The 55,512-nt window shown below is 69.5% G+C and carries 53 protein-coding genes, 1 tRNA gene and 3 pseudogenes (1 of these 57 only partly in view); 29 read left to right on the top strand and 28 right to left on the bottom strand.

Annotated elements, in window-relative coordinates; all coding sequences use genetic code 11:
* A protein-coding gene (locus O1R50_RS22175; RefSeq protein ID WP_270112414.1) for an NUDIX domain-containing protein crosses the window boundary here: on the top strand, nt 1-113 show its end. The gene continues 415 nt to the left of window position 1, outside the view; 113 of the gene's 528 nt are visible here — the last part of the coding sequence; the start codon falls outside the window, past its left edge; the stop codon is at nt 111-113.
* Nucleotides 113-637, top strand: a complete 525-nt coding sequence (locus tag O1R50_RS22170; protein WP_270112413.1) for an NUDIX domain-containing protein — start codon at nt 113-115, stop codon at nt 635-637. The genes O1R50_RS22175 and O1R50_RS22170 overlap by 1 nt, the downstream gene beginning before the upstream one ends.
* Before the next feature lie 65 nt (nt 638-702).
* Here O1R50_RS22170 and gndA read toward each other — a convergent pair whose 3' ends face one another.
* The gene (gndA, locus tag O1R50_RS22165; RefSeq protein ID WP_270112411.1) at nt 703-2,133 is read right to left on the bottom strand and encodes an NADP-dependent phosphogluconate dehydrogenase; all 1,431 of its coding nucleotides are present in this window, start codon (nt 2,131-2,133) and stop codon (nt 703-705) included.
* A 215-nt stretch (nt 2,134-2,348) separates the two neighbouring features.
* Here gndA and O1R50_RS22160 point away from each other — a divergent pair, with 215 nt between their 5' ends.
* From O1R50_RS22160 to O1R50_RS22150, 3 genes are all read left to right on the top strand, one after another.
* Complete coding sequence (locus O1R50_RS22160) at nt 2,349-3,713, top strand: cystathionine beta-synthase (RefSeq protein ID WP_270112410.1); 1,365 nt, start codon at nt 2,349-2,351, stop codon at nt 3,711-3,713.
* A 95-nt stretch (nt 3,714-3,808) separates the two neighbouring features.
* Nucleotides 3,809-4,165 (top strand): SRPBCC family protein, encoded by a 357-nt coding sequence (locus O1R50_RS22155; RefSeq protein ID WP_270112408.1) that lies wholly within the window; start codon nt 3,809-3,811, stop codon nt 4,163-4,165.
* Nucleotides 4,162-4,572, top strand: coding sequence for an ArsR/SmtB family transcription factor (locus O1R50_RS22150; protein ID WP_270112407.1), 411 nt, complete (start codon nt 4,162-4,164; stop codon nt 4,570-4,572). Before O1R50_RS22155 ends, O1R50_RS22150 begins: the two co-directional genes overlap by 4 nt.
* 226 nt (nt 4,573-4,798) lie before the next feature.
* On the opposite strand, the gene O1R50_RS22145 is transcribed toward O1R50_RS22150, so the two are convergent.
* Nucleotides 4,799-6,469, bottom strand: coding sequence for a fumarate hydratase (locus tag O1R50_RS22145; protein ID WP_408612787.1), 1,671 nt, complete (start codon nt 6,467-6,469; stop codon nt 4,799-4,801).
* 274 nt (nt 6,470-6,743) lie between these two features.
* Here O1R50_RS22145 and rpsF point away from each other — a divergent pair, with 274 nt between their 5' ends.
* The 4 genes from rpsF (at nt 6,744) to rplI (ending at nt 8,372) form a co-directional block, all read left to right on the top strand.
* Complete coding sequence (gene rpsF / locus O1R50_RS22140; protein WP_270112405.1) at nt 6,744-7,034, top strand: 30S ribosomal protein S6; 291 nt, start codon at nt 6,744-6,746, stop codon at nt 7,032-7,034.
* A gap of 40 nt (nt 7,035-7,074) precedes the next feature.
* Entirely contained in the window at nt 7,075-7,584 is a 510-nt protein-coding gene (locus tag O1R50_RS22135; RefSeq protein ID WP_270112404.1) for a single-stranded DNA-binding protein, read from the top strand.
* 66 nt (nt 7,585-7,650) lie between these two features.
* The gene (gene rpsR / locus O1R50_RS22130; RefSeq protein ID WP_030160643.1) at nt 7,651-7,896 is read left to right on the top strand and encodes a 30S ribosomal protein S18; all 246 of its coding nucleotides are present in this window, start codon (nt 7,651-7,653) and stop codon (nt 7,894-7,896) included.
* A gap of 14 nt (nt 7,897-7,910) precedes the next feature.
* On the top strand, nt 7,911-8,372 hold the full coding sequence (rplI, locus tag O1R50_RS22125; protein WP_270112402.1) for a 50S ribosomal protein L9: 462 nt from the start codon (nt 7,911-7,913) through the stop codon (nt 8,370-8,372).
* A gap of 161 nt (nt 8,373-8,533) precedes the next feature.
* Here rplI and O1R50_RS22120 read toward each other — a convergent pair whose 3' ends face one another.
* Nucleotides 8,534-8,923 (bottom strand): hypothetical protein, encoded by a 390-nt coding sequence (locus O1R50_RS22120; protein WP_270112401.1) that lies wholly within the window; start codon nt 8,921-8,923, stop codon nt 8,534-8,536.
* Between the two features lie 301 nt (nt 8,924-9,224).
* Here O1R50_RS22120 and dnaB point away from each other — a divergent pair, with 301 nt between their 5' ends.
* Nucleotides 9,225-10,694: a replicative DNA helicase gene (gene dnaB, locus O1R50_RS22115; protein ID WP_270112400.1), complete on the top strand. Its 1,470-nt coding sequence runs from the start codon at nt 9,225-9,227 to the stop codon at nt 10,692-10,694.
* Between the two features lie 149 nt (nt 10,695-10,843).
* Here the strand turns inward: dnaB and O1R50_RS26525 are convergent.
* The 4 genes and pseudogenes from O1R50_RS26525 to O1R50_RS22095 all read right to left on the bottom strand — a co-directional run.
* Nucleotides 10,844-10,970, bottom strand: a pseudogene (locus O1R50_RS26525) (TFIIB-type zinc ribbon-containing protein); the annotation flags it as partial.
* Between the two features lie 52 nt (nt 10,971-11,022).
* On the bottom strand, nt 11,023-12,372 hold the full coding sequence (locus tag O1R50_RS22105) for a glycosyltransferase 87 family protein (protein WP_270112398.1): 1,350 nt from the start codon (nt 12,370-12,372) through the stop codon (nt 11,023-11,025).
* Between the two features lie 172 nt (nt 12,373-12,544).
* Nucleotides 12,545-12,946 carry an ATP-binding protein gene (locus tag O1R50_RS22100; protein ID WP_270112397.1) on the bottom strand — a complete coding sequence of 134 codons (402 nt, stop codon included), beginning with the start codon at nt 12,944-12,946 and terminating at the stop codon, nt 12,545-12,547.
* Nucleotides 12,947-13,071: 125 nt separating this feature from the next.
* Nucleotides 13,072-13,803 carry a glycerophosphodiester phosphodiesterase gene (locus tag O1R50_RS22095; protein ID WP_270112396.1) on the bottom strand — a complete coding sequence of 244 codons (732 nt, stop codon included), beginning with the start codon at nt 13,801-13,803 and terminating at the stop codon, nt 13,072-13,074.
* 200 nt (nt 13,804-14,003) lie between these two features.
* On the opposite strand from O1R50_RS22095, the gene larB reads away from it, so the two are divergent.
* From larB to O1R50_RS22080, 3 genes are read left to right on the top strand one after another with little or no spacing between them, the layout of a single operon-like run.
* Nucleotides 14,004-14,780 (top strand): nickel pincer cofactor biosynthesis protein LarB, encoded by a 777-nt coding sequence (gene larB, locus O1R50_RS22090; RefSeq protein WP_270112395.1) that lies wholly within the window; start codon nt 14,004-14,006, stop codon nt 14,778-14,780.
* Entirely contained in the window at nt 14,777-16,171 is a 1,395-nt protein-coding gene (gene larC, locus O1R50_RS22085; RefSeq protein ID WP_270112394.1) for a nickel pincer cofactor biosynthesis protein LarC, read from the top strand. Before larB ends, larC begins: the two co-directional genes overlap by 4 nt.
* A gap of 40 nt (nt 16,172-16,211) precedes the next feature.
* Nucleotides 16,212-16,586 (top strand): PH domain-containing protein, encoded by a 375-nt coding sequence (locus O1R50_RS22080; protein WP_270112393.1) that lies wholly within the window; start codon nt 16,212-16,214, stop codon nt 16,584-16,586.
* A 95-nt stretch (nt 16,587-16,681) separates the two neighbouring features.
* Here the strand turns inward: O1R50_RS22080 and O1R50_RS22075 are convergent, their stop codons facing one another.
* From O1R50_RS22075 to msrA, 5 genes are all read right to left on the bottom strand, one after another.
* A complete protein-coding gene (locus O1R50_RS22075; RefSeq protein WP_270112392.1) occupies nt 16,682-18,220 on the bottom strand; it encodes a multicopper oxidase family protein in 1,539 nt (512 codons plus the stop codon).
* A 426-nt stretch (nt 18,221-18,646) separates the two neighbouring features.
* The gene (locus O1R50_RS22070) at nt 18,647-21,790 is read right to left on the bottom strand and encodes a helix-turn-helix transcriptional regulator (protein ID WP_270112391.1); all 3,144 of its coding nucleotides are present in this window, start codon (nt 21,788-21,790) and stop codon (nt 18,647-18,649) included.
* A gap of 40 nt (nt 21,791-21,830) precedes the next feature.
* Complete coding sequence (locus O1R50_RS22065) at nt 21,831-22,070, bottom strand: hypothetical protein (protein ID WP_270112390.1); 240 nt, start codon at nt 22,068-22,070, stop codon at nt 21,831-21,833.
* 133 nt (nt 22,071-22,203) lie between these two features.
* Nucleotides 22,204-24,300 (bottom strand): MMPL family transporter, encoded by a 2,097-nt coding sequence (locus tag O1R50_RS22060; protein ID WP_270112389.1) that lies wholly within the window; start codon nt 24,298-24,300, stop codon nt 22,204-22,206.
* Nucleotides 24,301-24,466: 166 nt separating this feature from the next.
* Nucleotides 24,467-25,069 carry a peptide-methionine (S)-S-oxide reductase MsrA gene (gene msrA, locus O1R50_RS22055; protein WP_270112388.1) on the bottom strand — a complete coding sequence of 201 codons (603 nt, stop codon included), beginning with the start codon at nt 25,067-25,069 and terminating at the stop codon, nt 24,467-24,469.
* Between the two features lie 65 nt (nt 25,070-25,134).
* On the opposite strand from msrA, the gene O1R50_RS22050 reads away from it, so the two are divergent.
* Nucleotides 25,135-25,524 (top strand): VOC family protein, encoded by a 390-nt coding sequence (locus tag O1R50_RS22050; protein WP_270112387.1) that lies wholly within the window; start codon nt 25,135-25,137, stop codon nt 25,522-25,524.
* Nucleotides 25,525-25,620: 96 nt separating this feature from the next.
* Here O1R50_RS22050 and O1R50_RS22045 read toward each other — a convergent pair whose 3' ends face one another.
* Nucleotides 25,621-25,884, bottom strand: coding sequence for a hypothetical protein (locus O1R50_RS22045; protein WP_270112386.1), 264 nt, complete (start codon nt 25,882-25,884; stop codon nt 25,621-25,623).
* A gap of 92 nt (nt 25,885-25,976) precedes the next feature.
* Between O1R50_RS22045 and O1R50_RS22040 the strand changes: the two genes are divergently transcribed.
* From O1R50_RS22040 to O1R50_RS22030, 3 genes are all read left to right on the top strand, one after another.
* Entirely contained in the window at nt 25,977-27,122 is a 1,146-nt protein-coding gene (locus O1R50_RS22040; RefSeq protein WP_270112385.1) for a cystathionine gamma-synthase, read from the top strand.
* Between the two features lie 63 nt (nt 27,123-27,185).
* Nucleotides 27,186-28,553, top strand: coding sequence for an amidase (locus tag O1R50_RS22035; RefSeq protein WP_270112384.1), 1,368 nt, complete (start codon nt 27,186-27,188; stop codon nt 28,551-28,553).
* Between the two features lie 203 nt (nt 28,554-28,756).
* Nucleotides 28,757-28,829, top strand: a tRNA-Ala gene (locus O1R50_RS22030).
* A 369-nt stretch (nt 28,830-29,198) separates the two neighbouring features.
* On the opposite strand, the gene O1R50_RS22025 is transcribed toward O1R50_RS22030, so the two are convergent.
* A complete protein-coding gene (locus O1R50_RS22025; RefSeq protein ID WP_270112382.1) occupies nt 29,199-30,272 on the bottom strand; it encodes a phosphotransferase enzyme family protein in 1,074 nt (357 codons plus the stop codon).
* 1,063 nt (nt 30,273-31,335) lie between these two features.
* A complete protein-coding gene (locus O1R50_RS22020; protein WP_270112381.1) occupies nt 31,336-33,909 on the bottom strand; it encodes an ATP-binding cassette domain-containing protein in 2,574 nt (857 codons plus the stop codon).
* 153 nt (nt 33,910-34,062) lie between these two features.
* On the opposite strand from O1R50_RS22020, the gene O1R50_RS22015 reads away from it, so the two are divergent.
* Nucleotides 34,063-34,443 carry a VOC family protein gene (locus tag O1R50_RS22015; RefSeq protein ID WP_270112380.1) on the top strand — a complete coding sequence of 127 codons (381 nt, stop codon included), beginning with the start codon at nt 34,063-34,065 and terminating at the stop codon, nt 34,441-34,443.
* A gap of 57 nt (nt 34,444-34,500) precedes the next feature.
* On the opposite strand, the gene O1R50_RS22010 is transcribed toward O1R50_RS22015, so the two are convergent.
* Together O1R50_RS22010 and O1R50_RS22005 are read right to left on the bottom strand one after the other, a co-directional pair.
* Complete coding sequence (locus tag O1R50_RS22010; protein WP_270112379.1) at nt 34,501-34,962, bottom strand: MarR family winged helix-turn-helix transcriptional regulator; 462 nt, start codon at nt 34,960-34,962, stop codon at nt 34,501-34,503.
* Between the two features lie 153 nt (nt 34,963-35,115).
* Nucleotides 35,116-35,691 carry a Rossmann-fold NAD(P)-binding domain-containing protein gene (locus O1R50_RS22005; RefSeq protein ID WP_270112378.1) on the bottom strand — a complete coding sequence of 192 codons (576 nt, stop codon included), beginning with the start codon at nt 35,689-35,691 and terminating at the stop codon, nt 35,116-35,118.
* A 20-nt stretch (nt 35,692-35,711) separates the two neighbouring features.
* On the opposite strand from O1R50_RS22005, the gene O1R50_RS26520 reads away from it, so the two are divergent.
* A complete protein-coding gene (locus O1R50_RS26520) occupies nt 35,712-36,095 on the top strand; it encodes a winged helix-turn-helix transcriptional regulator (protein WP_408612786.1) in 384 nt (127 codons plus the stop codon).
* A 406-nt stretch (nt 36,096-36,501) separates the two neighbouring features.
* On the opposite strand, the pseudogene O1R50_RS21995 reads toward O1R50_RS26520, so the two are convergent.
* Both O1R50_RS21995 and O1R50_RS21990 read right to left on the bottom strand, forming a co-directional pair.
* Nucleotides 36,502-36,606, bottom strand: a pseudogene (locus O1R50_RS21995) (carbohydrate-binding protein); the annotation flags it as partial.
* Nucleotides 36,607-36,660: 54 nt separating this feature from the next.
* The gene (locus O1R50_RS21990; protein ID WP_270112374.1) at nt 36,661-37,761 is read right to left on the bottom strand and encodes a ricin-type beta-trefoil lectin domain protein; all 1,101 of its coding nucleotides are present in this window, start codon (nt 37,759-37,761) and stop codon (nt 36,661-36,663) included.
* Between the two features lie 337 nt (nt 37,762-38,098).
* Between O1R50_RS21990 and O1R50_RS21985 the strand changes: the two genes are divergently transcribed.
* The 4 genes from O1R50_RS21985 (at nt 38,099) to O1R50_RS21970 (ending at nt 40,221) form a co-directional block, all read left to right on the top strand.
* Nucleotides 38,099-38,398 (top strand): hypothetical protein, encoded by a 300-nt coding sequence (locus O1R50_RS21985; RefSeq protein ID WP_270112373.1) that lies wholly within the window; start codon nt 38,099-38,101, stop codon nt 38,396-38,398.
* Nucleotides 38,399-38,429: 31 nt separating this feature from the next.
* Nucleotides 38,430-38,945: a DUF2975 domain-containing protein gene (locus O1R50_RS21980; protein ID WP_270112372.1), complete on the top strand. Its 516-nt coding sequence runs from the start codon at nt 38,430-38,432 to the stop codon at nt 38,943-38,945.
* On the top strand, nt 38,945-39,157 hold the full coding sequence (locus O1R50_RS21975) for a helix-turn-helix domain-containing protein (protein ID WP_270112371.1): 213 nt from the start codon (nt 38,945-38,947) through the stop codon (nt 39,155-39,157). The genes O1R50_RS21980 and O1R50_RS21975 overlap by 1 nt, the downstream gene beginning before the upstream one ends.
* A 104-nt stretch (nt 39,158-39,261) precedes the next feature.
* Nucleotides 39,262-40,221, top strand: coding sequence for a helix-turn-helix transcriptional regulator (locus O1R50_RS21970; protein ID WP_270112370.1), 960 nt, complete (start codon nt 39,262-39,264; stop codon nt 40,219-40,221).
* Nucleotides 40,222-40,258: 37 nt separating this feature from the next.
* On the opposite strand, the gene O1R50_RS21965 is transcribed toward O1R50_RS21970, so the two are convergent.
* The 3 genes from O1R50_RS21965 to O1R50_RS21955 form a co-directional block, all read right to left on the bottom strand.
* Nucleotides 40,259-40,819 (bottom strand): VOC family protein, encoded by a 561-nt coding sequence (locus O1R50_RS21965; protein ID WP_270112368.1) that lies wholly within the window; start codon nt 40,817-40,819, stop codon nt 40,259-40,261.
* Nucleotides 40,820-40,939: 120 nt separating this feature from the next.
* Nucleotides 40,940-42,079 (bottom strand): sensor histidine kinase, encoded by a 1,140-nt coding sequence (locus tag O1R50_RS21960; RefSeq protein WP_270112367.1) that lies wholly within the window; start codon nt 42,077-42,079, stop codon nt 40,940-40,942.
* Nucleotides 42,076-42,735: a response regulator gene (locus O1R50_RS21955; RefSeq protein ID WP_270112366.1), complete on the bottom strand. Its 660-nt coding sequence runs from the start codon at nt 42,733-42,735 to the stop codon at nt 42,076-42,078. The genes O1R50_RS21960 and O1R50_RS21955 overlap by 4 nt, the downstream gene beginning before the upstream one ends.
* A gap of 226 nt (nt 42,736-42,961) precedes the next feature.
* On the opposite strand from O1R50_RS21955, the gene O1R50_RS21950 reads away from it, so the two are divergent.
* The 3 genes from O1R50_RS21950 to O1R50_RS21940 all read left to right on the top strand — a co-directional run bounded on the left by O1R50_RS21950 (nt 42,962) and on the right by O1R50_RS21940 (nt 46,329).
* Nucleotides 42,962-44,248: a heparan-alpha-glucosaminide N-acetyltransferase domain-containing protein gene (locus O1R50_RS21950; RefSeq protein WP_270112365.1), complete on the top strand. Its 1,287-nt coding sequence runs from the start codon at nt 42,962-42,964 to the stop codon at nt 44,246-44,248.
* Nucleotides 44,249-44,342: 94 nt separating this feature from the next.
* Nucleotides 44,343-44,894, top strand: coding sequence for a GNAT family N-acetyltransferase (locus O1R50_RS21945; RefSeq protein WP_270112364.1), 552 nt, complete (start codon nt 44,343-44,345; stop codon nt 44,892-44,894).
* Between the two features lie 136 nt (nt 44,895-45,030).
* Nucleotides 45,031-46,329, top strand: coding sequence for a DUF418 domain-containing protein (locus tag O1R50_RS21940; RefSeq protein WP_408612785.1), 1,299 nt, complete (start codon nt 45,031-45,033; stop codon nt 46,327-46,329).
* Nucleotides 46,330-46,492: 163 nt separating this feature from the next.
* Here the strand turns inward: O1R50_RS21940 and O1R50_RS21935 are convergent, their stop codons facing one another.
* On the bottom strand, nt 46,493-47,815 hold the full coding sequence (locus O1R50_RS21935; protein WP_270112362.1) for an extracellular catalytic domain type 1 short-chain-length polyhydroxyalkanoate depolymerase: 1,323 nt from the start codon (nt 47,813-47,815) through the stop codon (nt 46,493-46,495).
* A 75-nt stretch (nt 47,816-47,890) separates the two neighbouring features.
* Nucleotides 47,891-50,239 (bottom strand): WD40/YVTN/BNR-like repeat-containing protein, encoded by a 2,349-nt coding sequence (locus O1R50_RS21930; RefSeq protein WP_270112361.1) that lies wholly within the window; start codon nt 50,237-50,239, stop codon nt 47,891-47,893.
* 806 nt (nt 50,240-51,045) lie between these two features.
* Between O1R50_RS21930 and O1R50_RS21925 the strand changes: the two genes are divergently transcribed.
* Nucleotides 51,046-52,065 (top strand): fatty acid desaturase family protein, encoded by a 1,020-nt coding sequence (locus O1R50_RS21925; RefSeq protein WP_270112360.1) that lies wholly within the window; start codon nt 51,046-51,048, stop codon nt 52,063-52,065.
* A gap of 171 nt (nt 52,066-52,236) precedes the next feature.
* Here O1R50_RS21925 and O1R50_RS26515 read toward each other — a convergent pair.
* Nucleotides 52,237-52,517 (bottom strand): annotated as a pseudogene (locus O1R50_RS26515) (NmrA family NAD(P)-binding protein); the annotation flags it as partial.
* Nucleotides 52,518-52,742: 225 nt separating this feature from the next.
* Between O1R50_RS26515 and O1R50_RS21920 the strand changes: the two are divergent.
* Nucleotides 52,743-53,891: a trypsin-like serine peptidase gene (locus O1R50_RS21920; RefSeq protein ID WP_270112359.1), complete on the top strand. Its 1,149-nt coding sequence runs from the start codon at nt 52,743-52,745 to the stop codon at nt 53,889-53,891.
* Nucleotides 53,892-54,001: 110 nt separating this feature from the next.
* Here the strand turns inward: O1R50_RS21920 and O1R50_RS21915 are convergent, their stop codons facing one another.
* Nucleotides 54,002-54,520, bottom strand: a complete 519-nt coding sequence (locus O1R50_RS21915; protein WP_270112358.1) for an SRPBCC domain-containing protein — start codon at nt 54,518-54,520, stop codon at nt 54,002-54,004.
* The gene (locus O1R50_RS21910) at nt 54,517-54,852 is read right to left on the bottom strand and encodes an ArsR/SmtB family transcription factor (RefSeq protein ID WP_270112357.1); all 336 of its coding nucleotides are present in this window, start codon (nt 54,850-54,852) and stop codon (nt 54,517-54,519) included. The genes O1R50_RS21915 and O1R50_RS21910 overlap by 4 nt, the downstream gene beginning before the upstream one ends.
* 110 nt (nt 54,853-54,962) lie before the next feature.
* On the opposite strand from O1R50_RS21910, the gene O1R50_RS21905 reads away from it, so the two are divergent.
* Nucleotides 54,963-55,322 carry a helix-turn-helix domain-containing protein gene (locus O1R50_RS21905; protein WP_270112356.1) on the top strand — a complete coding sequence of 120 codons (360 nt, stop codon included), beginning with the start codon at nt 54,963-54,965 and terminating at the stop codon, nt 55,320-55,322.
* Here the strand turns inward: O1R50_RS21905 and O1R50_RS21900 are convergent.
* The coding region (locus tag O1R50_RS21900; RefSeq protein ID WP_270110841.1) for an integrase core domain-containing protein at nt 55,319-55,512 on the bottom strand (194 nt) is incomplete at its 5' end. The genes O1R50_RS21905 and O1R50_RS21900 overlap by 4 nt on opposite strands.

Here is a 55,512-nt window from a genome sequence, read left to right as displayed (position 1 = left end):
CCCCCGGCGACCCGCTGCTCGGCCTGCTGAAGCGGCTCATCGACGGCGACATCCCCGCCGAGGCGCTGCGCCTCGAACCGGCCGGGGACCCCCGAGACGGCACCTCCGTGTGATGAGCATCGAAGCCCTGACCGGCGCCGAATCCCGCACTTCCGCGCGGGTCGTGCTCCTCGCACCCGACGACACGGTGCTCCACATGGGCGGCGACCGCTGCCGCGACGGCGTGACCCGCTGGTTCACCCCGGGCGGCGGCGTCGAGGACGGCGAGGACCTCGCCGACGCGGCGGTCCGCGAAGTCCACGAGGAGACCGGCCTGCGCATCGACCGCGAGGCCCTCCACGGCCCCGTCGCCCACGGCGTCTACGTCTGCTTCCCGCACGGGCGGCTGCTCGTCCAGAAGAACTGGTACTTCTTCCACCGCGTCGAGCGCTTCGCGCCGCGCATGACCGCCGGCGCCGGATACGAACTCGGCCTCGGCTTCGACTGGCTGCCGATCGGCGCGCTGGGCTCCTCCGACGGCATGATCGAGCCCGACCGCCTGGTGTCCCTGGTCAAACGCCTGCGCGACGGCGACGTGCCCGCCGCGCCGGTCGACCTCGGCGGCTCCCACGGCCCCGTCTTCCCCGACGTGGACTGAACGCCCGCAAGCGAAACGGCGCCGCCCCCGCTCGACTGAGCGGAGGCGGCGCCGTCAAAGCGTGTCTAGAGCTCGATCTCCGACCGGTCCCCCGACCAGTCGGTGTGGAACGTGCCCTCGCGGTCCACCCGCTTGTACGTGTGCGCGCCGAAGAAGTCCCGCTGCCCCTGGATCAGAGCCGCCGGCAGGCGGCGCGAACGCAGCCCGTCGTAGTACGCCAGCGCCGACGAGAAGCCCGGCGTCGGAATGCCCGCCAGCGCGGCCGTCGAGACGACCCGGCGCCACGCGTCCTGCGCGTCCGTCACGATCTTCGTGAACTCCGGCGCCGCGAGCAGCGTCGGCAGTTCCGGGTTCGAGCGCCAGGCCTCGGTGATGCGGTCGAGGAAGCGCGCCCGGATGATGCAGCCCGCGCGCCACAGCGCCGAGCACGAGCCGAGGTCGATGCCCCAGTCGTATTCGGCGCTGGCGGCGGCGATCTGGTCGAAGCCCTGCGCGTACGCGACGATCTTGGAGGCGTAGAGCGCCTGGCGGACGTCTTCGACGAAGTCGGCGGGGAAGTCCACTTTGGCGGTGGGGCCGGTGAGCAGGTCGACGGCGCCTTCGCGCTGCCTGGTGCCGCTGGAGAGCGCGCGGGCGAAGGTGGCCTCGGCGATGCCGGTGACCGGGACGCCCAGGTCGAGGGCGTTCTGGACGGTCCAGCGCCCGGTGCCCTTCTGGCCGGCCTGGTCGACGATGACGTCGACGAGCGGCTTGCCGGTGGCGGCGTCGACGTGGCCGAGGACCTCGGCGGTGACCTCGATGAGGTAGGAGTCGAGCTCGCCGGCGTTCCATTCGGAGAAGGTCTTGGCGAGGTCGGCCGGTTCGATCCCGACGCCGCGGCGCAGCAGGTCGTAGGCCTCGCCGATGAGCTGCATGTCGGAGTATTCGATGCCGTTGTGCACCATCTTGACGAAGTGCCCGGCGCCGTCGGGGCCGAGGCGGGTGCAGCACGGGGTGCCGTCGGGGGCCTTCGCGGCGATGGCTTCGAGGATCGGGCCGAGTGACTCGTAGGACTCCTCGGAGCCGCCGGGCATGATCGCCGGGCCGAGGAGCGCGCCCTCTTCGCCGCCGGAGACGCCGGTGCCGACGAAGTGCAGGCCCCGGTCGCGGAGGGCGGCTTCGCGGCGGCGGGTGTTCTCGAAGTGGGCGTTGCCGCCGTCGATGATCATGTCGCCGGGCTCCATGAGGGCGGCCAGCTGGTCGATGACCGCGTCCGTGGCGTTGCCGGCCTGGACCATGATCATGGCCTTGCGGGGGCGTTTGAGGGAGGCGACGAAGTCGCTGAGCTCCTCGGAGGGTACGAAGTCGCCTTCGTCGCCGTGGGCCTCGATCAGCTCGGTGGTCTTGGCGTGCGTGCGGTTGTAGACGGCGACGGTGAAGCCGTGGCGGGCGAAGTTGCGGGCGAGGTTGGAACCCATGACGGCCAGCCCGACCACGCCGATGTCGGCGGTGCTCATGCCATTGTCTCCCTACGTTGCGTAAGAGGTGTGCGCCCCGATTCTCGCCGGTCGGCCCGGCGCGGGCGCCACCACGGCCGATCGTATCCACGCATCGGGAAGCGCGTGGCCCTGCGGGCCGGAACCGCGCCGCGGATCGCGCCGGTCGGGTCCGCGTCCAGGTCGCGCGGCCTGGGCTCCGGTCCTCGCACGGCCCTCAGGCATAGGCTGTGAGCATGCAGTACTACGAATCCGTCCTCGACCTCATCGGCAACACCCCGCTGGTGCGGCTCAACGCGGTCACCGAAGGCGTGGCCGCGACGGTGCTCGCGAAGGTCGAGTACCTCAACCCCGGCGGGTCCATCAAGGACCGCATCGCCCAGCGCATGATCGACGAGGCCGAGGCCTCCGGCGCCCTGAGGCCGGGCGGCACGATCGTCGAGCCGACCAGTGGGAACACGGGTGTGGGCCTGGCGATGGTGGCGCAGCAGCGCGGCTACAAGTGCGTGTTCGTGTGCCCCGACAAGGTCTCCGAGGACAAGCGGAACGTCCTGAAGGCGTACGGCGCGGAGGTCGTCGTGTGCCCGACCGCGGTCGACCCCGAGGACCCGCGCTCCTACTACAAGGTCTCCGACCGGCTCATCCACGAGATCGACGGCGCGTGGAAGCCCGACCAGTACTCGAACCCGGCGAACCCGGCCTCGCACTACCACCAGACCGGCCCCGAGCTGTGGAAGCAGACGGACGGGAAGATCACGCACCTGGTCGCGGGGGTCGGCACGGGCGGCACGATCACCGGGATCGGCAAGTACCTCAAGGAGGTCTCGGGCGGGAAGGTGCAGGTCGTGGGCGCCGACCCCGAGGGCTCCGTCTACTCGGGAGGGACCGGGCGGCCGTACCTGGTCGAGGGCGTGGGCGAGGACTTCTGGCCCGAGAACTACGACCGCACGCTGGCCGACCGGATCGTGGAGGTCACCGACGCGGAGTCGTTCGCGATGACGCGGCGCCTCGCGCGCGAGGAGGGCCTGCTCGTGGGCGGTTCGGCGGGGATGGCCGTGGTCGGGGCGCTCGCGGTGGCCCGCGACGCCGCCCCGGACGACGTGATCGTGGTGATCCTGCCCGACGGCGGCCGCGGGTACCTCTCGAAGATCTTCAACGACGAGTGGATGACCGAGTTCGGTTTCATGGGCGGCTCCGGCGAGACGACCGTGGGCGAGGTGCTGGGCAGCAAGGGCGCGAACATTCCCGAGCTCGTCCACGTGCACCCGCAGGACACGGTGCGCGAGGCCATCGACATCATGCGCCAGTACGGGGTCAGCCAGATGCCGGTGCTCAAGGCCGAACCGCCGGTGACCAGCGGCGAGGTGGCCGGGGCGGTCGCCGAGCGGGACTTGATGGACGCCCTGTTCTCAGGGCGGGCGACGCTGCACGACCCGATCGAGCGGCACATCGGCGATCCGCTGCCGACGATCGGCTCGGGCGAGCAGGTCGAGCGGGCCGTCGCGGCGCTGCAGGACCGGGACGCGCTCATGGTGTTCGCGGAGGGCAAGCCGGTGGGCGTGCTCACCCGGCAGGACCTGCTCAGTTACGTCGAGCACTGATTCTTCGGCGTTCGGTTGACGCTGTCGACCCCGCCTCCTAATATAAGTAGCAACTTATATTAGGAGGCGGCAATGCCCGATCCCCGAGAGGCGGCATGTCCTGGCTCGAGGTGCGCTTGAGCGAGGAGGGCGAGGGCACCGTGCTCGAACTCGTCCACGAGGCCCCGGTCGACCCGGAGATGTGGCGCCAGTACGGGCCCGGCGCGGTCGGCATCGGCTGGGACGGGCTCCTGCACAGCTTCGGCCACTACCTCGAGACCGCCGAGTCCCTGGACCCCGACGAGTGGGAGCAGTGGATGACCGGCACCGAGGGCATCGCGTACGCGCGCCTCCTGGGCGATGCCTGGGGCGCGGCCGCGATCGCCGACGGCGACGACCCGGAGGCGGCGAAGGCCGCCGTGGACGCGGTCGTCGCGTTCTACACGGTGCCGCCGCAGCAGCCGGAATCGTGAGCGAGGACGCGACGGGCGCTTCGGCCGAGGCCGCGTTCGACGCCCTCGGCGATCCGGTGCGCCGCCGGATCATGGAGCTCCTCGGCGGGGGCGAGCGCCCGGCCGGGGCGGTCGCCGAGGCGCTCGGGACGCTGTTCGCCGGGCGTGGCGGGATCTCCCAGCCCGCCGTCTCCCAGCACCTCAAGGTCCTCCGCGAGGCAGGGCTCGTGACCGTGCGGGCCGAGGGGACCCGGCGCTTCTACGGCGTCGACGCCGACGGGCTCGCGCTCGTGCAACTGTGGCTGGAGCGCTTCGCGGACGGGTTCGCCGGTCCGCTCGACGCCCTCGAGACCGAGCTCGCGCGAGGCAAACGCGAACGGCGCCTTGCCGAACGGCCGCACGAACGCCGCCGCCGCGGCGCCGCCTGAATTGCCGTACCCCGCAGCTGCAGTCGGTTCACAGGCTCGACCCCGGGCGCTCACTCCCGCCCCGGACGTCCTCCCAGCGGCGGAAGGTGAACGTCGCGGCTCGCTCCAGTGCCGTTCGCGTAGTCGCGTTCGGCGAGCGCGCGCAGCCGTTCGTCCATAGTGCTTCCTGAAAGACGTCGGAGGCCGTACGCCCGATGAGCGTACGGCCCCTATGCGACGGGAGCGGCTAGCCGATGCTGATCTTCGGCTTGCGGCCCACCGTGAGGACCGGTTTGCGGGTCTCGGCGTAGAAGTCGTTGCCCTTGTCGTCCACGACGATGAACGCCGGGAAGTCCTCGACCTCGATTTTCCAGACCGCCTCCATGCCCAGCTCGGGGTACTCCAGGACCTCCATCGACTTGATGTTGTCCTGGGCGAGCTTCGCGGCCGGGCCGCCGATGGAGCCGAGGTAGAAGCCGCCGTGGGCCTTGCAGGCGTTCGTCACCTGGTCGGAGCGGTTGCCCTTGGCGAGCATGACGAACGAGCCGCCCGCGGCCTGGAACTGCTCGACGTAGGTGTCCATGCGCCCGGCCGTGGTCGGGCCGAAGGAACCCGACGCGTAGCCCTCGGGGGTCTTGGCCGGTCCCGCGTAGTAGACGGCGTGGTCGCGCAGGTACTGCGGCATCGGCTCGCCCGCGTCGAGGCGCTCCTTGATCTTGGCATGGGCGATGTCGCGGGCGACCACGAGCGTGCCGGTGAGCGAGACGCGGGTCTTCACCGGGTACTTCGAGAGCTCCTCGCGGATCTCGGCCATCGGCCGGTTGAGGTCGACGCGCACGACGTCCTCGTCGAGGTCGTCCTCCTGCACGTCGGGGACGTACCGGCTCGGGTCGGTCTCCAGCTGCTCCAGGAACACGCCCTCGGCGGTGATCTTGGCCATCGCCTGGCGGTCGGCGGAGCAGGACACCGCGATCGCCACGGGCAGGGAGGCGCCGTGGCGCGGGAGGCGGACGACGCGCACGTCGTGGCAGAAGTACTTGCCGCCGAACTGGGCGCCGATGCCGAACTGGCGGGTCAGCTCCAGCACCTGCCGCTCGAGTTCGACGTCGCGGAAGCCGTGGCCGAGCGGCGAGCCCTCGGTCGGCAGCGCGTCGAGGTACTTCGTGGAGGCGTACTTCGCGGTCTTGAGGGTGTGCTCGGCGCTGGTGCCGCCGATGACGATCGCCAGGTGGTAGGGCGGGCACGCGGCGGTGCCGATGCCGCGGAGCTTCTCCTCCAGGAACCGCATCATCGCGTCGGGGTTGAGGATCGCCTTGGTCTCCTGGAACAGGAAGGACTTGTTGGCGCTGCCGCCGCCCTTGGCGATGAACTGGAACTTGTACGCGTCGTCGCCCTCGGCGTACAGCTCGATCTGCGCGGGCAGGTTCGAGCCGGTGTTCTTCTCGTCCCACATGGTCAGCGGGGCCATCTGGCTGTAGCGCAGGTTGAGGTCGCGGTAGGCCTGCCAGACGCCGCGCGAGAGGTGCTCGGCGTCGCGGCCGTCGGTGAGGACGTGGCGGCCGCGCTTGCCCATGACGATGGCGGTGCCGGTGTCCTGGCACATCGGCAGGACCATGCCGGAGGCGATGTTGGCGTTCTTGAGCAGGTCCATCGCCACGAACCGGTCGTTGCCGCTGGCCTCGGGGTCGTCGAGGATCGAGCGCAGCTGCCTGAGGTGCGCGGGGCGCAGGTAGTGGGAGATGTCCTTGACGGCCTCGGTCGCGAGCTGCGTCAGGATCTCGGGCTCCACGGTGAGGAAGCGCCGCCCGGCGGCTTCGACCGTGTTCACCCCGTCCTTGGTGAGCAGGCGGTACTCGGTGGTGTCGGGGCCGACGGGAAGCAGGTCGGTGTAGCGGAACTCCGATGTCACGCGTTCCAACTTAGCGCGCAGGGTGTCGGGGCCGGGTGTGAGGCGAAGCTCAGTCGGCGCGGGGCCGCGAACGGCGCGGCGGGTTCGGTGTCGGGGCCGCGAATGTCGTACCCGGCCGGTAGCGTCACATCCAGGCGGCGCAGTGAAGCCGCACCGCCTGTAAGCAGGTACGATTGCCCGGTTGTCCGTACCGGCCCGAACTCGGGGCGGCGCGGCACGCGCAAGTGAATCCTCCTGCTGCGGAGAGACCGCAGCCGTTGAGACCAAAGGGGGTGGAGCGATCTTGCGGCACTACGAACTCATGGTGATCCTCGAACCGAACATCGAGGAAGCACAGGTCAGCCCGACGCTGGACAGGTTCCTGAAGGGCGTCAAGGACGCCGGAGGGACCGTCGACAAGATCGACGTCTGGGGCCGGCGCCGTCTCGCCTACGAGATCAACAAGAGCAACGAGGGCATCTACGCCGTCATCGACCTGCAGTCCGAGCCCGGTCCCGTCGCTGAGATGGACCGCCAGCTTCGACTCAACGAGTCGGTGCTGCGCACCAAGGTGCTGCGACCGGAGCTTCGGTAACCCGACCCTTGCAACTGCGAGACCTTAGGGAGAAGAGGTCATGGCAGGAGAGACAGTCATCACGGTTATCGGCAACCTCGTCGACGACCCCGAACTGCGTTACACGCCGTCCGGTGCCGCCGTCGCGAAGTTCCGAATCGCATCGACCCCGCGCACGTTCGACCGCGAGTCGAACGCGTGGAAAGACGGTGAGGCCCTGTTCCTCACCTGCAGCGTCTGGCGCCAGTACGCCGAGAACGTCGCCGAGTCCCTGTCGCGCGGTACCCGCGTGATCGTGCAGGGCAGGCTCAAGCAGCGCAGCTACGAGACCCGCGAGGGCGAGAAGCGCACTGTGTACGAGCTCGACGTCGAGGAAGTCGGCCCCGCGCTGCGTTTTTCCACAGCGAAGCTCAACAAGTCCGGCAGCGGTTCCGGCGGCGGTGGCGGTCGTTCCTTCGGGGGCGGCGGCAACACCGGTGGCGGCTCCGCACCTGACGACCCTTGGGCCTCGGCCGCCCCTGCCGGCGCTTCCGCCGGCGGTGGAGGCTTCGACGAGGACCCGCCGTTCTAATCGGGCCGCTGCTTTTCAAGAGCACAGCAGTCCGGTAACGATCTCGAGTAAGAGGCAAGACAACACATGGCCAACCCGAAATCGGCTCCCCTGCGGAAGCCGAAGAAGAAGCCGAACCCGCTTGAAAAAGAGGGTATCGAGTACGTCGACTACAAGGACACGGCGCTGCTGCGGAAGTTCATCTCCGACCGCGGCAAGATCCGTGCCCGTCGTGTGACCGGCGTGACCACCCAGCAGCAGCGCCAGATCGCCGCGGCCGTCAAGAACGCCCGCGAAATGGCTCTGCTCCCGTACACCAGCCAGACCCGCTAAGGAAGGAGCGCAACATGAAGATCATCCTGACTCATGAGGTGCCCAACCTCGGCTCGGCCGGCGATGTGGTCGAGGTGAAGAACGGCTACGGCCGCAACTACCTCCTGCCGCAGGGCCTGGCGATCGCCTGGACCAAGGGCGGTCAGAAGGAAGTCGACGCGATCCAGCGCGCCCGTGCGGCCCGCCAGATCCACGACCTCGACCAGGCTCGCACCGTGGCCGAGCAGCTGAAGAAGACCGACGCCCACATCGTCGCCCGCACGGGCGACGGGGACCGGCTCTTCGGCTCGATCACCGCGGTCGACGTCGTCAAGGCCGTCGACGAGGCCGGGGGTCCGAAGATCGACCGCCGCCGCGTCGAACTGCCCGCCGCGATCAAGTCGGTCGGCACCTACGACGTGTCGGTCAAGCTGCACCCGGAGGTGACCGCGAAGTTCAAGCTTCAGGTCACCCCGGCCAAGCGCCGCAAGAAGTAGGACGCGAAAGCGAACGCGAGGAAGGCCCGCGATCTGTTCGATCGCGGGCCTTTGTCGTACCCGTATGCGACGGTGTCCTTTTCACTGGTAGTGGTGAAGGTGGGAACGGGCGGGTACCCGGGGCCACCCGTACGGCCGCGCCGCGGCCGCACCGCCCGCCCTCAGATCACCCACCCGGCGGTCCGCAGCACCACCGTCACCAGCCCCGCGCCGAGGATCGCGGCCGCCGAGCCGGCCACGCCCGCGCGCCAGCCCGCGCGCGGCAGCCGCAGGAGCACCGCCACGAGCAGGCTCGCCGTGAGCGCCGAGAGCGTCCACGCCCAGCCGCCCGCGATCGCGGTCGAGAGCCGCCCCGCCACGGTGCATCCGCCCTCGGCGCAGGTCGCCTCCACCGGCGGCTGCGAGAGCAACCACGCCAGGTACACGGCCATCGGCACCGCGTACCAGGCGACGGTCACGAGCAACGTCGGCGTGAACGCCCGCTCCCCCGGGCGGTCGTCGCCGTCGGGGTCGAGCCGGGGCCTGCGCTCGGGTTGCCGGGGGGCGTTCATGGGGTCGAGCTCCTCTGATCCGTGCCGGGGGTCGCCCCTCACCTTAGCGGCAAGTTGGCACGAACGAATCTCCGTCCACAGGCGGTGGATAGCGTCGCCGCAGATGAAGACCGTGAACCGAGCTCGGATCACGTTGTTGTCCACAGGTTGTCCACAGGCCCAACGCGGTTATCCACAGGTTATCCACAGCCTTGTCCACAGGTTGTCCACAACCTCGTTTGCAACCGTGCCCGGCGCGACATAGCGTCGTTGACGCCGCCGATCTGTCATATGCGGGCGGTACATTCTCCATGAACGCACGGTGACCGAGGGGGTGGACGGCATGACCGACGTGTCGGCGGAAGGCGTCTACTCGCGGGGCGCCAACGGCTCCAGCAATTCCTATTTCGACACTCCGCCCGAAGACCCGTTCAGCAGCGGCGGGGGCGGTGGCGGCGGTGCCCGCGCCTACGAGCGCACCCCGCCCCAGGACGCCCAAGCCGAGATGTCCGTCCTCGGCGGCATGCTCATGAGCAAGGACGCGATCGCCGACGTCATCGAGGTGCTCGGACCGGGCGACTTCTACCATCCCAAGCACGGCATGGTCTTCGACGCGATCATCGACAAGTTCGGCAACGGCGAGCCCGCCGACGCCGTCACGATCGCCGCGGCCCTCGCCGACACGGGCGACCTCGCCAAGATCGGCGGCGGCCCCTACCTCCACGACCTGCTCAACGCGGTGCCCACGGCCGCGAACGCCGGGTACTACGCGAAGATCGTCAAGGAGAAGGCGATCCTGCGCCGCCTCATCGAGGCCGGCACCAAGGTCGTCCAGTACGGCTACGGCGGCGGCCAGGGCGGGCGCGACATCGACGACCTCGTCGACCTCGCCCAGCAGGCCGTCTACGAGGTCACCGACAACCGCCAGAGCGAGGACTTCGCGGTCCTCTCCGACCTCCTCCAGCCCGCGATGGACGAGATCGAGGCGATCGGCGCCAGCCAGGGCCTCATGACCGGCATCCCCACCGGTTTCGCCGACCTCGACCGGCTCCTCTCGGGCCTCCAGGCCGGTCAGCTCATCATCGTCGCCGGGCGTCCCGGTGCCGGCAAGTCAACGGCCGCCATGGACTTCATGCGGCACGCCTCGCTCCACCACCGGCACGCCGCCGCCCTGTTCAGCCTTGAAATGAGCAAGCTCGAGATCGTGATGCGCCTCTTGAGCGCCGAGACCCGCGTGCCGATGCACGTCCTGCGCTCGGGCGACCTGTCCGACGACGACTGGACGCGCCTGGCCAAGCGCATGGGCGACATCTCCGAGGCGCCGCTGTTCGTCGACGACACGGCCTCGATGACCATGATGGAGATCCGGGCCAAGGCCCGGCGGCTCAAGCAGCGCCACGACCTCAAGCTCATCGTGGTCGACTACCTGCAGCTCATGACCTCGCCGAAGAAAACCGAGTCGCGCCAGCAGGAAGTCTCCGAGATCAGCCGCGGGCTCAAGCTGCTGGCCAAGGAGGTGCAGTGCCCGGTGATCGCGGTCGCGCAGCTCAACCGCGGCCCCGAGCAGCGCACCGACAAGCGCCCGCAGCTCTCCGACCTCCGCGAGTCCGGTTCGCTCGAGCAGGACGCGGACGTCGTCATCCTGCTGCACCGCGAGGACTACTACGACAAGGAGTCCCCGCGCGCGGGCGAGGCCGACTTCATCGTCGCCAAGCACCGCAACGGCGCGACGGACACGATCACCGTCGCGGCCCAGCTGCACCTCTCCCGCTTCGTCGACATGGCGGTATAAGAACGCGCGGTGCCAGCGGCGTCAGTCGCCGAAGAGGATCTGCAGCAGCGTCCGGCGCTCGCGCGCCTTCGGGCTCTCACCGTTCGCGTACTGCGGCAGGGGCGTGGTCGCGGTGCCGTCCTGGACGCCGTTGACCCATTTCTCGGTGTCGATCAGGTGCTCGAGCTCGCCGCGGTCGAGCAGGACGGCGCGGCAGGCCGAGCACTGGTCGACGACGATGCCGTTGCGCTCGTACTGGCGCATGAGGGCAGCACACTTGGGGCAGGTGAGTTGCATGCCCGTCACCGTACTCCGTTTCGGCCCCTTGCGGTTTCGCGAGTGAGGCCGCTCAGCGCCACCATTCGACCGCCATGGACGGGCCGAGGCCCGTCTCCTCCTCGAGCTCGTCGACCACCTCGTCGTCCTGGGCCAGGCCCTGGAACAGCGTGCTGGTCACGGTGCCCGCCACGGCGTCGCGCAGCGGCAGCCACCAGCCGAGCAGCACGACCGGGTACAGCAGGTACCCGAACCGCGTGGACGGCATGAGCAGGAACGCCGCGGAGAGCCCCGCCGCGCACCACAGCGCCGCCGACGCCGCCGTCGCCGGCGGCCGCGTCCACAGCAGCCCCGCGATCACCAGCGCGGCGAGTCCGAGCAGGGCGGGGGCGATGAGGTCGCCGCCCGGGACGTAATGGGCGACAAGGAATCCGGGCAGCGGCGACTGCGCGGGCGAGGTGACCACGCCGTGGCCGAGGCCGAAGGCGATCACGTTGTCGAAGAATCCGCGGGCGTCCACAGCGAGGACGGGCAGCATGGTGGCGGCGACGGGGAGGGCGAATCCCGCGGCGTATCGGCGCAGCCCGCCGTTTCTCGGTCCTGGCGACGCTTGCGAGCGATGAGTTTGCAGAGCCAGGAACGCGATCACGACGGCGGCGGGCCATGCGAAGAGTTTGAGGGCGGCGGCGGCGCCGATCGCCAGGCCCGCGGCGAGGGGGCGTTCGCGGTGGGCGAAGGCGAGTGCGAGGACGATGAGGGCGACGACGGGCATGTCGTCGCCGCCCGTGGCGAACGTCAAGGCGCACACGGGGAAGACGAACGTGGCCTGGACGGCGCGCAGCAGTGGGCCCTTGCCGGCGCCGGTGCTGTTGAGAGCGCTGCCGGGGCCGCCGCGCAGGAGCCGGACCGCCGCGATCGCGCAAGCGGCGGCGGCGAGGAGGAAGTAGACGCGGGCGTCGGTCCACCAGTGCTGGCCGAAGAGCGCGGCGGGGATGCCGAAGACGGCCATGCCGGGCTGGTACGGGTTGTAGCCGAGGAGGGGTTCGGGGAGCGCGGCGATCGCGTCGGCGTGCAGGTACGGGCTGCCGGTGTCGAGGAGGCGCGCGCCGGAGGCCTCGACGACGAGGACTTCTTCCTGGGCTCGTCCGCTGAGTCCGGCGGCGCGGTCGATCGCCATGAACACCAAGGGGATCGCGGTGACGGCGAAGGCGGCGCCGACGGCGACGAAGGCCCGGCGGCGCCAGACCGCTCCGGGCTGGACCAGGAGGATCGCCGCGCAGATCGCGGCGGGGAGGTAGCCGCCGAAGGCGATCGCGCCCCATTGGGCGTGCGAGTCGAGCGTGGTCCACAGCGCGGTGGCGCCCGCGAAGAGCGCGGCCGCGCCGTAGAAGGCGAGGTCGATGACGAGCGGACGGTTGGACACCCGGACAGCGTACGGGTGCGCGGCGAGCCGGAGCGGCTGCGGCCGTTCCCAGGGACCGGGTGTGGCGGTTCGCCGTCGCCCCCGGGTCGACTATGGCGCAGGGGTGTGACATCGGTGCAGGGTGCGGCGGCGGGGAGGTTCGGGTCGCTGAGGTTGCAGGCCCTGTTCGCTTTCAGCGCACGGGAATGCGGGCCCAGACCTCTTGGGTGCCGTCGCCGAGGGAGCGGACGCCCCAGTCGGTGGAGAGCTTGGACACGATGAACATGCCGCGTCCGTGGGCGGAGTCGAGGTTGACGGCGCATACGTGCGGGTGGGTGCGGGAGCCGCCGTCGATGACGCCGACCTCGACGTCGGCGGGGCCGAGCTCGAAGGTCACGCACACGTCCCCGCCGGGGAGCGGGCGGGCGTGCCGCACGGCGTTGGAGACGAGCTCGGTCGCGCACACGAGGAGGTCGTCGCGGACTTCTTCGGGAAGATCGGGGAGCGATTCGCGCAGCCACCGGCGCACCTGGCTCGCCGCTCCGGACTGGTGGGGGACGCGCAGCCGCTCTGGTGCCGGTATCGCAGCGGGCATCGCGGTCCCCTTCCTTCCTCCGTGCCGTGGGGAGGCTATACAGCAACCTACCTGTTAGCTCCGCATGACGCCAGCATTACGACGGACGGTACGTCCGTCTTGAGGCGGCTTGAGGAAGCGGCGCTCTAACCCGCGAGGGTCTGCCGGATCGCGGCCGGACGGTCCGTGAACATCACGTCGACCTCGAGTCCGGCGCAGCGCAGCGCGGTGTCGGCGTCGTTGACGGTCCAGGTGTACACCTGGTAGCCCGCTTCGTGGCTGCGTTCGACGAAACCGGGGGTCGATTCGAGGTAGTCGACCCGTGAGCTGAGCACTTGGACGCCCTCGGGCGGGCGGCGGAACGGGTACTCGAAGATCCAGACGAGCGGCGTGTCCGCGTCCAGGCCGCGCCAGGTCTTGAGCGCGGCGCGGGAGAAGGACATCACCGTGACGTCGAGTCCGGGCCAGCGCCGCAGCGTCTCCCACAGGCGCAGTTCGAGGCGGGGACCGAACTTCGAGGGGTGTTTGGCCTCGATGAACAGTTTGAGGTCTTTGCCGGAGTCGACGACGAGGCCGAAGAGGTCCTCGAGGGTGGGGATGCGCTCGGCTTCGGGGTTGCCGGCGCAGTCGGGGAACTGGTGGGCGAAGTTCAGCTCCCGCAACTGGGCGAGGGTGAGATCCGCCACGGCGCCTTTGGCACCGGCGGTGCGTTTGACGGTGCGGTCGTGGTGGAGGACGAGATGCCCGTCGGCGGTGAGGCGGATGTCGAACTCGAAACCGTCGGCGCCCTCGACGATCGCCTGGCGGAACGCGGCGATTGAGTGCTCCGGGAGGAACTCGTTCGCGCCTCGGTGGGCGGCTATCAGCGGCTGGGACACCCCTTGACGATAGACGCTGAGTCCGACGCCGGGCCCGCTTAGCGGTGTCCGTTCGGGGTGGTGGTGATGAACGTCCCCCGCTCGGCGGAGGCGGGTGAACGGCGGGTGCGGCGGTCAGGGTCGGTCGGCGCGGGTTCGCGCCGCTGGGACGGGTTCGGTTCCGGTGGCGGCGGGTGAGGGGTGAGAGGGAGGATGGGGGCGTGCAACTCGATCCTGAATCCGCGTTCGACGACCAGCCCGAATCCACGGCTCCGCAGGCGTCCCCCGAGGCGGCGGGGCCGCGGGGGTTCACCGGGGCCGGGGAGGGCTACCGCGACCTGGGCTGGGCCAAGATCGACACCGACCGTCCGGCGCGGACCGGGACGGCCGAGGCCGTGTACGCGGCGGGGAAGACGCCCGAGCAGGTCGTCGGAGCGCTCGCGGCCTTGCGCGAGGCGCACCCGGGCCGGGTGGCGGTCGCGACCCGCTGCGACGACGCCTGCACGGCGGCGGTGCGGGAGGCCTTCGGCGATGACGTGCTGGTGGAGAGCGGGGTGTGCGCGGTCGGCGCGTTCCCGGACGCCGAAACCGGGCTGCTCGCGGTGGTGTGCGCGGGGACTTCGGACCTGCCGGTGGCCCGCGAGGCCGCGATCGTGGCGCGGGCCAACGGGATCGACACGCGCTTGGTGGCCGACGTGGGCGTCGCCGGGCTGCACCGGCTCCTCGACAAGGTCGGCGAGCTGCGGGAGGCGGCGTGCGTGATCGTGGTGGCGGGCATGGACGGGGCACTCCCGTCGGTCGTGGCGGGCCTGGTGGCCGCGCCGGTGATCGCGGTGCCGACGTCCGTGGGTTACGGGGCGGCGTTCGGCGGGCTCGCGCCGCTGCTGACGATGCTGAACTCATGCTCCCCGGGGGTCACGGTGGTCAATATCGACAACGGCTTCGGCGCGGCGATGGCCGCGTCGCGGATGCTCGGCGTGAAGGCGGCGCAGGCGTGAACGCGCAGGGCGAGAGCGGTGCGGTCCGGATCGCATGGCTGGACTGCTCGGCGGGCGCGAGCGGCGACATGTTCCTGGGTGCTCTGGTCGACGCCGGGGTGGAACTGGCGGTGATGCAGGCAGCGGTGGACGCGCTCGGAACCGAGCCGGTCCGCTTGCTGGCCGACAGGGTCACGCGGCACGGTCTTGTCGCGACGAAGGTGGACGTCGAGGCCCCGGAGGTCGCGACGGACCGGCGCTGGCGGTCGATCCGGGGGATGCTCGAAGGCGCGGAGCTCGACGCGGCGGCCCGGAAGCTGGCGTTGGGGGCGTTCGCGCGGCTGGCGGCGGCGGAAGCGGCCGCGCACGGGATCGACGAGGAGGACGTGCACTTCCACGAGGTGGGCGCGCTCGACTCGATCGCGGACATCGTGGGCGCTGCAGCGGGCTTGGCGGCGTTGGGCATCGACCGATTGACGGTCTCGACGGTGACCGTGGGCGGTGGCACGACGCGCGGCTCGCACGGTTCGATCCCGCTGCCCGCCCCTGCGGTGCTGCGGGTGCTGGCCGATGCGGGCGCACCGGTCGTCGGCGCGGTGCCTTACGAGGCGTGCACGCCGACCGGCGCGGCGATCATCGCGGCCGCGGCTTCCGGCTACGGCCCGATGCCGGAGATGGTGGTCGAGCGGATCGGTGCGGGCGCGGGCGGCCGCGACCCGAAGGAGCGCGCGAACCTGCTGCGGCTCTTGGTGGGCCGCGAGGTCAGCGCGCCGGGCCGCGGATCGCACGTCCATCACGACCAGGGCATCGCCTCGGCGGGCCACGGGCACGGGCACGCGCACCGACCTCACGACCACGACCATCACGGGCGCCACGTGCCCGCGGCGCCGGAAACTCGCGATGCCGCGCCGCGAAAGGCGCACGTCCGCAGCGGTGCGAGTGCCGAGGCCCATGGAGGCAACGCGCAAGCGCCCGCGAAACCGGTCGTCATCGAAACCAATGTGGACGATCTCGATCCCCGCCTGTGGCCCGCCGCGCTCGCGGCGCTGCTCGCCGCCGGGGCCTCGGACGCCTGGCTGACGCCGATCCTCATGAAGAAGGGGCGCCCGGCGCACACGGTTCACGTGCTGTGCCGTCCCGAGGCGATCGAAGCGGTGCGGTCGGCGCTGGTCCGGCACACCACGACGATCGGCATGCGCTACTACGAGATCGAGAAGAACGCGCTCGAACGCCGGTACGCGCATGTCGATGTGGACGGTCACCGGATCGGCGTGAAGATCGCGCTGGAGGACGGCGAGGTCGTGAACGCCTCGGTGGAGTACGAGGACGCGGCCGCCGCGGCCGCCGCTCTGGGGCGTCCGCTCAAAGTGGTGATCGCGCAGGCCACTGCGCTTGCGGCCGAGCACTATTAGGCGGGCCGCGACGCTGGGACCGTACCGATATCCTGCCCGCATGATCGATTTCGAGAACGGTTCGCTTTTCAAGCTCAAGCTCACTGACGACCCCGGCTTCCGCGACGAGGTCCAGCCGCTGCTGGTCGACGGTGAAGAGGTCGCCCTGGCCTTCGAGGGCGTGCGCGACTTCGTGGTCTTCACGAACAAGCGGGTCATCGCCGTCAACGTGCAGGGCGTCACCGGCCGCAAGAAGGACTACACCTCGCTGCCCTACAACAAGATCCAGGCCTACTCGGTCGAGACCGACGGCCTGATGGACAACGACGGCGAGCTCGACCTGTGGTTCAGCGGCCTCGGCCGGGTCCGCTTCGAGTTCAAGGAGAACGTGGACCTGCCCGCGATCGCCAAGCACATCGCCGCCTGCTCCCTCTAGTAGACCTGCTGCGGCGCAGGGAATCCCGTTCGTGGTGCCTACGGGCGGGGCTCCCTGCGCCGCGTCGTCCCCCGGCCCTTGCGGCCGGGAGCGGCTCAGTGCCCGCCGTGGGAACTGGCGGAGGCGCTGACCGGGACTGTGCCGATCTCCTCGCCTTCGCCGAGGACCACGAACTGGCCCATCATCCCCGAGTCCTCGTGGACGAGGATGTGGCAGTGGTACATGTACGGCAGGTTCGGGTCGGTGTAGTCGGCGAAGCGCATCGCGAGCCGGTACTTGGCCTGCGGGTTCAGCTGGACCGTGTCCTTCCAGCCGCGCAGGCGCGGCGGCGGCTCCCGCCCGTCCACGGTGAGCACCTGGTACTGGACGTCGTGGACGTGGAAGTTGTGCATGAAGCCGTCCGAGTTCTCGACCTCCCAGACCTCGACGGTGCCCTCGCGGACCCCGAAGTCGATCCGCATGGGGTCCATGGACTCCCCGTTGATCTGGTTGAAGCCCGAGAGGGAGAACGAGCGCTCGGCGGCGATCTCGGCGTCCGCGAGGTCGGGGGCCGTGCCCATGGACTCGGGGATCTCGGCGGTGTCGGCCAAGGTGCCGGCGGCCCGGAACTCGCAGATGTCGAGCCGGTCGTCGCCGCCGTTGAAGCGCCCGAGCGGGCCCTCGTAGCCTTCGTCGGCCGGGTTGGAGCGGAGCGCCACGGTCTCGCCGGGTTCGAAGGCGACCACGATCTCAGCGCGCTCGCCCGGTGAGAGCTGGAGGCGGTCGGTCTCCCAGGCGGTGGGGAGCAGGCCGCCGTCGGTGGCGATGAGGGAGAACGGCCGGTCGTCGCTGAAGCCGAAGTTGTACAGGCGCGAGACCGAGCCGTTGAGCAGGCGCAGGCGCACCAGGCGGGTGGTGACGTCGAAGTAGGGGCCGAGGGTGCCGTTGACCATGATCTCGTCGCCGAGGATGCCCTGCATGCTCATGAACGAGGCGTTGTCGTTGAACTGGTTGTCGCCGTTGAACTTGCGGTCCTGGACGATCATCGGCACGTCGTCCACGCCGTACTCGGAGGGCAGGTTCAGGCCCTCGGACTCGTCGTCGTCGACGATGAACATCCCGGCGAGGCCCCGGTAGACGTGGTTGCCGGTGCGACCGTGGGGGTGCGGGTGGTACCAGAGGGTCGCGGCGGGCTGGTTCAGCGTCCACTGGGGAGCCCAAACGCCGTCGGGTTCGACCTCCTGGTGGGGGCCGCCGTCCATGACCGAGGGCAGGTGCATCCCGTGCCAGTGGATCGAGGTGCCCTCGTCGAGGCCGTTGTGCACGGCGAAGGCGACCTCCTCGCCGCGCTTGGCGCGGATGGTCGGGCCGAGGAAGGGGCCGTTGACGCCCCAGGTCTCGGTCTCACGGCCGTCCTTGAAGGCGACGGTGCCGGACTGGATCTCGAGGTTGAAGATCCGGGCGCCCGAGGCGTCCTCGGTCGACTCGGCCAGCGGGGGGACGGCGAGGGGGGTGTCGAAGTCGACCTCGCCGACGGTCTCGAGCTTGGACTTGTTCCAGAAGTAGCCGAGGGTCCCGGCCCCGCCGAGCACGACCGCCCCGACACCGCCCCCGACGCCGATGAGGGTCCACTTGAGTGCTTTACGCCGCTTCATGGTTGCAATGTTCGTGCGGCGCCTCGGCGGTTGCATCGGGCCGGGGAAGGCAATCCGCGTACCACCCGGGGATGATGCCGCGGCCCCGCGTCAACCTCCAGTAGCGGAGCCGGGGCGAGCACTGCTCGCCTCCGTTCACTCCTTCGCGTGAATCCGCCACACCCGAATTTTCCGAATTGACCTGATTTGCACGCCGGTGTTCGAACTCCGGCTTCCCATAGCCGCGGCGAACCGTCGTACCGGTCTGGGAGCCTGGCCTTTTTCACTGGTAGTGGTGAAGGTGGGAATGGGCGGGTACCCGGGGCCTCCCGTATGCGCGCGCGGCCGCGCCGCGCTGCGGCAATTCGCCGCAGCTACAGGTACAGGTACAGGTGCAGGTACAGGTACAGGTACAGGAGGATCACGGCCCGAGCGGGCCCCGCGCGGTCAGGCCTCGGTGAGGTAGCCGCGCAGGTGCGCCGTGTTCACCGCCGCGGCGCGGCCCGCGACACCGAGCTTCGCCATCGCCCGCGAGAGGTGCACGCTCACCGTCTTCTCGGAGATGTACAGCTCCGCGCCGATCTGCTTGTTCGTCAGCCCGCGCGCCACCTGCCGCAGCACCGCAAGCTCCCGCGGCGTCAGCGGCGACGTCGTCGGCACCGCCGCATCAAGGCCCGCCCGCTCCGCGAGCGCGCACAGCTCCTGCGCCAGCGGGGTCGCCCCCAACCGCAACGCGGTCGCCTTCGCCTCGGTGAGCACCGCGACCGCTTCCGTGCGCGACTCGGCTCCCGGCGCTGCCAGCAGCGCCTCCGCGAGCCGCCACAGCGCGAGGGCCTGCCGGTACGGCTCGGCCCAGGTCCGGTCCTCGAGTGCAGCGCCATCGGCTCCGGCCTCGAACAGCGCCAAGGCCTCGGAGGCGACCGGGTCGCGCAGCGCGAGCTCCAGCCGCGCCTGCTCGTCGAGGTTCACGCCGAAGTCGAGCGCGCTCGAGGGGCGCTCCAGCGGCACCGCAACCGATCCGGTGCCGGCGTTGCGGTAGTCGAAGGCCGCGGCCGCCGTGCGCCACAGGTCCGGGTCGCCGTCACTGTTAAAACGGGACTCCTCGGCGTCGAGCTGGGCGATCCACGCAATGCCCTCCGGGCCGAGCGTGCCGGAGAGCGGACGGCCGTGCTCGTTGAAGAACCGGGCCCGCTCGGCCAGGCGCTCCCCCGCCGAGACAGCGTCCTTCGCCCCGGTCGCGTCGCCTTCGCGGCGCAGCCGCTGAGCGAGGTCGGCGGCGGCCCCGACACCGGCGGCGCAGACCGAGACGCCCGCGAGGTAGTAGCCGCGCATACGGGTCATCCGCTCGGTGGCGCGCTCCGCGCGGCGCAGCGCGTCCTCGGGGCGGCCGCGCCAGCGGTCGAGTTCGACGCCGCACAGCGAGGCCAGCGCGAGCACCTGCCCGTCGAGCTGCCAGCGGTCCGCGAGGTAGTCGAGGCGCCGGTCGGCGGCGTCGAAGCGGCCGCGAGCGACGTCGACGAGGAGCACGGCGGCGGCGAGGCGGGTGAGCACGACGCCGGGCAGGACGCTGGAGGCCATCTCGCCGTTCGCGTCGACCTCGTCCCAGCGGCCGATCATGTAGTTGGAGATGACTTGGCGCACCGCGGTTTCGAGGCCGTAGCCGCTCCACTTGTCGCCGGTGCTGCGGGCCAGGTCCATGCCGCGGTTGAAGTGGGTGAGGGCTTCGGCTATGCGGGCGGCCTCGACCATGACGAGGCCGTTGTTGAAGTGCGCGCGCAGTTCGACCTCGTGCCAGCCCTTGCCGCGCACGAGCGCGCGGGCCTCGTCGTTGCGGGTGACGGTCTCTTCGAGGGTCTGCCCGCCGCGGCGGAACGCGCCGATGCTGTGCGTGAGGATCGCGTCGGCCTTGGCGGCGAGGTGCCCGTCGTGTTCGTCGGCGGTGCCCGCCGCGGCGACAGCGTCGGCGGTGGCGATGGCGCGGGCGCACCATTCGGCGGCCTCGTCGTACTTGCGGCTGTGGTAGATGGTCCGCGCGACCACGGCCTGGGCCCAGGCCTTGATGGTGTGCGGCTCGTCGTCTTTGACCAGTTGCCATGCCTCCCAGGCGACCCGGTGGGCCTCCTGCTCGCCTCCTTCGATGGAGAGGAGGTGTTTGGCGTATTTGCGGCGGGTGTAGGCGCCTTGGAGCCGGTCGCCGGAGGCGTCGGCGAGGCGCACTGCGGCGGCCGAGTACGACTGGGCGCGTTTGATCTCGCCGGATGCCTCGGCGTTGGAGGCGGCGCGGACGGTGAGGCGCAGTTCGGTGAGGCCGTCGGGTCGCTTCTCGGCGGGGACCTTCCCGAACAGGGTGAGGGCCCGCTCGAGGTGGAGCAGGGCCTCGGCGGGGGCGGCGAGTTCGACGGCCTCGTCGGCGGCGCGCACGGACGCGGAGAGGGCGCAGGGGAGGTCGCCGGATTCGTGGGCGTGGTGGGCGAGTTCGGCCTCGGCGCCCTTGCCGTTGTCGTCGGCGAGGGATTCGGCGATCTTCTGGTGGTAGCGGATGCGTTCGCCCGGAAGGAGATCGGTGTATACGGCCTCGCCGAGTAGGGCGTGGCGGAACGCGTACGTGTCCGCGCTCTTCTGGACGATGATGCCGTGCGAGATCGCGGCGCGCAGGGCCTGGTCGAGTTCGCGTTCGTGGCGCAGGCCGTTCTCGTCGAGCATCGACCAGGCGGCGGCGTTGAGGCGCTGGTAGGTGAAGCGGCGGCCCATGACGGAGGCGAGCTGCACGACCTGCTTGGCCGATTCGGGGAGGCGTTCGAGGCGGGCGAGGAGGACTTCGGCGAGTTCGAAGGTGACGGTGTGCGTCTCGGCGGCGGCGAGTTCTTCGGCGAGGAACGCGTTGCCTTCGGAGGCGGCGGCGATCTTGGCGACGGTCGCCTCGTCGAGCCCGGTGTTGAGTTCGCGCACGAAGTCGGCGGCGTGCTGGGCGTCGAAGGGGTCGAGGTGGAGGCGCTGCACGGCGGGGAGGCGGACGAGCTCGGCGAGGAGGGGGCGGAGCGGGTGGGCGCGGTGGACGGCGTCGGCGCGGTAGGTGCCGAGGATGAGGACGCGCTGGCCGGTGAGGCGGGAGGTGAGGAACGCGAGGAGGTCGCGGCTGGAGCGGTCGGCCCAGTGGAGGTCTTCGAGGGTGAGGACGAGCGGCTGCGCGGCGGAGAGGTCGGCGAGGGCCGCGTGGAAGGCCTCGAAGAGGCCGAGGCGGCCGAGGTCGCCTTCGGCGGGGGTGGGGTGGCCGGGGAGGAGGGGGCTGAGGCCGGGGTGGTTCGCGGCGAGGTCGGGGTTGTCGCGGGCGAGGGCGCCGACGATCTCGGCGAAGGGGAGGTAGGGGAGGGCGGAGTCGGCGGTGTCGAGGCAGTGGCCGGTGACGGTGAGGACACCGTCACCGGCGTTGTCGTTGAATTCGTGGAGGAGCCGGGTCTTGCCGACCCCCGCGTCGCCGGAGACGAGCACTGTCGCGGGGCGCCCGCCGCGGGCGGCGTCGAGCGTCTCACGGAGTGTGGCGAGTTCGGCGTCGCGGGCGAACAGGGGGAGGTCGGAACCCAGGCGCGGCATGTCAGCAATCATGACACGGGCCTATGACGTTCCGCGCCTGTCATTTCGCCGGATGGGCATGGTCGGCGCGCTGTCCGCCGGCGGGCTTGCCGGACTGCTCGCCGCGGCCGAAGGCCTTGGCGACGCGGGAGGCGAGGCCCGCGTGGCGGACGTTCGCGCCGCCGCGGCGGGTGGCCTTGGCGGCCCTGACGAGCGCGCGGGCCTGGCGTTCGTTCTCGGCCTGCTTGATGAGCTCCTCGGAGCGGGCGAAGTGGAGGTAGTTGAGCTCGAAGTCGTTCATGTGAACTTCCTTTGGTGTCGATGGCCGGATTTTCCGGCCTGACACCAATGCTCCGGCTGAGGCCGGGCAGGGGGCATCAGGCGTCCGCGTCGGGTGGGGCCTTACCCGCCTCAGTTTCGGGTGCGACTGCGCCTCAGTCCCTTACTTTCCGGCTGAGGGGCCTTACCCTGGCCAGGCGCGAGGGCCACCAGACGGCCCGCCCGGCGTCGAACGTGAGCGCGGGGACGAGGAGCGAGCGGACGATCACCGTGTCGAGGAGGACCCCGAAGGCGACGACGAACGCGATCTGCGCGAGGAACAGGATCGGCAGGACGGCGAGCGCCGCGAACGTGGCCGCGAGCACCACCCCGGCCGATGTGATGACCCCGCCCGTGGCGACCAGGCCCCGCAGCGTCCCGGCGCGCGTGCCGAGCCGCGCCGACTCCTCGCGGACCCGCGTCATGAGGAAGATGTTGTAGTCGATCCCCAAGGCCACCAGGAACACGAAGCCGAACAGGACCACGGTGGGGTCGGCGCCCGGGAAGCCGAAGAGGTGGTTGAAGACCAGCGCCGAGACGCCCATCGTGGCACCGAACGACAGCACGACGGTGGCGGTGAGCAGCAGCGGCGCCAGGATCGACCGCAGCAGCAGCATGAGCACCGCCAGGATGACCGCGAGCACGATCGGGATGATGACGGCCCGGTCCCTTTCGGAGGTCGCCAGCGTGTCGAGCTGGATCGCAGTGGGGCCGCCGACCTTCGCATCGGCGCCGTCCACGGCGTGCACCGAGTCACGCAGACGTTCCACAGTGTCCATCGCGGCGTCGCTGTCGGGCGCGTCCTCCAGGACCGCCTCGATCAGCACGAGTCCGTCGGCTTCGAGCACGACCCCCGACGCGTCGGTCTTCGGGGCCGCCGCGGCGACGCCCTCCACTTCGGCCGCCGCCAGGACCTCCTCCAGGGCGTCGGCGTCCGCGACGACCACCGCGGGCGCACCGGAACCGGCCGGGAAGTGATCCGCCAGCACCTCCTGGCCCGCGACGGAGTCGACCCCGGTGAGGAATACGTCGGTCTGCGCGGTGCCGTCCGCCTTGAGCTGCAACATGAAGGCGGCGGCCACAAGCAGGCCCGTGGTCGTGGTCACCCAGACGGCCCGCGGGCGGCGGGCCACGAGCCCGGCGGCCGCGGACCACAGCCGGGAGCGGCGCCTGCCCCTCCCGGGCACGCGGCGCGGCCAGAACGCCGCCCGCCCCAGCAGCGCGAGCACCGCCGGGAGGAACGTCACCGCGGCCAGGAACGCCGCGGCGATGCCGATGGCCGCCACCGGCCCCAGGCCCCGGTTCGATTCGAGCCGGCTGAACAGCAGGCACAGCACGCCGAGGATCACGGTCCCGGCCGACGCGGCGATCGGCTCGATCGTGGCGCGCAGGGCCTTGCGGACGGCGGTGAAGCGGTCGTCTCCGGCGTCGAGCTCTTCACGGAACCTCGCCACGAGCAGCAGCGCGTAGTCGGTGGCCGCACCGAACACGAGGATGAACAGGATGCCCTGGCTCTGGCCGTTGAGGTCGATCGCGCCCGCGTCGGCGAGGGCGTAGACGACGGCGCTGGCGGCGGCGAGCGCGAACCCGCACGAGAGGAGCACCAGCAGCGGCAGCAGCGGGGACCGGTAGACGAGGACGAGGATGACCGCGACGACGGCGGCGGCCACGAGCAGGAGCAGGCCGTCGACGCCGCTGAAGGCTTCGCCGAGGTCGGCGCCGAGCGCGGCCTGGCCGGTGAGGAGCACGTCCAGGCCGGCGGGGCGGTCGTCCTCAAGGACGGCGCGGATCGCGGCGACCGCTTCGGATTCCTCCGCCGCGGCGTCGATGAGGACGACGAGCTGCGCGGCTTCGGGCGGGGTCTCGGCGGAGAGCCGCGGCGGGATCGGCGGCACGGCGAGGTGTTCGAGTTCGGTCAGGGAGGCGTTCGCAGTCTCAAGGTAGGCCCGGTCGGCGGCGGTGAGGCCGCCGCGCCGCTCGGCGACGATGATCGCGGGGGTCGCGCGGGTGTCGTCGAATGCGGCCCGCATCTCGTTGACCTCGGTGGACTCGACTGTGGACGGCAGGAAGGCGGAGCCGTCGTTCGAGGCGACCTCGCTGAGTTTCCCGGCCGACGGGCCCGCGAACGCACCGAGGGTGAGCCAGGCCAGGGCCAGGAGTGCGGGCAGCAGCCAGCGCAGGCGTCGGCGGGGTCGCGGTGCTCCGCGTGCCATGGTTCGGGTCTCCTCGCGGTGCCGAGTGGTTCGACGAATCACGAGTTCGGCGATCGAACCGGTCGACTACAGGCTGCGTTGCGCATGTAGTGAGGATGACCCCTGGGGCGTTCACCGGCGGCTCTGACACGCCCGACCCGACCAGCTGCTCCGCCGCGATCCAGGCTCAGTCGCTGGGCGGCCGCACGTGCACCTGCGCCGGGACGATACCGACGGGGCAGGAGAGGCCGGTGGGGCCGTGGTTGCAGTACCCGTTCGGGTTGTGGTGCAGGTACTGCTGGTGGTAGCCCTCGGCGAGCCAGTAAGCGCCGGCGGGGACGATCGCGGTCGTGATCGGGCCGAGCCCGGCGGCGCGGACGATCGGCTCGAACACCTCCTTGCTCGCCTCGGCGGCGGCCTGCTGCTCGGAGGTGGTGGTGAACAGGACCGACCGGTACTGGGTGCCGACGTCGTTGCCCTGCCGCATGCCCTGCGTCGGGTCGTGGTTCTCCCAGAAGACCTTGAGCAGCTGCTCGTAGGCGACCGCGCCCGGCTCCCAGACGACCTTCACGACCTCGGCGTGACCGGTCAGACCGGTGCAGACCTCCTCGTAGGAGGGCGTCTCGGTGTTGCCGCCCATGTAGCCCACGGAGGTCGTCCACACCCCGGGGACGCGCCAGAACAGGCGTTCGGCACCCCAGAAGCAGCCCATCCCGAAATAGGCGGTCTCAGCGCCCGGGCCGGGCGAGCCTTCGATGGGGTGCTGCAGGATCGGGTGAGTGGTGCTCATGCGGCAAGTCTGTCACGCGCGAATAACGATCGCCAGCCTTGGACACGGGACGTTAGCGTATGCGCATGGTTGCAGACATCGGCAAGATCACCTTCGACTGCCAGGACGCGTACGCACTCTCGCTGTTCTGGACTAAGGTCACCGGCTACACCGAGGACCCCGACGACCCGAACCTCCCCGACCACGAGGAGAACTTCATCGGCCCTGACGGCGGCCACCCCGGACTGCTGTTCGTCAACGTGCCCGACGGGGCCAAGCGGATCAAGAACCGCGTCCACCTCGACCTCGTGCCCGACACCACCCGCGATGAGGAGGTCGAACGCCTGCTCGGCATCGGCGCGACCCTCGTCGGCGACCACCGCAAGGACGACGGCACCGGCTGGGTGACCCTGGCCGACCCTGAGGGCAACGAGTTCTGCGTCGAGCGCTCCAAAGCCGAACGCGGCGAGGACTGAGCGACGCCGCGGGCGCTCCCGGTCGAACCGGGGGCGCCCGCGGCGCGAAGTCTGACGGGCCTTGCGGAGTGCGAACCTGCCGAGGGGAGCGGGGCCCTACTTCTCGGCGAGGGCGTCCATCTGGCCGTCGCCGTCCGCGTCCACCACGGCCGCGTCGTACTTGCCGTCGCCGTCGTGGTCCAGCAGCACGTGGTCGATGACGCCGTCGCCGTCGGAGTCCACGGCCTTCATGTCCGCGGTGCCGTCGCCGTCGATGTCCACGTGGTACTCGACCGAGCCGTCCTCGTTGCGGCGCACGCCGACCGTCTCGTCGACGCCGTCACCGGTGATGTCCATCTTGTGTACTTCGTCGAAGCCCATGAGGCGCCCCTTAACTGAAGTGGGAAAGTGTTGTCTGCACGATAGCGTGCCTATCCATAGGCAGTGGTACTCGCGTCGGTTAGCGTAGGGACATGCATGAGGGTCACGGGTTTTCCACACGAGCCATCCACGCCGGGCAGGAGCCCGACCCGCTCACCGGCGCGGTCGTCCCGCCCATCTACGCCACCTCCACTTACAAGCAGGACGGCGTCGGCGGACTCCGCGGCGGCTACGAGTACTCCCGATCGGGCAACCCGACCCGCACCGCCCTCGAGACCTGCCTCGCGTCGATCGAAGGCGGCACCCGCGGCTTCGCGTTCGCGTCCGGCCTCGCCGCCGAGGACACCATCCTGAGGGCCCTCCTCGCCCCCGGCGACCACGTCGTCATCCCCGACGACGCCTACGGCGGCACGTTCCGCCTCTTCGACAAGGTCGCGACCCGCTGGGGCGTCGAGTACACCGCCGCCCCCATCACCGACGTCGCCGCCGTCGCCGCGGCCATGAACGCACGCACCAAGATGGTGTGGATCGAGACGCCCACCAACCCGCTCCTCAACATCGCCGACATCGAGCAGCTCGCCGACCTCGCCCACCGCAGCGGCGCCCTCGTCGTCGTCGACAACACCTTCGCCAGCCCCTACCTGCAGCAGCCCCTCGCGCTCGGCGCCGACCTCGTCGTGCACTCCACGACCAAGTACATCGGCGGCCACTCCGACGTCGTCGGCGGCGCGATCGTCGTGCAGGACGGCGAGATCGGCGACGCCATCGCGTTCCACCACAACTCGATGGGCGGTGTCGCCGGACCCTTCGACGCCTTCCTCACCCTGCGCGGCATCAAGACCCTCGGGGTGCGCATGGACCGCCACTGCGACAACGCCGAAGTCCTCGCCGAGTTCCTCGCCGGGCACGCCAAGGTCGCCGAGGTCCGCTACCCCGGCCTCTCCACCCACCCCGGACACGACGTGGCGGGCAAGCAGATGAAGCGCTACGGCGGCATGATCTCCTTCCGCCACAAGGACGGCGAGCAGGCGGCGGTCGACCTCTGCGCCCGTACCGAGGTGTTCACGCTCGGCGAATCGCTCGGCGGCGTCGAATCCCTCATCGAGCACCCCGGCCGCATGACCCACGCCTCCGCCGCAGGCAGCGCCCTCGAGGTCCCCGCGGACCTCGTGCGCCTGTCCGTCGGCATCGAGGACGCGGACGACCTCCTGGCCGACCTGCGCCAGGCCCTGGGATAGACGGACCGGCACCTCGCTGTGCCGCCTGAGAAGCGCAGCCCCCGTGAGAAAGAAGGACGTGCAGTGAGCTGGTCGGGAACCACCGCGCAGCAGATAGCCAAGGCGGTCCGGCGCGGCGACGCCGACGCCGCGATCGTCGTCGACCACCACCTCCGCCGTATCGAGGACCACCGCGAGGCCGAAGGCGCCCTCACCAGCGTCCGGAAGATCGAATCCCTCGCCGAGGCCGCGGCCGTCGACGAGATCGACAACCGCGACTCCCTGCCCGCCGCGGGCGTGCCCGTGGCCGTATGCGAGCAGCTCGCCGTCACCGGGCACGCGCCCCGGCTCGGCTCCAACGCCGCCGTCCTGCCGATCGCGGACACCGACCACCAAGCGGTGCAGCGCATCCGCGGCGCCGGCGCCGTGGTCGTCGCCTTCGGGCGCTCCTCCGAGCTCGGGCTCTGGCCCGCCACCGACGACGACGGGAACGTCCCGGCCAACCCGTGGCGCCCCGACCGCGGCGTCGGCGGCCCCAGCGGCGGCACCGCGCTCGCGGTCGCCACCGGGGCCGCGCCCATCGGCATCGGCCTCGACGGGCCCGGCTCGGCCGGCGGCGTGCGCACCGCGGCCGCCGCGTGCGGCATCGTCGCCTACAGCCCCGAGCATGTTCCCGCCGACATCAACACCGACCCTGAGCACTGGCTCGGCGCCCACACGGGGGTCATGGCGACCACCGTCGAGGACGCCGCGCTCGCGTACGCGGCGCTCACGCACCGCCACCCGCGCTCGACCGGCGACCCCGGGCGACTGCGGATCGCGGCCACCAACGTCGCGCCCCTCCCGGCGCGCGTCGACGACGACGCCACCAAATGGCTCCTCAAAGCCGTGCGATCCCTCACCGACCTCGGCCACGACACGTTCCGCGCCAAGCCCCGCTTCGGCGCCCGCCTGACCCCGGCCTCCTCCGGGGCCTGGACCTGCGCGGCGTACCTGCGCAGCCTCAAATGCGGCCCTGACGGGCTGCAGCGGCGCACCCGGCGGCTCGTGTCCGTCGGCGAGAGGACCTACCTGCGGGGCCTGTTCGGCGGCGTCCTCGGCGACGGCAACCGCGTCCGCCGCCACCTCGAGGACTGGTTCGACCTCGAGGACTACGACCTGCTCATCACCCCGGGCCTCCCCGCGGCGCCTCCGGCGGCCAAGGAGTGGTCCACGGAAACCCTGCGCGCCAACGTGACCCACCTCGCCAGCGCCGCAGCGTTCACCGCCCCGTTCGGCCTCGCCGGCCTCCCGGCCCTGGTCGTCCCGGTCGGGATGCGCAGCGACGGCGCTCCGGCCACGGTCCAGCTCGTCGGCCCGCCCGGCTCCACCGGCCGCCTCTTCGACGTCGCGGCCCAGCTGATCGCCAAACTCCGTCCCCGCCGCTACGCGCCCGGACTCAGCTGGGACTGACGGAGACCTTCAGGGCCCCTCGCGCTCGGCGCGAGGGGCCTTTTCGACGCCACGGAAGCACGCCGCCCGACCGACCCCACCAGCACCGCAAACCCCCAGCTCACCAACGTGACCGCCGTCTCCAGCCCCTCCCTGGGGCGGCCCCCGAACACTGTGTAAACTAGTCCCGGTTCCAAGGTCTAGGCCTCTGGAACGCCAATCAAGGGGCTTTGGCGCAGTTGGTAGCGCGTTTCCATGGCATGGAAAAGGTCAGGGGTTCGAATCCCCTAAGCTCCACTGAATCGGACATTGAGTATATGAGCGGTCATCATGCTGATGACCGCTCTTTGCTGTTCCAACGGTGTTTGTGGGCGATAAGGTCGCCACACGATCCTCAGGCCGTACTGAGATAGGGGCCCTGATCCTCTTGCGCTGCAGTCGGACTGGAGAGCCAGTTCGCGTGGACATGGACTGTCCGGTCTTCGGCGACATCGTAAGAGTCGATGTGGAGCAGGTGGTGCATGCGGGGGTTGGCTTCTCGCGTGCATGTCGGTTCTGCGTCAGGTTTTGTGACGGTCTCGGGACCGCTTGATCACGAGATGCATTGGTGTATCAACGATCTGGCGCTCTCAACTCCTCAATGTTCTGGCCTCGCATCTCGGCGGCTTACCGACGGAACGCGGCTCGGGTTGCTGCGGCGGTGGACCTGAAGTAGTCCTGCGGTCGGATGAGCCACCATTCGTCGAACTGGGCGCCGTTGATGACCGCGCGTCGGTAGCCGAAGCAGGCGAGGTACAGCGTCCGGATGTACATGATCGCTTCGAGCCGGTCGAGTTCGTCGTCGGTCGGCTCGATGTGCCGGCGGTAAGCGTTGACGGCAGCGTCGATGCGTTCCTGGTCGGGCCGCCGCGGGTTCCATGATCCCGTGCCCCAGATCAGGTAGGCGAAGTCGGCGAGGCGTGGTCCGCGCCCCGATGCCTTCCAGTTGATCGCGACCGGTCCTTGCTCGCTCAGGATGGCGTGATCGGGGGCGTGCAGGAGATTGCCGTGCAGCAGGGCCTCGGGAAGGCCCTCACCGTCGTCGGCTGAGCGCACCTGGTCCCTGAGTCGCTCGAATCGTTCGCGCTCGGTGGCCGGCACTTTGGTATCCACGGCGTCAAGGAACGCCAGGGCGGCGAGCAGGTCCTGACGCGGGGTGCCTTCACGGCGGGGGTCCTCACCGCTCGCACCCCCCGGTCGGCTCGAGGACTCGTCGTGGGGCAGCGCGTGCAGCCGTCCTAGCAGGTCACCCATCAGGGCGAACTTCTCCGTGCTGTCGGGGAGGGGTCCGCCTTCAACGAACCGCGTGATGAGGACCGTGCTGCCGTCGAAGTCAGATACCGCGTCATCGACCGCCAGGCGCTCCGCGGGGTAGTCCTGTTGCTCCAGGAACCGCAGGATCGCGGCGTCGCCCTCGACGCCTGGCCGCGGGCGGGCGGGGGGAAAGGCCCGTGCGATCCACGGGTCGCCGTCCTTGCGGTCGATGCGGAAGACGTAGGTCTTGTGCACGCTGAGCTTGGTTGCAGCGACCGGGTTGATGTCGTAGCGATCCCGCAGGTGGGCGAGCAGGCGTTCACCTGCGGGCTCATGGTGCATGCGCCCGCCCAGACCCTCCAGGTCAGTCAGCGCTTCGGTGTAGCGCTGACCTGTGTCCTTCGCGTGGTGGCGAACGATCTTCTTGAAACTGCCGTTCTTCGTCATGGGCAAGCCTCCTCGTGACACCCTCGTCCCCCAGCGGCGCGGTGTGCAGAGATGACCTGTGACGTTCAAGGACCATGAGGGCGACTTCCCCTTCGCCAATGGAACTCCGGCTGGGGCGGACGTTCCACGGCTCGGCGTCCGGTCGGCGCCGTCAGCCGGAGCCTATCAACCCGGTGCAGGCAGATCAAGCACTCGATCACCAGCCTCGTTGTTCATACGCTGCGACGGCGTCCGCCAGAGGATCGACGGCATAGGCAGCCGCCGCGCCGCCAAGCGAGGCAGGTTCAGCGCGCACTACTGCGCCTTCTCCGCTGCACGGTCCCCGCTCGACCACCGGTGGCCTGCGACCAGGCCGTAAAACGGGTCCTGTAGATCGCCCTTACAGCCGCCCGGGTGTGGAGGGACGCGGCCCTCCACACCCGGCTCTGGACGAAGCCGGTGTCGAGTGCGGTTTTGGTTACGAGCGTGCTGCGTATTTCCGTGCTCCGGCGTCGCGGAGGATGGTCTTGACGCTGGAGAGTCCGATGGCGTACCGCCTGGCGAGGTCCCTCTGCAACGCTCCCGCGAGGTAGTCTTCGATGAGTCGTCGGCGGTCCTTCGGGGCCAGTCGTTTGCGGAGCGGACGCGGTGCCGTCCGCACAGGAGATGTCAGGCCTGGACTGCGTTCCTGGCTTTTCGTGTCGGGTTTCGCATGCTTCGCCAGGTCGGATCGCAACGCTTTGACCTCCGGGAACGCGTGCGGATAAGCGTTCAGTACCTCCACCATTTCGCAAGACACCCGCCCTGAGCAGGTGAAACAAGTTCGGATCGTGAACAGGTGAATGGCCTTATCCGCACAGGACGGCTTCCCGTTTTCTGCGTCGCAGTGCCTCCGGCGAGCCCGAACGTGCACTGGCGCCCGAAACGGTGAGCAAGGCCTTCGGACCGCGCTCGACGATCGCCCTCACCCGCTCACCGGTCGCCCGCACCTGACGTGCGCCCTGCCGGCTGACACGTTCGCATCGGCCCGAATGCGCCGCTATCCGTTGTGCCACCCGCGCGGGCCAGGAGTACTGCCATAAGGTCATCCGCCGTGTTTGAGGTGGTGGTCGAGATATTGGCCGGTGACACTCCCGGTGACAGAGCGGATCTCGTCCGGGGTCCCAGTGGCGGTGATGGTGCCGCCTTCGCTGCCGCCGCCGGGCCCCATGTCGACAATGTAGTCAGCGTTGGCGATGATGTCGAGGTCGTGTTCGATGACGATGACGGTGGCGCCGTTGTCGATCAGGCGCTGGAGGACCCCGAGCAGCGTCCGGACGTCGAGCGGGTGGAGGCCGATCGAGGGCTCGTCGAAGACGAACAGGGTCTCGCTCTGGTCGCGGCCGAGTTCGGAGGCGAGTTTGAGCCGTTGGGCCTCACCGCCGGAGAGGGCGGGCGTGGCCTCGCCAAGAGTGAGGTAGCCCAAGCCGAGATCGATGAGGGTCAGGAGTCTGGTCCTGACGCGGCCGAGGTCGCTGATCTGCTCGAGCGCTTGCGAGGCGGTGATGGTGAGCAGTCCGGGGAGGGTGAGGCCGTTCCGTTGGTACTTGTCGGCTTCGGGTGCGTAGCGCGAGCCTTGGCATGCGGGGCAGACGATGTCGACGTCGGGCAGGAACTGGACGTCGAGTGAGACCTCGCCAGTGCCTTCGCAGCGCGGGCAGCGCAGTGAGCCCGTGTTGTAGGAGAAGTCACCCGCATCGAGATCGTCAGCCTTTGCTGCCGGGGTGGCGGCCCAGGCGCGGCGCAGGTGGTCGAGGATGCCGCTGTAGGTGGCGACGGTGGAGCGGACGTTGGCGCCGATCGGTGAGCTGTCGACAGCGTCGACACGCTTGACGGGGCCCGCATCGGGTGCGGCGACATGGCCGGGCAGCGGTGTCCCGGCGATGCGCGCCTGCAGGGCGGGGATGAGGCTTTCAAGGATGAGCGTGGTCTTGCCCGATCCGGAGACGCCGGTGACCGCGGTGAGGCGCCCGGCCGGGATCTCGAGGTCGAGGGCGTGCACGGTGTGCAGCGGCCGGGTCGACAAGCGGATGCGGCCGACGTCGAACAGGGCTTCGCTGCTGGAGCGGGCCCGGGCCTGGATGCGTTCGCGGCCGGCGAGGAACGGTCCGATGAGCGATTCGGGGTGTGCGGCGATCTGGGAGGCGTCGCCGGTGGCGAGCACCGTGCCGCCTTGGCTGCCCGAGCCTGGCCCGATCTCGATGAACCAGTCGGCCTCGCGCAGGATCTGGACGTCGTGGTCGACCAGGATCACGGAGTTCCCGTCGGTGAGCAGGTCGCGCATGACGGCGACCAGGCCGTCGATGTTCGAGGGGTGCAGGCCGATCGAGGGCTCGTCGAGGACGTAGAGCACGCCGGTGGTCTCGTTGCGGACGGCCCGGGTGAGTTGGACGCGTTGGCGTTCCCCGGTGGAGAGCGTCGAGCTGGCCCGGTCGAGGCTGAGGTAGGACAGGCCGAGCCCGGTCAGTCGTCGGGCGATCTCCATGAACTGGGCGGTGATCTCGCGGCCCATGCGTGCCATGTCGGGCGCCAGCTCCTCGACGACCTTCGGCACCCACTCCATGAGCTCACCGAGGGTCTTGGCGGTGGCCTCAGCGAGGTCGATGCCGTCGACGGTGGTGGATCGAGCGGCCGGGCTCAGCCGGGTGCCGCCGCAGTCGGGGCAGGTCTGGACGGACAGGAAGCGATTGACTCTCGCCAGGCCTTTCTCGCTGGCGGCGTTCCTGACCGCCTCCTCGACGGAGCGGCGGGCGTTGCGGTAGGTGAAGTTAAGGTCGAACAGCTTGCCGTTCTTGGAGGGCACGCGGATCTCCCGCTTGACCTCGGGACCGTTCATCACCGTCTCCCGCTCGGCGGCGTCCAGTTCCGAGTAGGGAACGTCGGTGCGCACGCCGAGCTCGGCCACCACCTGGGGCATGACGGTCAGTCCGAACATCGACCACGGCGCGACCGCGCCCTCGTCGATCGACTTCGCAGGGTCGGGGACGAGCGCGGCCTCGTCGACTTCGCGGACCACCCCGGTGCCTTCGCAGCGCGGGCAGGCGCCGTCGGAGTTGAACGCGAACGTCTCGGCCCCGGGCGGGTAGAACACCGCTCCGCATTCGGGGCAGGTCAGGTCCATGTTGAGCGCGACGTCGATGGTCGGTGCCTGCCGGTGCCCGTTGGGGCACAGGTGCGCGCCGAGCCGCGAGTACATGAGCCGCAGGTAGTTGAGCAGTTCGGTCGAGGTCCCGAACGTGCTGCGGATCGAAGGGAGCCCGGGGCGCTGGCGCAAGGCGAGCGCTGCCGGGACGTGCTGGACACCGTCGACGTCGGCCCGCGGGGCCTGCGCGAGCCGCCTGCGGGTGTAGGTCGACAGGGCTTCGAGGTACCGGCGCGACCCTTCGGCATACAGCACGCCGAGCGCGAGGGAGGACTTGCCTGAGCCGGAGACGCCTGCGATGGCGACGAGCTGGCGCAGCGGGATGTCGACGTCGATGTTCCGCAGGTTGTGCACCCGCGCGCCGCGGACTTGGATCCGCACCGGCTGGCCGTTCGCGTCAGCCGGTGAAGCGGGCGGAGCCGCCGTTCGCGTCCGCCGTCGGATCAGCCTTTTCGCCTCGATGTCATCAGGTTCCATGCCATGCTCTCCACGTTCGGGCGCCATCGCAGCGGCCCTACCCCATGATGAGAAGTATTCCACAGAAGTATATTCCTTGGAATGCACTTGGGTTAGGCTCACGCAGTCGGGCCGCGTCCGCGGTCCGACGGATCGCGAGAAGGAGGAAGCGTCATGGGTGCACCTGCCATGGGCTCGGTCGGCTGGTTCGAGTTCGGCACCGATCAGCCCGACAAGATCAAGGAGTTCTACGGCGAGCTTTTCGGCTGGCAGTTCAAGCTCAACACGGATCTGCCCGGAGTCAACTACCACGAGATCACCACCGCGCCCGGTCAGCCGTCGTCGGGTGGCATCTTCGAGTCGGGCGGTCGCTTCAGCGACTACGCGGTCTTCTACATCCTCGTCCCGGACGTGGCCGCCGCGGTCGCCAAGGCCAAGGATCTCGGCGCCGAAGTTGCGATGGAGCCGGTCACCGACGCCTCCGGGATCACGTTCGGCCGACTGCGCGACACCGCGGGCAACCACTTCGGCGTCTTCTCCCCGCCCCCGCAGTAAGCGCCGAGCAGGCGAACGGCTCCTGGCACCAGTGGGGTGTCGGGGGCCGTTGCGCGTTCAAGCGGCGCGTTCGGTGATGTGGTCGGCCCCGAGTGCGCGCCCGGCGTCCCTAAGCCGGCTGAGGGTCGCGAGCATTTGGTCGAGGTCCTGCTCTGACGCCACCGATCCGATCCTCGAGGCGAGCTCGCGGTTGAAGATCTCGTTGGCTCGTTCCAGGCTCGCTCTTCCATGGTCGGTGAGTTCGATGAGCGAGGAGCGGCGGTCGGCGGGGTTCGGCATGCGGCGGCACAAGCCGCCCGCTTCGAGCTTGTCGACGACTTTGCTGGTGCCGCCCACGGAGATGGAGAAGGCCGCAGCGATGTCCTGCACCCGCGCGGCCGAGCGGCGCTGGAGCAGGTCCATGATCTCGAACCAGGTGAGCGGCAGTCCGCATTCCTCCTGCAGGAGGGCGTCCATGGCCTCCCACAGCTCGACCTGGTAGTAGACGAGCTCATGGAAGAACGACTTGAGATCAGGCACGACATCGCTTCCTGGGAATTATCTTCACGGACAGCTATATCGTACCGGCGCTGTGCCCGCACCTCGTCGAAGACCTGTGCACCAGGCCGCATCCTGCGGCCTGGGCAACGCGGGCGCGGGGCGGCCCGCCCGGGCCGCCCCGACTGAGCTCGATCAGTGCCCGGCCATGCCGAGATCGGTCAGCCACTGGGGCGTGGTGCGCGGGGTGAGGCCCAGGAGCTGCTGCGCCGAGCACTCCTCGCCGATCGCGTTATGTGGGAGTGCTGCGACGCTCTCGTAGCCGCTGCGGACCACAGCAGCGGCCTCGGTGCCCATGAGCGGAGCCAGGAGGTCACCGAACCTCGCCGGCGTGATCGGCTCGTAGACGACCTCGCGGCCGCAGGCGGCGGCGAAGCCCGCAGCAAGGTCCTTGCCGGTGACGGCCGGGTACTGGCCGACCTCGACGACACCGGTCACCTCGGGCAGGTCGAACAGCCCCGCAACCGCGTCGGCCACGTCTAGGTGCGAGCTCCACGAGGCGGCGAAGCCGTCCGCGAGCGGGTAGCGCAGTACGCCCTCGGCACGAATGCCTTCCTGAACGACCGGCAGCAGCAGGTTCTCCAGGTAGTAGCGGGGTGCGACCACCGCGTGCGCCAGGCCGCTCTCGCCGAGCGCGGCCGCCATCGGGTCCGCGTCTGCGGGAAAGCCGCTGGTGGAGTACACCACCCGCGCGGGGCGCGACTCGATCAACGCGCTGATGATGTTGGCGTATGCCTCACGGGTCGGCTGGTCGGCGACCGGCAGGTGGACGAACCGAATGCGGTGTCGCCCGGTTCCTGACCCTGCTCGAAGGCCCTTGGGCGACGCTCATCGTGCGTGAACTCCTCAACGGCCCGAGGCGTTTCACCGAACTGCGCGCCGCATTGCCGGGCATCAGCCCGCACACACTCACGCGGCGGCTGCGCCAGTTCCCGGTGAACTTCAGCCCGAAGGTCCCGCCGGTGAGGGCCATCTGGGCGCCGATCATCTCGCCGACGGCCACGGCGCCGTCCTTGAGTCCGGCGAAGCGGTGGCCGCCGGGCTGGTGCCACTTGATGTCGGCGGCGAACAGGCCGGTAGCGGTCGGGATGTCGCCGGAGGACATGGCCTCGTAGTACTTCCGGGCGTCGGGTTTCGCATGGTTCGCCAGGTCAGACCGCAACGCTTTGACCAGCGAAAATGCGTGCGGATAAGCGTTCAGTACCTCCACAGAATCGGATATTGACTAGAAGAGCGGTCATCAGGTTGATGACCGATTTTTGCCGTTCCAAGGGTAATTGCGGGCGAGAAGCCCTCTGGGCAATCAATCCTTAGCCAACATCGCGCTGGTGGTCCTCAAGGTTGTCCCGAGAATTGGTCGGCCTCTGCGGCATCGAGGTCAGTCCAGTCCTGGCGACCTGCAACGGCTCGTCGAGCAGAACTGGTCCTTGGTCTAACGAGCGGAGTCTTACCCGCCGGCGCACCCTCACCGCCGTGCATGAATGAACGGGCCTCCCTTGTGGGAGGCCCGTTGCTCTCGCGCTACACCGCGAACTGCCACCAGTCCACATTGAACAGGAAACCGCTGCCCCCGGTGAAATTCAGGTACAGGTCGCGGGTGCCGGTCGCGCCGCTGACCGGGCAGGTGGCAACGTCGCCGTCCTTGTCGTGCTTAACCAACTGCGAGCCGGCACGCCGTAGTTACCGTCTGGTCCATTGCTGGTTGGCCTGTCCGCCGCCGCAGGTCCAGAGCTTGACCTTCGTGCCGTTACTGGTGCCCCAGCCAGAGGCGTCCAGGCACAGGCCGGACTGCACCCCGGTGATCGTGCCGTCGGCGTTGACGTTCCACTGTTGGTTGGGTTGTCCGTTGCAGTCCCAGATCACGACCGCGGTGCCGTTGCTGGTGCCCTGACCGACGGCGTCCAAACACTTGTTGCCGTACACCACGAGCTGCTTGCCGGCGGTGTAGGTCCACTGCTGGTTGGAGCCGCCCCAGCAGTCCCACAACTGCACGTCGGTACCGTTGGCGGTGCCGATCCCGGTGACCTCGAGGCAGCGACCGGACTGGGCACCCACGATCTCGGTGCCGTCCGCTGAGCCGATGCTGCCGGGTACCGATCGCAATGCGGCGTACCATACCGCGGCCATCTTGTCGTATCCGGCGGCGGTCGGGTGGACGCCGTCGTCCAGGTCGGCGGCGGTCAGAGCGCTGTGCATGTCGACCAGGTGCACGTTCTTGCCGGCGTTCACCTTGCTCTGCACGATGCCGGGGATCGCCGCGTTGAAGCTGTTCACCGCCGCGTCCCCCTCGGGCCACCCGAGCGGAGTGATCTGCGCGACGAACACCTCGGCGTTCGGCGCCGTCGTGGTGATGCGGTCGATCAGTGCGGACAGCCGGTTCGGGGCGTTAGAGACGTCGTGGTTCTGCAGGATGTCGTTGGTGCCGATGTGCAGCAGCACGGTCTGCGGCTGGTAGGTGTTCAGCCAGCCGACGATGTTCGCGTCGATCTGGTCGATACGCCAGCCAGGGTGGCCTTCGTGATCGTGGTCGCCGAGACTTCCCGGCCCGTTGAACTGCGACCCGACGAAGTCCGTGGTGTACCCGCCGTTGGCGAGGTGCTGCCACAGACCGATCCGGTACCCGCCCGGCGTGGCGGTGCCCTCGGTGATGGAGTCACCCAACGGCATGATCCGTACCCCGCCGTTCGACTCCGCGCTGGCGGTATCGATCGGCGTCATCACCATGCCCGCTATGAGACCGAGCGCCACGATCGGTCCGAGCCACCTTGCTCTTGTTCGCATCTCTTGTTCCTTGAATTCGTAGGATCGTTTCCGTTCCAGGTGGCCGTAGGGATCCGGGCTCGGTCTCGCACCAAGACCGCCCGTTACCTCAGAACACCCGAGCCGGACCTGCGTCGTGTGCCGCTAGCGGTGCAGGGTCAGCAGACCCGGCCGATAAGGCAGTTACCGCTCACATATCGCAACCCAGTTCCGAAACATCTGATGATTCTTCCGGCGATTCGAACTATAGAGAGATCTCTATGTGTAGTCAATGGCTCGACGGAGGTTTGTTGGTACACCTAGCGTTAAATTGCCGCTTCGAGTGTCGCCTTCACGGCAGTTTCCCGAAGGCCTGCAAGTGATCTCCGGCAGCGATCGTGCCGCGACAGGAGGCAGACAGTCGGTGTCGAAGATCGCTGTATCGACAAAATTTGATTTCGAGATCGACTCGCTGGACGACCCAAGGATCGCCGCGACCGTCCACTTCTACGGGTTCTGGCCCTCCAGCGTCAACATCGCCGGGGCCGCCTACGACGAGCAGGTCGAACAGGACAAGCCGGTCGCGAACCGGAGGATCGGCGACCGCCCCGTGCGTGCCGACGATCCACCAAGAACCGCCACCGTAGATACATATCGATTTTCGATCGTAATCTATTGACTTTCGATCGAAATCAATCGAGAATCGGTATATGAACAAGTTCTTCACCCTGATGCTCCGCCTGGCTCTCGCCGCAGCGTTCCTCGTCGGCCTGTTCGGCCAGGTCGTGGTGGTCCCCAACGCCGTCCTCGAAGCGGTAACGGACTCGTTCTGGGGCTCCTACAACGAACTCCACCCGTATGTCGTGGCCTACACGGTTGTCGCGATCCTCGGCATCGCATGCGTCCAAGTCGCCCTGTTCGCGCTCTGGCGCCTGCTCTCCATGATCCAGAACGGCGCGATCTTCTCCGACCGCGCCTTCCGATGGCTCGACACGATCATCGGTGCCGCCCTCGGGGCCACCCTGCTCGCATTCGGCGTCACCGTGCACCTCACATTCGATGTCGTGCCCTACAGCCGCGAGGACACCATGAGCGCCCTGAGCGTCTGGGGTGGCGCGATCATCTGCGTCGGTCTTGGGCTCTCATTTGCGATGCTCATGGTCATCATGCGGGGCCTGCTGCGCAAGGCCACCGAGTTGAAGTCCGAGATGGCCGAGGTCATCTGATGTCCATCGCGGTCGACATCGACGTGCTCCTCGCCGAGCGCGGCATGTCCGTGGGCGAGTTCGCCGAGGCGGTGGGGATCAGCCTCGCCAACGTCGCGGTCCTGAAGAACGGCCGCGCGAAGGCCGTGCGGTTCTCAACCCTTGAGTCGATCTGCCGTGTCCTCGGCTGCCAGCCCGGCGACGTGCTCCGCTGGGTCCCAGACGACAAGTGAGCAGGAAGGCCCAGTCGCTCCGCGTACGGCCGCGAGGACCAGCCCGGCCAGCGTAGGAGCGAATGAGGACGGGAACTGTCACTGTTCCGAGGCAGAATCGGGCCATGTCCGATACGACTGGCCGCGCGCTCCTGCTCCTCAACCTGCTGCAGTCGCATCGCCACTGGTCCGCACCCGAACTCGCCCAGCGCCTCGGCGTCACGGTTCGGACCGTACGAAGGGACATGGAGCGGCTGCGCGAACTGGGGTACAGGATCGACTCCACCGCAGGCGTGCATGGCGGCTACCGCCTCGCGGCGGGAGCATCGCTGCCGCCGCTGCTCCTGTCCGATGAGGAGGCGGTCGCGATCGCGATCGGTCTGCGCCTGGTGGCGGCGGGCCGCATGCGCCGCGGCGCCGAATTCGCGCTGTCGGTCCTCGCCAAACTCGAGCAGGTGCTCCCGGCACGGCTGCGCCGCCGAGTGAGCGCCCTGGCTCCACCGCTCCAGCACGCGCCCGGGAGTAGCGGCGTTTCATCGGAGGTGCTCACCGATCTGGCGCTGGCATGCCGCGATCGCGAGCGGGTGCGGATCGGCTACACGCCCGCCGGCGGCGAGCGGCAGGAGCGCCGCGTCGAGCCCCACTCGCTCGTCCCGATCGGCGGAGACTGGTACCTCGTGTGCTGGGACCTCGATCGCGCCGACTGGCGGACCTTCCGCGTCGACCGCGTGCGGGACGTCGAGCCGCTGCGCGTCGCGTTCGCACCGCGCGCCCTGGCACCCGAGCGAGTGGATGCGCTGGTCACCGTCGCGCGGACCTGGAGGCCCCACGCACAGGACGCGACGGCGGTCCTCGACATGCCGATCGGGGCGTTCAAGGCCGCCTTCGGCGAGTGGGCACAAGGCGCGGAAGCCGATGGCTCGGAGCGGACGCGCTGGCCAGTGGGCAGTGCGAGCGTGCGAGACATCGCCTACGGCCTCTCGTGGCTGCCGGCGGGGACCCCGTATCGGGTGGAACTCGCCGATGCCGACCGGGACGAGATGCGGAAGATGTTGCAGCACATGCTCACGGCGCTGGACCGGTGACCTTGCGAGGCCACCGGTCCAGCGTCGGCGACGTGCGCTAGCCGGCCTTCCTGGGGTCGGTGAGGCCGGTCAGGGCCTCGTCCAGGCTGGAATGGATGTACTCGAGCTCGGGCGTGGTGAAGCTGCTCCAGTCCTCGGCCCCGTCAGCCTGCCACGCTCCTGCCGCCTCGTCCGATTCCGGAGTCTGCGACCAGTCCTGGACGGCGTCCGGGTTGTGCTGATACACCCACCAGAGGTTCGCCGCCGGGTCCTGGAACCGCGCGAGCGTGTCGCCGAAGAAGTCGGTCGGACGCGTGAGGATCCTCCCGCCGAGTTTCTCTGCACGCGCGAGCACCGCATCCACGTCGTCGACGTAGACGCGGATGAGCGCAGGTGTGAACGGCCAGTGCGGTTTGCGGTCGGCGACGGTGAGCAGTGAATCGCCGATGCGCAGCTCGGCGTGCAGGAGGAGGCCGTCGGTGTCGAGCGTGCGGGCTTCGGGGACGTCTTCCGCCTCGAAGACTCCGGCGAGGAAGTCGATCAGGGCGGCGGCGCCGTCGGCCAGGATGAACGGGTTCACGGTGTTCGATCCGGCCGGGACGGGAGGCGATGCAGTCATGACGGGTCCTTTCAAACGGTGTCTGACACCCCCCATGATCATCGTGAACCAGGTCGGCTTCTGTCCGCATTCACAGTCGACACGAGGACATGAGTGGTCGAAAGAGAAGACTCCAGATGCTCAGCTCATCGACTTCAGCGGCACCCGCAGCGCGACCCGCCAGCCTCCTGTGTTCGTCGGCCCTGCTTCGAATGCTCCTCCCAGCAGTTCCGCGCGCTGCTTGAGGCCGATCAGTCCGTGCTTCGCGCTCGGCAGCGGCACCGCCGGTCGTTTCGGTGCAGTGTTGACCACCTCGGCCAGTACGGCACCGTCGTCTTGAGTGAGCTGGACGCCGACCGCGGCGCCGGGGGCGTGCTTGCGGGCGTTCGTCAGCGCCTCCTGCACGGTCCGGTAGATCGCCCGCTGCACCGGTGGGCTGAGCTCCGGCAGCGGTCCCTTCTCCAGCTCGGCCCCCATACCGGCATTGTCGACCAGTTCGCCCAACTGGTCGAGTGTGGGCTGCGGGGCAAGGCCGTTGCCCGCGCCCCCTCCGGCGCGCAGCACGCTCACCATGTACCGCAACTCATCCAGCGTGCGCGCCGCGAGCGTCCGGATCGTGTCGGCGGCCTCCTTCGAGGCCGCTTCCTCGGTACTCACCTGCAGTGCTCCGGCCCGCACCGCGATCAGGCTCACCTGATGCGACACGACATCGTGCATCTCCCGGGCCAAGTGGGCGCGCTCCTGCGCCAGTACCTTCTGCGTCGCCAGCGCCTGCTCGTGCTCGCGGACCTCGCTGATCTCCTCCAGTCGCCGCGACAGCTCGGCCTTGGTCTGCACCAGCTGGCCCAAGAGCACCGCCGCGCCCGCGGGGGCCAGCGAGTACACACCCCACACCGGCCATGCCGATTCGGACAGGATGTCGCTGCCGCCCCACCACGGGGCGATCGTCAATGCCGCGTACACCAGGGCACACGCGCTCAGCAGCCAGCGGTTTCGCGTCGAGCACGCGACCGTGAACAGCGCGATGAGCGACGCCGCCGACTGGCCCATGAGCAGCGGCATCGGCAGCGTGGCGATGAAGACCGCCAACGGGAACCGGCGACGCGCCGCCAGAGCGAGCACCCCGGCCACGAGCACGGCGTCGTCCCACCAGTTCCCGGGCATGCGGTTGAACCACAGGTCGGCCCCGGCCACGGCGATGAGGGCCGCGTCGAGGAGTACGGCGGGCCAGCGTGAGCCCGAGTGCCACCAGGCCGCCAGGCGGGCCGCGACCGAGCTCATCGCTGCTCGCCTTTGTCGAGCAGGCCCGCGCGTTCGGCCAGGAGCGCGGCCTGGACCCGGTTCGCGACCTGGAGTTTGCCGAGGATCGCCGAGACGTGGTCTTTGACGGTGCCGACGCCGAGGTAGAGGCGGGCGGCGATGTCGGCGTTGGACAGTCCGTCGGCGAGGTGCACGAGTACGGCCCGCTCCCGGTCGGTCAAGGTGCCGATGAGACCGGTGTCGGCGGGCTGTCTGCGGGCCGATGCGAGGTAGCCGTCGACGACGGTGGAGGTGACTTTGGGGGAGAGGGCCACGCCGCGGGCGGCGAGGGTGCGCACCTGCAGGGCCAAGTGATCGGGGGCGGTGTCCTTGAGCAGGAACCCGGCCGCGCCCCGGTGGAGGGCGGCGGTCACGTACTCGTCGTTGTCGAAGGTGGTGAGCATGGCGACCACGGGCGGCGAAGGCTTCGAGAGCATGCGGTCGAGCACGGTCAGACCGTCCACATCAGGCATACGGATGTCGAGCAGGACGATGTCGGGGTGCAGGCGTTCGGCTTCGGCCACCGCGCGGGCGCCGGTGACCGCGCCGACGACCTCGATGTCCGGTGCGGCGCTGAGGATGAGCTCGATGCCGCTGCGGATCAGCGCCTCGTCGTCGACTATCAGTACCCGGATCACGGCCGCTCCTCGCTTGTCGGTTCCACGGATCGATTCGTAGCACGGCCGGACCTCGTCGCGCTTCCGTCGCGGCCGTTCCGCGGCGATTTCCGCCGGTCGGCGGGGGTCCTTCGGTCTGTCGGCGGGCGAGGAGTCCCCGGCAGGAGGGAGCGGTTCCCGCCGTCTGCGGTGGGGGGCGGCCCTTCGCCGGATGGGAAGTGCGCCTGCGCGCCCGCAAGCTGAGTCCATGACTGACACCGACACCGTGCGGAGCGAGCGGACGCTGCGGCTGGTCCGCACTGACCGCGAGACGCCGCCTGAACCGAAACCGCAGCGAGGCGGCGCGCTCGGCCGCGTGCTCGGGCTCGACCTGGCCCGCGCGCTGGCGATCTTCGGCATGTTCTACGCGCATGTGGGACCGATGCAGGAGTTCAAGAACCCCGTGGTCAACACGATCATGCAGATTCCGCACGGCCGCTCGTCGGCCCTGTTCGCGATCCTGGCCGGTCTGTCGCTGGTTCTGCTCGCGGGCGGACGCCGACCGCTGCCGGCGCTCGAGCGCCGGCAGCGGATCGTGAAGATCGTCATCCGGGCGGTCCTGTTGATCGCCCTCGGCACGGCGCTGACCCTCTGGTTGCACACCGACATCGTCATCCTGGCGTTCTACGGTCTGTTCTTCCTGCTCGCGCTGCCGTTCGTGCGGTGCGGCGTCAAGACGCTGGCGGTCCTCTCGGCCGCGTTCGCGCTCGTCGGCTCCGTGGTCTTCTACTGGATCTCCATGGCGCAGCCGGCCTTCGTCTCCGCGCTCAACGCGCACGACCCGATCACCCGCATGGGCGCCGACGGCCTCGGCCGACTGCTGTTCACCGGCCTCTACCCGGCCGTCCCCTGGCTCGCGTACCTCTTCGCGGGCATGGCGATCGCCAAGCTCGACCTGTCCGCCAAGCCGGTGCGCCTCGGCATGGCCTCGGTCGGCGCCGGACTGGCGCTGGTCGGCTACGGACTCTCGTGGGCGCTGCAGAAGGTCCTGTTCGCCGGAGGCGATATGGGCGGCGGCTCCGGCTCCTCCGGTTCGGGTATGGCGTCGTCTTCGATGGGCTCGGGCTCGTCCGGCACCTGGTCGGACTCGATGAGCGGGTTCGATCCGTGGTCGTCGGACATGCTGCAGTTCCTGCTCTCGGCCTCGCCGCACTCGGGCACCGCGTTCGAGCTGCTGGGCAATATCGGCATCGCGATGCTGGTCATCGTCGGATCGGTCACGCTGCTCGACCGCTCGACTCTGGCCCTCAAGCTCCTGACGCCGATCACGGCGGCCGGTGCGATGTCCCTGACCCTGTACGTCGCCCACCTGTGGGCCCTCAACCACGTCCCGTCGAACAGCGACGGCGGCGCGGTCACTGCGGCACTGGCGGTGTGGGGCTGGTTCTGCGTGGTGGGCATCGCGTTCGCCTTCGTGTGGTCCCGGTTCTTCAAGCGCGGACCGCTCGAATACCTCATGCAGTGGGCGACCAGCCCCGCCAAGCTGATCCGCTGATCCAGCCACGGCACGACCGACGCGAGGAAGGCCGCTGGGCCGGGGCAACCGCTCCGGCCCAGCGGCCCCTTAACAATTTGCAGGGAGTACCGACATGACCGAAGCAACCGCTCACGACATCGCGCTCGCCCGCGCGGACGACGCCGACCTCCCGGCCTTCCGGAGGGAACTGCAGCGCGCGTTCACCGAAGCGGCCTCCGCGTACGGCATCGGCGGCGAGGAGGTCCCGATGCCTCCCGATGAGGACGTCCAAGCCTCATGCCGTGCGCCCGGGGCCGCCGTTTACCACGTGCTGCTCGAGGGAGCGAAGATCGGCGGCGCGGTACTGAAGATCGACGACCGGACGCACCGCAACTCGCTGGATTTCTTCTACATCGCCCCAGAGCATCATGGCCGTGGCATCGGCCTCGCGGCGTGGAAGGCGATCGAAGCCGCGTACCCGCAGACCGGAGTATGGGAGACCGGGACGCCCTTTTTCGAGCAGCGCAACATCCACTTCTACGTCAACAAGTGCGGGTTCCACATCGTCGAGTTCTTCAATGAGCACCATCCCGACCCCCACGACCCGCGTGGAGAGGAAGCGGCCGAGGACCATGGCGAGGGCCCGGAGGGGTTCTTCAGGTTCGAGAAGGCCATGCGGCCGTGAGGCGGTGGGAAGCCGGGCCCGTTCCGGTCGGGTGCCGGCCGCCCCGCCGATCGGGGTCCCAGTTCCCGCCGATCGGCGAATCGGATACGCGACCTGCCGGGTGGTTCGCGCCGTCCCCTCGCCACAGAGTGGAGACATGACACATTCGCAACCGCCGCAAGAGGAAGCGGCTCCGCAGGAGCACGCACCTCCCTCGCTTCGAACTCCGGGCGAGCCCGACGATCCCGCCTTGACCGCTCCCCCTTCGAAGGGCGACGCGTCGATGGGACGCCTTGTCGGGGTAGACCTGGCCCGCGCGCTGGCCGTGTTCGGCATGTACATCGTGCACGTCGGGCCGATGCTGTCGACCACGAGCGGCGTCGGCAGCTGGGTCCGCTACATGGCTGACGGTCACTCGTCGGTCCTGTTCGCCACCCTCGCCGGCTTCTCGCTGATGCTCATCGCCGGACGCAAGGAGCCCAAGATCGGCCTCGCCGGACGAAAGGCGAAGGCGCGCATCGCGATCCGCGCCGTCGTCCTGCTCGCCTTCGGCACCCTGCTGGCGAGGCTCTACGGCGATGTCATAATCATCGGCTTCTACGGGGTCTACTTCCTCGTCGCCATGATGTTCCTCAAGCTGAGCGCGAAGACGCTGGCGATCACCGCGGCGGCGCTCGCGGTAGTCGGGCCGCAGCTGGCGTTCCTCATGCGCCCGCTGCTGAGCGGCTCTTTCCAGCAGGCCGTCGACGCGTACGACCCGCTGGAGAAGCTCAGCGGCGTCGGCGTGATCGACCTGCTGTTCACCGGCTTCTACCCGACGATCCCCTGGATCGCGTTCGTGGTGGCCGGCATGGCCCTGGGACGTGTCGACCTGTCCGCCCCCGCCAATCAGCGCCGCCTCGCCGCCCTCGGCGCCGGGCTCACGGCGGTGGCCTACGGCCTGTCGCTGCTGCTGGCCGGCAAGGGCGCGCTGCGGAGCATGGCCGAGGACGGGTCATCCTCGGGCTCGTGGTCGGGTTCGGGCTCGGAGTCCTGGTCGGGCTCGTCGAAGCCGCCGATGGACAGCGGGTCGTTCGACTACCGGCCTTCGGTCCGCGAGCTGTTCGTCGCCGGGCCGCACAGCGGCACTACGTTCGACATCGTCGGCAGCGTCGGCATCGCGATCCTGGTGATCGTGGGAGCGACCTTCCTGATGGACCGCCTGCCGCGCCTGCGCCGCCTGATGACGCCGATCGTCGCGGTGGGCACGATGTCCCTGACGGCCTATGTCGGCCATTTCGTCGTCATGTCCTCGTTCTCCCTGCCGGGTGGCGGCGTCCGCGGTTCCTGGGTCCCGGTGCTCACGCTCATCCTCGGAGCGGTCGTCTTCGCCGCCATATGGTCCCGCTTCTTCAAACGCGGGCCGCTCGAGTACCTGCTCAACCTCGCCACCAAGCCGGCGAAGCACCTCAAGTGAGGCAGGAGATCGCACGATTACCGTCCGAAACGGAGTGGGGCGCCGAACCTGTGCGGTTCGGCGCCCCTTACTGGCGAGGGCTCCAGGCGACAATTGAAGCCTCCGGATGAATCGTGTTGCGACACAGCAGTTTCAACCGGAGGCTTCATCAATACTCAAGCACCTAGAGGACGGTGTTCCACTGCTGGTTGGTGCCGCCGTGACAGGACCAGAGGATGATCTTGGTGCCGTTGGCGCCGGTACCGCCCATCGCATCCAGGCAGAGCCCGTTGAAATCGTTGCGGATCGATCCGTTCGAGTTCACGGTCCAGCGCTGGTTGCTGCTGCCGGTGCAGTCCCAGATGACCACTTGGGTGCCCTCGGCAGTGCCCCAGCCATAGGCGTCGAGACACTTGCCGCCAACCTTGAGCTCACCGGCGGAGGTGCGGGTGAACTGCTGGTTGGAGCCGCCGTTGCAGTCCCACAGCTGGAGCTGGGTCCCGTTGGTCGAGTTCGAGCCGGGCACGTCCAGGCACCGGCCCGAGGCCGCTCCGGCGATCTGGCCGCCGGTGGCCGTCGAGGTCAGACCGAAGAAGCGGAGCGTCTCGGCGGCACGGTGCGGCAGGCCGTGGTCGACGCCCGCCATGCTGATCGCCTCGACGGGAGCCTGGCCGCCGGTGCCGCCGTAGCGGGTCCGGGTCCAGTTCGGCTCCGGCGTGTCGGTGTAGTCGGCGGTCTGGTCGGTGCCGTTGACGTTCGTCCACTGGTCGATCTGCTCCCGGAAGTTCGGGTAGAACAGCGCGTCGTCCTCGGTGCCGTGCCAGATCTGCATGCGCGGCCAGGGGCCGTTGTAGCCGGGGTTGGCGCCTCGCACGGCGTCGCCCCACTGCTGCGGGGTGCGGTCGATCCTGCCTTCGGAGCACTCGGAGTTCCACTCCGAGCCGTTGGTGGTGGCGAAGCAGGTGAAGGGCACGCCCGCGTAGGCCGACCCGGCCTTGAAGACCTCCGGGTAGACGCCGAGCAGGACGTTGGTCATCATCGCACCGGAGGAGGTGCCGGTCGCGAAGATCCGGTTCCGGTCGGCTCCGTAGTTCGCGAGCACATAGTCGACCATCGACTTGATGCTGACGGAGTCGCCGCCGGTGCCCGAGAGCGAGGCTTGCGAGGCGACGTCGAAGCACTTGCTGGAGCGGGTCACCGACGGGTAGACGATGATGTAACCGTGCTGCTCCGCCAGTTCGTCGAACTGGGTGCCGCTGTAGTAGGCCGGGCCGGAGCCGGTGCAATAGTGGTTGGCGACCACGAGCGCCGGGTTCGTAGCCACGTTGTCCGGCACGTACAGGTACATCTCGAGGTTGCCGGGGTTGTTCCCGAAGCTCGTGATCTGCTGCAGCTGCGCGGCGTGCGCAGCCTTGGGGGCCATGAAGACCAACAGCGCGGAGGCCGCGACGAGCGCGATCGTGAAGATCGCCGTCGCGCCGCGGCGCAGTCGGATGACTGTAGACATTGCTTCCTTCCTTTTGATGGGATTGCTGCGGCCAGAGGCGCCCGGACGAGGCGCCTCGGGCCGCTGGAACCGGATCTAGGCGATGTCGCCGTAGATCAGTCCGCGGCCGTTCGTCGTGAGGTAGACACGGCCGTAGATCTGGGGGTCTCCGGTGATGGCGGACCCGGCGAAGGCCCACTGGTGGGCGTCGTCGTTGATGCGCTGCCAGCTGCTGCCGGCGTCCGTCGAGCGGTAGATGGCGGCCTTGCCGCCGATCTCCGCCGAGGTGTAGACCGCCGGGTAACCGGATCCGACGGCGGCCCTGCCGAAGCCGACCGACAGCGCCGTGCCGATCGCGCTGATGCGCGTCCAGGTTGCGCCGCCGTTCTGGGAGTGCCACATGCCTCCGCCGATACCCTGCTTCTCGTCGCCGCGTCCGGCGAGCCAGACGTCGCCCCAGCGGCCGGGGACGACCCGGAAGTCGACGGCGCCGGCCGGCAGGCCGGACGCCCCGGTGTCGGTGAACGTCGCGCCCCCGTTGGTGCTGCGGTAGAACCTGCCGCCGGAGAACGCGTACGCGATGGGCGAGTCGACCCGGTCGGCGCGGATCAGCGCTCCGGCCGGGAGCCCTTGGACGGGGCTCCAGTTCGCGCCGAGGTCGGTGCTGCGGACCGGCGTGACACTGGTGTCGCTCGGCGACCAGAGGATCACGGACGCGTTGGCGGCGATCGCGACGACGCCGGCGTGGCCGCCTCCCGGCACACCTGCCAGCGGCGAAGCGGCCCGCCAGGTCCTGCCGCCGTCGGTCGAGACGCCGACATGGCCGACCCCGTTGTCGTGAGGGTTGCCCGTGCCGACGATGACGTTCGGGTTCCAATGGGCGAAGTCGACGCTGGTACCGGTGGACCAGTCGGAGCGGATCATCGGCTCGGCCCGGCCGAGGTCGGTGTGGACGAACCCGCCGATGTCGCCGAATGCGGAGACGAGCGTCCCGCCGAGCGCTGCGAGGTCGAGGACCGCGGTCTCCTCGACGCCTTCGGCGCGGACGCCGACGGTGAACTTCTGGATCGGCAGGGCCGACCGCTGACCGGACGCGTCTCGGCGGACCAGTTCGCCTTGGGCGTCCCACTGCGTCAGGTCGTCGGTGCCCCAGATGGTGGCGCCGGTGCCCCACATGATCCGGTCGGAGTCGTGCGGGTCGATCGCGAGCGCCTCGATCATCCAGCCGTGCTTGACCGCGTACGTGTCCCCGTCGTCCTGGCGGTTCCAGGACAGCCACGGGGTGCCGGTGTTGTCCATGTCGAAGCGGTCGACCCGTCCGGCGTCGTCCGAGTAGTCCCAGCTGAGCGACCAGGTCGCGCCGGAGTCGGTGGAGCGGAAGAGGACCTCGTCGGGGCCCCAGTTGTTGCACGTGGACGCCATGAGGGTGCCGGGATTCTGGCGGTCGACGGTGACCCCGCCGAAACCGGGGATCGGGCGGCCGGGGTTGTAGGGCGGGGTGACATCGGTCCATGCGCCGGTCAGCGTCGAAAGCCGCTGGATCTTGCCGCCCCGGCCGGAGGAGGGCCCGCCGTTGTAGGGGCCGGGGTCGTGGCTGGTGATGACGTACAGGTAGCCGTTGGTGTTGTCGACTGCGGCCTGCTTCGGGATGGTGCGGTGGCCGTCCACGCTGCCGAGCGCTGCGGCGGCTCCGGGGACGGGCTGCCAGGTCGCGCCGCCGTCCCTCGAGACGTAGAGCGGGTCGGCCGGGTCGGCCACGCCCACATAGATGTTGCCGCCGATCTGGTCGAACTCGATCCAGAGCACGCCCTGGTTGTCGGCGGAGTAAGGGTTCGAGGGATCGACGACGAAATTGCCCGGGTTGGGGAAGTTCCCGACCTTGGCCCAGGTGCGGCCGAAGTCGTGCGAGCGCCACAGTCCGTTGCCCGAGGGGGTGCCCAGGTACAGCTCGTAGTTCTTTGCAGGGTGGACGGCGAGGCGTTCGCCCATGCCGCGCCCGGGCATGTTGCCGCCCTGCTTGAACGGCAGCTCGGCGACGCCCCAGGTCTCGCCGCGGTTGTCGGAGTAGAGCACGGCGCCGTTGTCGGGGTCCCAGTCGGTGGTGTAGGTGCCGACCGCGGCGTAGACCCGGTTCGGATCGACGGGGTCGGTGGCCATGGAGACGACACCGGACCAGCCCCATTTGTCGCGGCCGACCCAGTCGAGGAGGGGCTTCCAGGTCCGCGTGGCTTCCTGCCAGCGGTAGCAGCCGCCGATGTCAGTGCGGGCATAGATCAGGTTCGGCTCGGTCTCGTTGAAGACGATGCCGGGCACGAAGCCCCCGCCGTTGACGACGGCGTTCTTCCAGACGTAGGTGTCGGCGGCCTGCTGGGCGAAGGCCGGGGCGGGCAAGGCGCCGGCCACGAACGCGGCCGCGCTGAGGGTGGTGAAGGTGCGTCGTTGCACGTTGTTCTCCTTGGGTTGGGATGTAGGGCGCGAAGCGGCACTGGGATCGATGGGAACCCCATGCCGCTCGTTCAGGTGTCGCCTAGCCCTTGGCTGGTGACGTCGTAGTCGACCGCGCGGTCTTGGGCCTTGGGCGCTGGCGGCCCCGCGCGGTCCTGCGGGGAGGATGCTGACAACGGCGGCGGCGATCGCGCCGAGGCGCAGTCGTTACCGCCCAAGAGTCGGGTTCGTGTCAAGACTCCTTGCCAGGAGCGTGGAGTTCGGCGAAGGACAAGAGGTACTGAGGCATCGAGATATGTAGATTCCTAACCTGACGCGAAGTACGCTACGGCCTGCGGGCAACTTTGTCAACTAACGAAACGAAGTAAGTGCCGTGATGGCAGTCAGACTGCGCCGTGGAGCTTGCGAACATCGAATGTGATCGCTCACATGACTTGCCATCCTCACCCGTTCCGACTCATGGGCTGATGTTGGTTTCTTTAATTGACAAAGTAATGGTGTCGGCACGGCAAGGGGAACCCTCCTCCCCGTCGTCGTCGACCTCGAGTCTCCGCAGAATCGGATATTGGGTACAGGAGCGGCCACGGGCACCTGGTGGCGAATGGCAGTCGTCGGCAGCGGCTGGCGGGCGACAGTCCCAGTCTTCCTGCAGTACTCCGCGTCAGTGGTTATGGTGAAGACGACCGGTTCCGATGAGCGCGCACGACTGGGGAGAGGATCGTGCCGTGGGCGAGCCCTTCGAGCTGACGTTCAACAATCTGAACGACTCGCCGGAGAGACGATCAGAGTCGGCCTCATCAGGAGGAGTGCCGCCTCCGAAGGCCGGCAGCGACTTCGCCGAGCTCTCGCGCAGGGTCCGAGCTGCCGGACTCATGCGCGGCCGCTCCCGATACTATGCGCTCCGGTTCGCGCTCGTGGGCGCTGTGTTCGCCGCTTCCTGGGCGGGTTTCGTCCTCATCGGCGACACCTGGCTGCAGATGTTCACCGCAGTGTTCCTGGCCCTGGTCAGTGCCCAGGTGGCGCTGCTCGGCCACGATCTGGCGCACCGCCAGGTCTTCCGCAGCCGCACCATGTCCGAGCGGGTCGGCTGGTTCACCGGCAACCTCGCCAACGGCATGGGCTACGGCTGGTGGACCGAGAAGCACAACCGCCACCACGCCAATCCCAACCACGAAGATCTCGACCCTGACGTCTCCCCGGGCTTGTTCGTGTGGTCGCAGCGCCAAGCGCGCGCGGCCCAGGGCATGAGCCGGTTCTTCGTCAAGTACGAGGCGCAGCTGTTCTTCCCCGCGCTGCTCTTCGAGGGGTTCAACCTCAACTGGTCGGGCATCAGGTCGGTCCTCAAACCGGGCCTGAGGCACCGAGGTGTGGAGGCGGCACTGCTCGCGGTGCACCTCGCCGCGTATCTCTCGGCGGTGTTCCTCGTGCTCTCGCCTGGCAGGGCGATCGTGTTCATCCTGGTGCACAAAGCGGTCTGGGGCCTCTACATGGGCTCGGTGTTCGCCCCCAACCATAAAGGCATGCCGACTCTCGTCGGCGAGACCGAGCTGGACTATCTCCGCAAGCAGGTGCTGACTTCCCGGAATGTCAAGGGCGGCTGGCTGACCGACGTCGCGCTCGGCGGCCTGAACTACCAGATCGAGCATCACCTGTTCCCCGGTATGCCGTCGGTGCACCTGGGACGGGCGCAGCCGATCGTGCGCGAGTTCTGCGCCGAAAAGGGCATCCCCTACACCGAGACCGGTCTCATCCAGTCCTGGCGCGAGGCCCTGACCCAGCTGCACCGCAACGGCGAACCTCTGCGCCATCCGCTCCGATCGGGCTAACGGCGCACCCGCCGCACCGCGGCCCTGCCGGGGCCACGGCGGGTTGATGGCCCGGGCGGGGATCCCCGTCGTCTGGTCACGCCCGAGTCGGTGGACCGGCCGCCGCAACGACCCTGCCGCTGGCCGAAATGACCGCGCAGCAGGCTCCCGGCGGCCCGGCTTTGGCCCCCGGACCCCGGCCTCTACGGCGGCGCGGACGGCGCTGCGGTGCTCGGGCATCCGGTCCCGGCTCTCGTGCGCGGAGACCAGGAACAGGGTGCGCACCCCGGTGAGCGCGGTGCGCAGCGCGGATTCGTCCTCGAAGGACGCGACCGCGGCCTCGGCGCCGTCCAGTTCCGGCGCGCGGGAGCGGTCGCGCACGATGAGCCGTTGCGGCACACCGCGATCGGCGAGCATCCGGGCCACCCTCGACCCAGCTGGCCCGTTGCCCCGGTGACGGCGATGAGTTCCACGCTCCGGCCCCTTTCCTCCGCATCCACCCGCCAGTATCCCCGCCGCGCCCGGGCCGCCGCGCCGGTCGGTCGGCATCCCGGCCGGGATGGCCAGTACCGCAACGAATCCCGCCAACGGCCGGAATTGCGCGGCGGGCTCCTTTACATTCAGGACCGCATCTCCACCTGCTTCCGCAGCCCGGAACCCCGGACCGCGGTCGGTATGCACCGAGAGGAACCGGGAACTTGCACACGAGCCGAATCCTGGTCGCAGCGGCCTTCGGGGCCGTCGCCACCGTGACCTGGGCGCCCGCCGCCATCGCCGAACCCGACACCGAACCGCGGTACGCGGCCAACCAGATCGCGCAGGTCGAGCCCGCCGACGCGGACCTCGTGGCGGGAGAGGCCCACCGCGTGCGCCACCGCGACGCGGCGTTCATCAAGACCCGCTTCGACGAGGTGGTGCTCGGCTCGGGCGACACGCTCACCGTCGCGAGCCCCGACGGCGCGGAGTCCTACATGTACCGAGCGGCCGATGTGGAGGCCGGTGAGCTGCGGGCGCTCTCGATCGAGGGCGACACCGCCGAGGTCCTGCTCCACGACGCCGAAGACGGCACGGCCGCGACCGCGCACCTGGCCGCTTACTCGCGCGGGCTCAACGAGGCCGAGCTGGCATCCCGCCCGAGCGAACGGGAGGCCGGTCCCGAGAGCATCTGCGGGAAGGACGACTCGAGGAACGCCGTCTGCTACAGGGAGTCCGACCCCGAGGTGTGGGACGCCGGCCGGTCGGTCGCCCGGCTCATCATCAACGACGAGTCCTACTGCACCGCATGGCTCGCCGACCACGGCAACCGCCTCATGACCAACAACCACTGCTTCACCACCAGCGCCGAAGCGCGGGTCACCGAGGTCCAGTTCAAGTACAGGTGCCTCGAGTGCTCGGGCGGTGCGACCCGCGTCCCGCTCAAAGTCCGGGGCGCGGAGGTCCTCGCCACGAACTACAAGTACGACTTCACGCTGTTCACCGTAGCCGACTACGAGAAGATCGATCATCTGCCGCACCTGCCGATGGACACCGACCGCGCCTACGCCGGCGAGAAGGTGTTCATCGCCGAGCACCCGGGGGGCAGGCCGCTGCGGATCGCGGCCGTCAGCGACCGGGGCGGGCCGAGCGGCGCCATCCGGCTGTGCAAGATCATCGACAATGGCGCCAACGGCAACGGCCTGCGGACCGACCTGTCCTACTACTGCGACACCGAGGGCGGCTCGTCCGGCTCCCCTGTGATCAGCCGAGACACCGGCGAAGTCGTGGGCCTGCACCACCTGGGGGGCTGCCCGAACCAGGCGGCGCGAATGGACCGGATCTGGCCGCTGATCGCGCCGTACTACAGATAAGACCATGAGACGGTTCGACGGGAAACGGGCGGCGGGATCACCCGCCGCCCGTTCTCCTTGCCCGTGGCGGGGCTGATCGCCGGCGGCCGTCGCGGGACGGTCGAGGCCGCCTAACCGGTCTCCGCTTCGGTGAGGGCGGCGAGCTGGGCGGTGACCGTGCTCCAGCCTTCGGCGAAGCCGAGCTCCTCGTGCAGTTCGCGCGACTCCGGGTCGCCGTGGCGGACCCGCACGCGGTAGTCGGTGCCGTCCGGATGGTCGGCCAGCATGATCTCGGCGGTCATCGACACCGGTTGGGGCCGCGCGGGGCGCCAGTCGCTGTCGAGCCCGTTCGTGAAGACCAGCCGCACCCGGTCCTCGACCACGAGGAAGCAGCCGTCGAGGTGCGGGACGAACGCGCTGCCGTCCTCGCTCATGCGGGTGACGAGCGCGCCGCCGGGCCGGGCCTCGAGCCGGTCGACGCGGCAGACGAGCGGCGCCGGGATCCACCAGCGCGCGAAGCGGTCCGGGTCGGTCCAGGCGCGCCATACCAGGTCGCGCGGTGCGCGGATGACGCGTTCCAGGCCCAGGTCCAGTGCAGGGTTGAAAGCGGCTGCAGCGTTGAAAGCGGCAGAGTCGAGTTCGGGATTCATCGCTCCTCCTCGGTTTCCGTCACGAAGCGCTCGAGCCTGTCGGTGCGCTCCTCCCAGATCCGGCGCTGCTCGGCGAGCCAGCCGTCGACGAGCGCGAGGCGCTCGCGCCGGAGCGCGCAGGTGCGCACCCGGCCGGACTTGGTGGTGCGGATGAGGCCGTTCGCCTCGAGGGTCCGCACGTGCTTCATGAACGAAGGCAAGGTGATCGGAAACTCGCGGGCAAGGTCGCCGACGCTCTGGGGGCCGCGGCCGAGGCGTCGCACGACCTCCCGTCGGGTCGGGTCGGCGAGGGCCACGAACAATCCGTCCAGCTCCTCCAAATACTTTGCCATAAGGCTAAGTATTGCTCGCCGGAGCGGCGAGCGCAACGAATCGGCGGTTCCCGATCCGCTCACAGCGAAACGTCCTGGTCCGCGGGCCCCCTCCGGACCTACGATGAGGCATGGCCGAGACTGCACCCGCGCTGCCCCAGGACACCGACCCGAAGCCGGACCGCGCCCCCCACGACGGCGAACCGCTCTGGCGCGACGCCCTCGGCGAATGCCTCCGCGACCTGCGCCACGACCGCGGCGAGAAGCTCACCGAGACCGCCGGCCGCGCCGGGATCTCCCCGCAGTACCTCTCCGAGATCGAACGCGGCATGAAGGACCCCTCGAGCGAGATGATCGCCGCCGTCGCCGGGGCCCTCGAACTCACCCTCACCGACCTCACCGTGGCAGTGGCCGAACGCCTGCAGTCGTTCCAGTTCTCCGCTTCCGTCGCCGCCTACGTCCGCGATTCGGCGTACGCGCTGGCGGCCTAGCTGTATTGCCCCGTGAGGTTGGGAACGCGGGTGGCGGGTGGGTTGCCTCCGAGTGCGGTATGGCCGCGGTGATGGTTATACCAGTGCAGCCATGCCGGGAGGGCGGCTCGTCGCTCGTGTTCTGACCGGTAGGGGCGGGCGTAGGCCCATTCGTCGGTCAGGGTGCGGTGGAACCGTTCGACTTTCCCGT

Source organism: Glycomyces luteolus (assembly GCF_027622875.1).
Classification (GTDB): Bacteria; Actinomycetota; Actinomycetes; order Mycobacteriales; family Micromonosporaceae; genus Glycomyces; species Glycomyces luteolus.
This window is presented reverse-complemented; position numbering and strand designations above follow the sequence as displayed.

Bases quoted from the DNA above. Each gene is read 5' to 3' on its own strand.
- rplI (WP_270112402.1), top strand. From the start codon at position 7,911: ATGAAGATCATCCTGACTCATGAGGTGCCCAACCTCGGCTCGGCCGGC.
- O1R50_RS21950 (WP_270112365.1), top strand. From the start codon at position 42,962: ATGACTGACACCGACACCGTGCGGAGCGAGCGGACGCTGCGGCTGGTC.
- O1R50_RS22155 (WP_270112408.1), top strand. From the start codon at position 3,809: ATGTCCTGGCTCGAGGTGCGCTTGAGCGAGGAGGGCGAGGGCACCGTG.
- O1R50_RS22080 (WP_270112393.1), top strand. From the start codon at position 16,212: ATGATCGATTTCGAGAACGGTTCGCTTTTCAAGCTCAAGCTCACTGAC.
- O1R50_RS22170 (WP_270112413.1), top strand. From the start codon at position 113: ATGAGCATCGAAGCCCTGACCGGCGCCGAATCCCGCACTTCCGCGCGG.
- O1R50_RS22040 (WP_270112385.1), top strand. From the start codon at position 25,977: ATGCATGAGGGTCACGGGTTTTCCACACGAGCCATCCACGCCGGGCAG.
- O1R50_RS22045 (WP_270112386.1), bottom strand. From the start codon at position 25,884: ATGGGCTTCGACGAAGTACACAAGATGGACATCACCGGTGACGGCGTC.
- gndA (WP_270112411.1), bottom strand. From the start codon at position 2,133: ATGAGCACCGCCGACATCGGCGTGGTCGGGCTGGCCGTCATGGGTTCC.
- O1R50_RS21965 (WP_270112368.1), bottom strand. From the start codon at position 40,819: ATGACTGCATCGCCTCCCGTCCCGGCCGGATCGAACACCGTGAACCCG.
- O1R50_RS21980 (WP_270112372.1), top strand. From the start codon at position 38,430: ATGAACAAGTTCTTCACCCTGATGCTCCGCCTGGCTCTCGCCGCAGCG.
- O1R50_RS21910 (WP_270112357.1), bottom strand. From the start codon at position 54,852: ATGGCAAAGTATTTGGAGGAGCTGGACGGATTGTTCGTGGCCCTCGCC.
- O1R50_RS21935 (WP_270112362.1), bottom strand. From the start codon at position 47,815: ATGTCTACAGTCATCCGACTGCGCCGCGGCGCGACGGCGATCTTCACG.
- O1R50_RS22025 (WP_270112382.1), bottom strand. From the start codon at position 30,272: ATGACGAAGAACGGCAGTTTCAAGAAGATCGTTCGCCACCACGCGAAG.
- O1R50_RS22065 (WP_270112390.1), bottom strand. From the start codon at position 22,070: ATGAACGACTTCGAGCTCAACTACCTCCACTTCGCCCGCTCCGAGGAG.
- O1R50_RS21960 (WP_270112367.1), bottom strand. From the start codon at position 42,079: ATGAGCTCGGTCGCGGCCCGCCTGGCGGCCTGGTGGCACTCGGGCTCA.
- O1R50_RS22100 (WP_270112397.1), bottom strand. From the start codon at position 12,946: ATGCCCGCTGCGATACCGGCACCAGAGCGGCTGCGCGTCCCCCACCAG.
- O1R50_RS22135 (WP_270112404.1), top strand. From the start codon at position 7,075: ATGGCAGGAGAGACAGTCATCACGGTTATCGGCAACCTCGTCGACGAC.
- O1R50_RS22075 (WP_270112392.1), bottom strand. From the start codon at position 18,220: ATGAAGCGGCGTAAAGCACTCAAGTGGACCCTCATCGGCGTCGGGGGC.
- msrA (WP_270112388.1), bottom strand. From the start codon at position 25,069: ATGAGCACCACTCACCCGATCCTGCAGCACCCCATCGAAGGCTCGCCC.
- O1R50_RS22120 (WP_270112401.1), bottom strand. From the start codon at position 8,923: ATGAACGCCCCCCGGCAACCCGAGCGCAGGCCCCGGCTCGACCCCGAC.
- O1R50_RS26520 (WP_408612786.1), top strand. From the start codon at position 35,712: ATGCCTCACGGGTCGGCTGGTCGGCGACCGGCAGGTGGACGAACCGAA.
- O1R50_RS22160 (WP_270112410.1), top strand. From the start codon at position 2,349: ATGCAGTACTACGAATCCGTCCTCGACCTCATCGGCAACACCCCGCTG.
- O1R50_RS21990 (WP_270112374.1), bottom strand. From the start codon at position 37,761: ATGCGAACAAGAGCAAGGTGGCTCGGACCGATCGTGGCGCTCGGTCTC.
- O1R50_RS21975 (WP_270112371.1), top strand. From the start codon at position 38,945: ATGTCCATCGCGGTCGACATCGACGTGCTCCTCGCCGAGCGCGGCATG.
- rpsR (WP_030160643.1), top strand. From the start codon at position 7,651: ATGGCCAACCCGAAATCGGCTCCCCTGCGGAAGCCGAAGAAGAAGCCG.
- O1R50_RS22050 (WP_270112387.1), top strand. From the start codon at position 25,135: ATGGTTGCAGACATCGGCAAGATCACCTTCGACTGCCAGGACGCGTAC.
- O1R50_RS21970 (WP_270112370.1), top strand. From the start codon at position 39,262: ATGTCCGATACGACTGGCCGCGCGCTCCTGCTCCTCAACCTGCTGCAG.
- O1R50_RS21940 (WP_408612785.1), top strand. From the start codon at position 45,031: ATGACACATTCGCAACCGCCGCAAGAGGAAGCGGCTCCGCAGGAGCAC.
- O1R50_RS22060 (WP_270112389.1), bottom strand. From the start codon at position 24,300: ATGGCACGCGGAGCACCGCGACCCCGCCGACGCCTGCGCTGGCTGCTG.
- O1R50_RS21905 (WP_270112356.1), top strand. From the start codon at position 54,963: ATGGCCGAGACTGCACCCGCGCTGCCCCAGGACACCGACCCGAAGCCG.
- O1R50_RS22015 (WP_270112380.1), top strand. From the start codon at position 34,063: ATGGGTGCACCTGCCATGGGCTCGGTCGGCTGGTTCGAGTTCGGCACC.
- O1R50_RS22020 (WP_270112381.1), bottom strand. From the start codon at position 33,909: ATGGAACCTGATGACATCGAGGCGAAAAGGCTGATCCGACGGCGGACG.
- O1R50_RS21915 (WP_270112358.1), bottom strand. From the start codon at position 54,520: ATGAATCCCGAACTCGACTCTGCCGCTTTCAACGCTGCAGCCGCTTTC.
- O1R50_RS22070 (WP_270112391.1), bottom strand. From the start codon at position 21,790: ATGCCGCGCCTGGGTTCCGACCTCCCCCTGTTCGCCCGCGACGCCGAA.
- O1R50_RS21945 (WP_270112364.1), top strand. From the start codon at position 44,343: ATGACCGAAGCAACCGCTCACGACATCGCGCTCGCCCGCGCGGACGAC.